Origin of the sequence: Arthrobacter rhombi (assembly GCF_039526245.1) — a bacterium.
Classification (GTDB): domain Bacteria; phylum Actinomycetota; class Actinomycetes; order Actinomycetales; family Micrococcaceae; genus Arthrobacter_H; species Arthrobacter_H rhombi.
The window spans coordinates 1-55,389 of sequence record NZ_BAAAIV010000005.1; the positions used below are offsets into that span (position 1 = coordinate 1).

57 protein-coding genes (1 of these 57 only partly in view) are annotated in these 55,389 nt (G+C 64.9%); 33 read left to right on the forward strand and 24 right to left on the reverse strand.

Annotated features, from left to right (window positions below):
* The first annotated feature begins 86 nt into the window (after window positions 1-86).
* The 3 genes from ABD088_RS04540 to ABD088_RS04550 all read left to right on the forward strand — a co-directional run bounded on the left by ABD088_RS04540 (window position 87) and on the right by ABD088_RS04550 (window position 4,862).
* Window positions 87-971, forward strand: a complete 885-nt coding sequence (locus tag ABD088_RS04540; protein WP_343900740.1) for a transposase — start codon at window positions 87-89, stop codon at window positions 969-971.
* A gap of 286 nt (window positions 972-1,257) precedes the next feature.
* Window positions 1,258-2,028, forward strand: a complete 771-nt coding sequence (locus tag ABD088_RS04545) for a hypothetical protein (RefSeq protein ID WP_343900393.1) — start codon at window positions 1,258-1,260, stop codon at window positions 2,026-2,028.
* 20 nt (window positions 2,029-2,048) lie between these two features.
* The gene (locus tag ABD088_RS04550; protein ID WP_343900394.1) at window positions 2,049-4,862 is read left to right on the forward strand and encodes a hypothetical protein; all 2,814 of its coding nucleotides are present in this window, start codon (window positions 2,049-2,051) and stop codon (window positions 4,860-4,862) included.
* A 661-nt stretch (window positions 4,863-5,523) separates the two neighbouring features.
* Here the strand turns inward: ABD088_RS04550 and ABD088_RS04555 are convergent.
* The 3 genes from ABD088_RS04555 to ABD088_RS17230 all read right to left on the reverse strand — a co-directional run bounded on the left by ABD088_RS04555 (window position 5,524) and on the right by ABD088_RS17230 (window position 9,005).
* Window positions 5,524-5,745, reverse strand: a complete 222-nt coding sequence (locus ABD088_RS04555; protein WP_343900395.1) for a hypothetical protein — start codon at window positions 5,743-5,745, stop codon at window positions 5,524-5,526.
* 249 nt (window positions 5,746-5,994) lie between these two features.
* The gene (locus ABD088_RS04560; protein ID WP_343900397.1) at window positions 5,995-7,755 is read right to left on the reverse strand and encodes a zinc-ribbon domain-containing protein; all 1,761 of its coding nucleotides are present in this window, start codon (window positions 7,753-7,755) and stop codon (window positions 5,995-5,997) included.
* Window positions 7,756-8,369: 614 nt separating this feature from the next.
* Window positions 8,370-9,005 carry a GNAT family N-acetyltransferase gene (locus ABD088_RS17230; protein WP_425546000.1) on the reverse strand — a complete coding sequence of 212 codons (636 nt, stop codon included), beginning with the start codon at window positions 9,003-9,005 and terminating at the stop codon, window positions 8,370-8,372.
* A 524-nt stretch (window positions 9,006-9,529) separates the two neighbouring features.
* Between ABD088_RS17230 and ABD088_RS04565 the strand changes: the two genes are divergently transcribed.
* From ABD088_RS04565 to ABD088_RS04590, 6 genes are all read left to right on the forward strand, one after another.
* The gene (locus tag ABD088_RS04565; RefSeq protein ID WP_343900398.1) at window positions 9,530-11,029 is read left to right on the forward strand and encodes a hypothetical protein; all 1,500 of its coding nucleotides are present in this window, start codon (window positions 9,530-9,532) and stop codon (window positions 11,027-11,029) included.
* Between the two features lie 1,390 nt (window positions 11,030-12,419).
* Entirely contained in the window at window positions 12,420-12,626 is a 207-nt protein-coding gene (locus ABD088_RS04570; protein ID WP_343900400.1) for a DUF4177 domain-containing protein, read from the forward strand.
* A gap of 151 nt (window positions 12,627-12,777) precedes the next feature.
* The gene (locus ABD088_RS04575) at window positions 12,778-13,221 is read left to right on the forward strand and encodes a helix-turn-helix domain-containing protein (RefSeq protein WP_343900401.1); all 444 of its coding nucleotides are present in this window, start codon (window positions 12,778-12,780) and stop codon (window positions 13,219-13,221) included.
* Window positions 13,218-13,559, forward strand: a complete 342-nt coding sequence (locus ABD088_RS04580; protein ID WP_343900402.1) for a HepT-like ribonuclease domain-containing protein — start codon at window positions 13,218-13,220, stop codon at window positions 13,557-13,559. The genes ABD088_RS04575 and ABD088_RS04580 overlap by 4 nt, the downstream gene beginning before the upstream one ends.
* A 53-nt stretch (window positions 13,560-13,612) precedes the next feature.
* Window positions 13,613-13,975, forward strand: coding sequence for a zinc ribbon domain-containing protein YjdM (locus ABD088_RS04585; protein WP_343900404.1), 363 nt, complete (start codon window positions 13,613-13,615; stop codon window positions 13,973-13,975).
* A gap of 169 nt (window positions 13,976-14,144) precedes the next feature.
* On the forward strand, window positions 14,145-14,636 hold the full coding sequence (locus ABD088_RS04590; RefSeq protein WP_343900405.1) for a peptide-methionine (S)-S-oxide reductase: 492 nt from the start codon (window positions 14,145-14,147) through the stop codon (window positions 14,634-14,636).
* Between the two features lie 350 nt (window positions 14,637-14,986).
* Here ABD088_RS04590 and ABD088_RS04595 read toward each other — a convergent pair whose 3' ends face one another.
* From ABD088_RS04595 to ABD088_RS04625, 6 genes are all read right to left on the reverse strand, one after another.
* The gene (locus ABD088_RS04595) at window positions 14,987-15,754 is read right to left on the reverse strand and encodes an SCO1664 family protein (RefSeq protein ID WP_343900406.1); all 768 of its coding nucleotides are present in this window, start codon (window positions 15,752-15,754) and stop codon (window positions 14,987-14,989) included.
* Window positions 15,754-16,308, reverse strand: coding sequence for a DUF3090 domain-containing protein (locus ABD088_RS04600; RefSeq protein WP_343900407.1), 555 nt, complete (start codon window positions 16,306-16,308; stop codon window positions 15,754-15,756). Before ABD088_RS04600 ends, ABD088_RS04595 begins: the two co-directional genes overlap by 1 nt.
* A 24-nt stretch (window positions 16,309-16,332) precedes the next feature.
* The gene (locus ABD088_RS04605) at window positions 16,333-17,025 is read right to left on the reverse strand and encodes a histidine phosphatase family protein (RefSeq protein WP_343900408.1); all 693 of its coding nucleotides are present in this window, start codon (window positions 17,023-17,025) and stop codon (window positions 16,333-16,335) included.
* A 758-nt stretch (window positions 17,026-17,783) separates the two neighbouring features.
* Window positions 17,784-18,371 carry a GNAT family N-acetyltransferase gene (locus tag ABD088_RS04615; RefSeq protein WP_343900410.1) on the reverse strand — a complete coding sequence of 196 codons (588 nt, stop codon included), beginning with the start codon at window positions 18,369-18,371 and terminating at the stop codon, window positions 17,784-17,786.
* 395 nt (window positions 18,372-18,766) lie between these two features.
* Window positions 18,767-19,366 (reverse strand): DUF998 domain-containing protein, encoded by a 600-nt coding sequence (locus ABD088_RS04620; protein ID WP_343900411.1) that lies wholly within the window; start codon window positions 19,364-19,366, stop codon window positions 18,767-18,769.
* Window positions 19,363-19,797 (reverse strand): MarR family winged helix-turn-helix transcriptional regulator, encoded by a 435-nt coding sequence (locus ABD088_RS04625; protein WP_343900412.1) that lies wholly within the window; start codon window positions 19,795-19,797, stop codon window positions 19,363-19,365. The genes ABD088_RS04620 and ABD088_RS04625 overlap by 4 nt, the downstream gene beginning before the upstream one ends.
* Window positions 19,798-19,926: 129 nt before the next feature.
* On the opposite strand from ABD088_RS04625, the gene ABD088_RS04630 reads away from it, so the two are divergent.
* Window positions 19,927-20,520 carry an N-acetyltransferase gene (locus ABD088_RS04630; RefSeq protein WP_343900413.1) on the forward strand — a complete coding sequence of 198 codons (594 nt, stop codon included), beginning with the start codon at window positions 19,927-19,929 and terminating at the stop codon, window positions 20,518-20,520.
* A 59-nt stretch (window positions 20,521-20,579) separates the two neighbouring features.
* Here ABD088_RS04630 and ABD088_RS04635 read toward each other — a convergent pair whose 3' ends face one another.
* On the reverse strand, window positions 20,580-21,155 hold the full coding sequence (locus ABD088_RS04635; protein WP_343900414.1) for a 1-acyl-sn-glycerol-3-phosphate acyltransferase: 576 nt from the start codon (window positions 21,153-21,155) through the stop codon (window positions 20,580-20,582).
* A 190-nt stretch (window positions 21,156-21,345) separates the two neighbouring features.
* Between ABD088_RS04635 and ABD088_RS04640 the strand changes: the two genes are divergently transcribed.
* From ABD088_RS04640 to ABD088_RS04675, 8 genes are all read left to right on the forward strand, one after another.
* A complete protein-coding gene (locus tag ABD088_RS04640; RefSeq protein ID WP_343900416.1) occupies window positions 21,346-22,215 on the forward strand; it encodes an arylamine N-acetyltransferase family protein in 870 nt (289 codons plus the stop codon).
* The gene (locus ABD088_RS04645; protein WP_343900417.1) at window positions 22,212-22,793 is read left to right on the forward strand and encodes a thymidine kinase; all 582 of its coding nucleotides are present in this window, start codon (window positions 22,212-22,214) and stop codon (window positions 22,791-22,793) included. The genes ABD088_RS04640 and ABD088_RS04645 overlap by 4 nt, the downstream gene beginning before the upstream one ends.
* Before the next feature lie 37 nt (window positions 22,794-22,830).
* Window positions 22,831-23,745 carry an NADP-dependent oxidoreductase gene (locus ABD088_RS04650; protein WP_343900418.1) on the forward strand — a complete coding sequence of 305 codons (915 nt, stop codon included), beginning with the start codon at window positions 22,831-22,833 and terminating at the stop codon, window positions 23,743-23,745.
* 24 nt (window positions 23,746-23,769) lie between these two features.
* Entirely contained in the window at window positions 23,770-24,138 is a 369-nt protein-coding gene (locus tag ABD088_RS04655) for an iron chaperone (protein WP_343900419.1), read from the forward strand.
* A 42-nt stretch (window positions 24,139-24,180) separates the two neighbouring features.
* Window positions 24,181-24,921 carry a class I SAM-dependent methyltransferase gene (locus ABD088_RS04660; protein ID WP_343900420.1) on the forward strand — a complete coding sequence of 247 codons (741 nt, stop codon included), beginning with the start codon at window positions 24,181-24,183 and terminating at the stop codon, window positions 24,919-24,921.
* A gap of 388 nt (window positions 24,922-25,309) precedes the next feature.
* Window positions 25,310-27,097 (forward strand): ABC transporter family substrate-binding protein, encoded by a 1,788-nt coding sequence (locus ABD088_RS04665; protein WP_343900421.1) that lies wholly within the window; start codon window positions 25,310-25,312, stop codon window positions 27,095-27,097.
* A gap of 265 nt (window positions 27,098-27,362) precedes the next feature.
* Window positions 27,363-28,907 carry an ABC transporter permease gene (locus ABD088_RS04670; RefSeq protein ID WP_343900422.1) on the forward strand — a complete coding sequence of 515 codons (1,545 nt, stop codon included), beginning with the start codon at window positions 27,363-27,365 and terminating at the stop codon, window positions 28,905-28,907.
* Window positions 28,904-30,037 (forward strand): ABC transporter permease, encoded by a 1,134-nt coding sequence (locus ABD088_RS04675; RefSeq protein ID WP_343900424.1) that lies wholly within the window; start codon window positions 28,904-28,906, stop codon window positions 30,035-30,037. The genes ABD088_RS04670 and ABD088_RS04675 overlap by 4 nt, the downstream gene beginning before the upstream one ends.
* 37 nt (window positions 30,038-30,074) lie before the next feature.
* Here ABD088_RS04675 and ABD088_RS04680 read toward each other — a convergent pair whose 3' ends face one another.
* The gene (locus ABD088_RS04680; RefSeq protein ID WP_343900425.1) at window positions 30,075-30,710 is read right to left on the reverse strand and encodes a PH domain-containing protein; all 636 of its coding nucleotides are present in this window, start codon (window positions 30,708-30,710) and stop codon (window positions 30,075-30,077) included.
* A gap of 103 nt (window positions 30,711-30,813) precedes the next feature.
* Here ABD088_RS04680 and ABD088_RS04685 point away from each other — a divergent pair, with 103 nt between their 5' ends.
* A complete protein-coding gene (locus ABD088_RS04685) occupies window positions 30,814-32,646 on the forward strand; it encodes an ABC transporter ATP-binding protein (protein ID WP_343900426.1) in 1,833 nt (610 codons plus the stop codon).
* 99 nt (window positions 32,647-32,745) lie between these two features.
* Here ABD088_RS04685 and ABD088_RS04690 read toward each other — a convergent pair whose 3' ends face one another.
* The gene (locus ABD088_RS04690; RefSeq protein ID WP_343900427.1) at window positions 32,746-33,591 is read right to left on the reverse strand and encodes an SGNH/GDSL hydrolase family protein; all 846 of its coding nucleotides are present in this window, start codon (window positions 33,589-33,591) and stop codon (window positions 32,746-32,748) included.
* A 197-nt stretch (window positions 33,592-33,788) separates the two neighbouring features.
* On the opposite strand from ABD088_RS04690, the gene typA reads away from it, so the two are divergent.
* Window positions 33,789-35,711 (forward strand): translational GTPase TypA, encoded by a 1,923-nt coding sequence (typA, locus tag ABD088_RS04695; RefSeq protein ID WP_343900428.1) that lies wholly within the window; start codon window positions 33,789-33,791, stop codon window positions 35,709-35,711.
* Complete coding sequence (locus tag ABD088_RS04700) at window positions 35,698-36,129, forward strand: hypothetical protein (protein WP_343900430.1); 432 nt, start codon at window positions 35,698-35,700, stop codon at window positions 36,127-36,129. Before typA ends, ABD088_RS04700 begins: the two co-directional genes overlap by 14 nt.
* 53 nt (window positions 36,130-36,182) lie before the next feature.
* Here ABD088_RS04700 and ABD088_RS04705 read toward each other — a convergent pair whose 3' ends face one another.
* Window positions 36,183-36,677, reverse strand: coding sequence for an ArsR/SmtB family transcription factor (locus ABD088_RS04705; RefSeq protein ID WP_343900431.1), 495 nt, complete (start codon window positions 36,675-36,677; stop codon window positions 36,183-36,185).
* Between the two features lie 170 nt (window positions 36,678-36,847).
* Here ABD088_RS04705 and ABD088_RS04710 point away from each other — a divergent pair, with 170 nt between their 5' ends.
* On the forward strand, window positions 36,848-38,098 hold the full coding sequence (locus ABD088_RS04710) for an MFS transporter (RefSeq protein ID WP_343900432.1): 1,251 nt from the start codon (window positions 36,848-36,850) through the stop codon (window positions 38,096-38,098).
* Here ABD088_RS04710 and ABD088_RS04715 read toward each other — a convergent pair.
* Window positions 38,095-38,370, reverse strand: coding sequence for a hypothetical protein (locus tag ABD088_RS04715; RefSeq protein WP_343900433.1), 276 nt, complete (start codon window positions 38,368-38,370; stop codon window positions 38,095-38,097). The two genes, ABD088_RS04710 and ABD088_RS04715, sit on opposite strands and share 4 nt — an antisense overlap.
* 132 nt (window positions 38,371-38,502) lie before the next feature.
* On the opposite strand from ABD088_RS04715, the gene fdxA reads away from it, so the two are divergent.
* From fdxA to ABD088_RS04735, 4 genes are all read left to right on the forward strand, one after another.
* A complete protein-coding gene (fdxA, locus tag ABD088_RS04720) occupies window positions 38,503-38,826 on the forward strand; it encodes a ferredoxin (protein ID WP_343900434.1) in 324 nt (107 codons plus the stop codon).
* A gap of 15 nt (window positions 38,827-38,841) precedes the next feature.
* Window positions 38,842-39,963 carry a succinyldiaminopimelate transaminase gene (gene dapC, locus ABD088_RS04725; RefSeq protein WP_343900435.1) on the forward strand — a complete coding sequence of 374 codons (1,122 nt, stop codon included), beginning with the start codon at window positions 38,842-38,844 and terminating at the stop codon, window positions 39,961-39,963.
* A gap of 96 nt (window positions 39,964-40,059) precedes the next feature.
* Window positions 40,060-41,343, forward strand: coding sequence for a citrate synthase (locus ABD088_RS04730; RefSeq protein WP_343900436.1), 1,284 nt, complete (start codon window positions 40,060-40,062; stop codon window positions 41,341-41,343).
* Between the two features lie 130 nt (window positions 41,344-41,473).
* Complete coding sequence (locus tag ABD088_RS04735; RefSeq protein WP_343900437.1) at window positions 41,474-42,079, forward strand: hypothetical protein; 606 nt, start codon at window positions 41,474-41,476, stop codon at window positions 42,077-42,079.
* A 26-nt stretch (window positions 42,080-42,105) separates the two neighbouring features.
* Here the strand turns inward: ABD088_RS04735 and ABD088_RS04740 are convergent, their stop codons facing one another.
* Together ABD088_RS04740 and dapD are read right to left on the reverse strand one after the other, a co-directional pair.
* Window positions 42,106-42,921, reverse strand: a complete 816-nt coding sequence (locus ABD088_RS04740) for a hypothetical protein (RefSeq protein WP_425546001.1) — start codon at window positions 42,919-42,921, stop codon at window positions 42,106-42,108.
* A gap of 97 nt (window positions 42,922-43,018) precedes the next feature.
* A complete protein-coding gene (gene dapD, locus ABD088_RS04745; RefSeq protein ID WP_343900440.1) occupies window positions 43,019-43,990 on the reverse strand; it encodes a 2,3,4,5-tetrahydropyridine-2,6-dicarboxylate N-succinyltransferase in 972 nt (323 codons plus the stop codon).
* A gap of 42 nt (window positions 43,991-44,032) precedes the next feature.
* On the opposite strand from dapD, the gene dapE reads away from it, so the two are divergent.
* A complete protein-coding gene (gene dapE, locus ABD088_RS04750; protein ID WP_372710671.1) occupies window positions 44,033-45,151 on the forward strand; it encodes a succinyl-diaminopimelate desuccinylase in 1,119 nt (372 codons plus the stop codon).
* Window positions 45,152-45,265: 114 nt separating this feature from the next.
* Here dapE and ABD088_RS04755 read toward each other — a convergent pair whose 3' ends face one another.
* The 4 genes from ABD088_RS04755 to ABD088_RS04770 all read right to left on the reverse strand — a co-directional run bounded on the left by ABD088_RS04755 (window position 45,266) and on the right by ABD088_RS04770 (window position 48,641).
* Window positions 45,266-46,171, reverse strand: coding sequence for an amino acid ABC transporter permease (locus ABD088_RS04755; RefSeq protein ID WP_343900441.1), 906 nt, complete (start codon window positions 46,169-46,171; stop codon window positions 45,266-45,268).
* On the reverse strand, window positions 46,168-46,845 hold the full coding sequence (locus ABD088_RS04760; protein WP_343900443.1) for an amino acid ABC transporter permease: 678 nt from the start codon (window positions 46,843-46,845) through the stop codon (window positions 46,168-46,170). Before ABD088_RS04760 ends, ABD088_RS04755 begins: the two co-directional genes overlap by 4 nt.
* Window positions 46,846-46,977: 132 nt before the next feature.
* On the reverse strand, window positions 46,978-47,799 hold the full coding sequence (locus tag ABD088_RS04765) for a glutamate ABC transporter substrate-binding protein (RefSeq protein WP_343900445.1): 822 nt from the start codon (window positions 47,797-47,799) through the stop codon (window positions 46,978-46,980).
* 62 nt (window positions 47,800-47,861) lie between these two features.
* Window positions 47,862-48,641, reverse strand: a complete 780-nt coding sequence (locus ABD088_RS04770; protein ID WP_343900446.1) for an amino acid ABC transporter ATP-binding protein — start codon at window positions 48,639-48,641, stop codon at window positions 47,862-47,864.
* A gap of 120 nt (window positions 48,642-48,761) precedes the next feature.
* On the opposite strand from ABD088_RS04770, the gene ABD088_RS04775 reads away from it, so the two are divergent.
* The 3 genes from ABD088_RS04775 to ABD088_RS04785 all read left to right on the forward strand — a co-directional run bounded on the left by ABD088_RS04775 (window position 48,762) and on the right by ABD088_RS04785 (window position 50,167).
* Window positions 48,762-49,547 (forward strand): LOG family protein, encoded by a 786-nt coding sequence (locus ABD088_RS04775; RefSeq protein ID WP_343900447.1) that lies wholly within the window; start codon window positions 48,762-48,764, stop codon window positions 49,545-49,547.
* A gap of 2 nt (window positions 49,548-49,549) precedes the next feature.
* Window positions 49,550-49,858: a DivIVA domain-containing protein gene (locus ABD088_RS04780; RefSeq protein WP_343900448.1), complete on the forward strand. Its 309-nt coding sequence runs from the start codon at window positions 49,550-49,552 to the stop codon at window positions 49,856-49,858.
* Window positions 49,859-49,999: 141 nt separating this feature from the next.
* Window positions 50,000-50,167: a DUF3117 domain-containing protein gene (locus tag ABD088_RS04785; protein WP_343900449.1), complete on the forward strand. Its 168-nt coding sequence runs from the start codon at window positions 50,000-50,002 to the stop codon at window positions 50,165-50,167.
* Window positions 50,168-50,268: 101 nt separating this feature from the next.
* Here ABD088_RS04785 and ABD088_RS04790 read toward each other — a convergent pair whose 3' ends face one another.
* On the reverse strand, window positions 50,269-50,904 hold the full coding sequence (locus ABD088_RS04790; RefSeq protein WP_343900451.1) for an O-methyltransferase: 636 nt from the start codon (window positions 50,902-50,904) through the stop codon (window positions 50,269-50,271).
* 156 nt (window positions 50,905-51,060) lie between these two features.
* Here ABD088_RS04790 and sigE point away from each other — a divergent pair, with 156 nt between their 5' ends.
* From sigE to ABD088_RS04805, 3 genes are all read left to right on the forward strand, one after another.
* A complete protein-coding gene (gene sigE, locus ABD088_RS04795; protein WP_343900743.1) occupies window positions 51,061-51,678 on the forward strand; it encodes an RNA polymerase sigma factor SigE in 618 nt (205 codons plus the stop codon).
* Window positions 51,678-52,625 carry an anti-sigma factor family protein gene (locus ABD088_RS04800; RefSeq protein WP_343900452.1) on the forward strand — a complete coding sequence of 316 codons (948 nt, stop codon included), beginning with the start codon at window positions 51,678-51,680 and terminating at the stop codon, window positions 52,623-52,625. The genes sigE and ABD088_RS04800 overlap by 1 nt, the downstream gene beginning before the upstream one ends.
* Window positions 52,626-52,717: 92 nt before the next feature.
* Window positions 52,718-53,107 carry a sec-independent translocase gene (locus tag ABD088_RS04805; protein WP_343900454.1) on the forward strand — a complete coding sequence of 130 codons (390 nt, stop codon included), beginning with the start codon at window positions 52,718-52,720 and terminating at the stop codon, window positions 53,105-53,107.
* Window positions 53,108-53,129: 22 nt separating this feature from the next.
* Here ABD088_RS04805 and ABD088_RS04810 read toward each other — a convergent pair whose 3' ends face one another.
* The 3 genes in view from ABD088_RS04810 to ABD088_RS04820 are tightly spaced (at most 1 nt apart) and all read right to left on the reverse strand, a layout consistent with a single transcriptional unit that may run on beyond the window.
* A complete protein-coding gene (locus ABD088_RS04810) occupies window positions 53,130-54,263 on the reverse strand; it encodes an Mrp/NBP35 family ATP-binding protein (RefSeq protein ID WP_343900456.1) in 1,134 nt (377 codons plus the stop codon).
* Between the two features lies 1 nt (window position 54,264).
* Complete coding sequence (locus ABD088_RS04815; RefSeq protein ID WP_343900458.1) at window positions 54,265-54,894, reverse strand: DUF1003 domain-containing protein; 630 nt, start codon at window positions 54,892-54,894, stop codon at window positions 54,265-54,267.
* Window positions 54,887-55,389: the end of a magnesium transporter MgtE N-terminal domain-containing protein gene (locus tag ABD088_RS04820; RefSeq protein ID WP_343900460.1), read on the reverse strand. It continues 787 nt past the right edge of the window; only the last 503 of its 1,290 coding nucleotides appear in the window; its start codon lies beyond the right edge, outside the window — the gene reads right to left on this strand; its stop codon occupies window positions 54,887-54,889. The genes ABD088_RS04815 and ABD088_RS04820 overlap by 8 nt, the downstream gene beginning before the upstream one ends.

Below are 55,389 nucleotides of genomic sequence, written 5' to 3' on the forward strand. Positions count from 1 at the left end.
GAGCGCCTAACCAACATCAAGAATCACGTGGCAACCGACTTACACCACGCAAATGGGCTTGACCCGGCCTGCTCGAGCGTGACCTGATCGCCCACGGGGAACCGGTGGTCAGGGTGAACACGAAGCTCATGGCCCGCGAACGCGGAATCGCCAGGACCTGGGGCAAATCCGATCCGATCGATGCCCTGGCAGTCGCCCGGGCCGTGGTGCGAAACCCGGACCTGCAACCGGCCATCACCAACGGGCCGGCCCGGCAGGTGGCGCTGCTGTTGGGCCGCAGGGAGGTGCAGGTGGCCGAGCGGACCCGGGCGGTCAACCGGTTGCGGTGGCACCTGCATGAGCTCGACCCGGAGCTGGACCCACCGTCCCGCTCGCTTGGCCATGGCCCCGCCCAGGCCAAGGTCCAGGCCTTCCTCGGCGGGTTCGAGGACCGGGAGGACATCCAGGGCCTCGTCGCCGAGATCGCCTCCCTGGAGCTGGAGGACATCGTGCGGGGCAGCGCCGGGATCAAGGCGCTGGACCGGCGGCTGAAGGTCTTGACCGCCCATGCGGTCCCGGAGCTGTTGGAGATCCCCGGCTGCGCCTCCACCGGTGCCGCGAAGCTCATGGCCGAGACCGCGGGCATCGCCCGGTTCAGCACCCCGGCGAAGTTCGCCGTGTTCGCCGGGTGCGCGCCGATCCCGGCCTGGTCGGGGAAAACCGAGGGCAGGATGCGCTTAAACCGCGGGGGCAACCGGCAGCTGAACTGCGCCATCCACCGCATCGCGGTCACCCAGATCAGGCTCGAGGGCCCCGGCAAGGACTACTACGAGAAACATCGCCAATCCGGGAAGGGGAAGATGGAGGCCCTGCGCACCCTGAAGACCCAAATCGCCCGGACAATCTGGAAAACCATGACCACAGCAACCCGAGCCGCCACCGAAACACCCCAAAAGACCGACGATCTAATTTGCCAAGCGCAAGCCGCTTGACATAGGAGTAACGCATGAGTGGATTTGCATGGGCCCTCTCTGCCCGTCTTGGGGCCGTTACTGTCCGTACTAGCATTAGATCCAGTCGAAGCGCCATGCGTCCGTTTCCCGCGTCGACGAAGCGGCGTCCGGCATAACGTTTGTAACTGCCGGAACTCTGATTGAGCTCGGGTTCAAGGTCCGCCATTTGAGTTCGTGGGTGTGTCGAAACGCGACCCTCCTGGCAATGCTCAGTGAATAAAGCTCTACATCAGACTGCCTAGCGCTGTGTAGTATTCAACTTGATTTGTTCGAGCAGGTGCAGGCGATGGGAGAATCAATGGCTCCTGGCTTTGGCGAGGCCGCGAAGATCAAGCGGCTGTATGAGGGGAACGCCGAGCAGAGCAAGGCCAGCGACGCCCTCTTTCAGCAGCGCGCGGTCGCCGAATGGCTCGAGGCGCAGAAGCCCGAACTCGGCAACACCTACCGGATCGCGAGGGAACTGTTAGCCGAGACGCCGGATCCCGGTTATGAACGAACCCGAGTTCTCCTGATATGCCACTCCATGAGGGAGGTGATCAATCGCCTGCCTACCGCAGTGATGCTCGGTCGCGGAAGCCTTGATCGTAGTGCCGTAGCGGGCCACAAGGGGTCATCGGAACTGGTGCGCAGTCTTCCCAAGGTCCGAGTCGAGTACCCCGATATGGACTTGTCGCTCGAGGCTGAAAACGTTCCAGTCCCGCGCGACGTTGCGCTAGCTTTCAATGGCCTCATCGATGCTGCGGTATACGAGGATCAGCGGCGCGTGAGTGATCTAGCCGCCTTCCTGACAGACGATGCCAATCCCAAGCATCCCGCCGTGCGTGAATGGCGCGGCCTGAGCATGTACTTCACAAGGTGGGCGCACCTCGGCGACAATCCAGACAGCTCCATTCCTACAGACGAGCAGTTAGCCGACAAGATACGCGTCTTCGAGGACCACGTTGACGCGATTCGCCTCGCCTTCTTTGTGAGCAAGAGCGTCGTTGAGGACCTGCTTGCAGCAGCAAACCGACCCGTCGAGGAGGGGCAACCATGACTAGGTATAGCGTTCCCGCCATGGCTGAGGTCGAGGCCGCTGTTCGCAGGCTTACCAGCTATCAACTTCGCCGGGTCTTCTACGAAGGTTTGAAGAATCCGCACTGGGTTAAGCCGCTTGCTGAGTTGGGTGTTTTCGTCGACCCCCCGGAGCCCGAGCCCACCGGGGATGGCTACATCCGCGACGTGTTCTGGCCCGAGGTCAGCTACCTGATGAACGTGTGCACGGAGGCCCCGAGGGATGTCGTTGACGTACTGCTCGGCCTAGAGGCGACGTCCAACTCTTGGGTTCGCAGAGCCGCGTTCGTAGTCGGCTCCCAGGTGCCAGCCGCAGAGGCGGTTCGCCTGAAACCGTTACTAAACGCATGGGCGGCGTCGGGTGGCTTCGGCTGGCGAACAGATCCGCGAGATCTGGTCCAATTCGCAATCAACCTGTTGCAGGGAGGTCAGACGAGGTACGGAGTCTCGTTCGCGAATCGCCTCTTCAGGCCGCGAGAGGCACCTGCCGACGGTCATGACCCGGTAGTTGAACTAGAGAACTACTGGTACGCCGAGGAGATGCCCCGACTATTGGAGGCCCTTGGGGATGCCGGACTGAGGACTGTTCTCCCGTGGCTAATCGAACACGAGCGGATCAAGAAGACGTTCGGGGATGACTTCGACCACAGTGGTTTCGCGCGTTCTTCGGTTGATCAACAGCACAACGATCGGCACGGCATCGAGGACACGCTCATTGACGCGGTGTGCACGTGCGCCGTTGCGGGGTTCGCCACCGACGCTTCCGATACATGGTCGCTCTTTAAGCGCACCCCGATTCTGATTACTGAGCGCATTGTGATGTACGCCCTCGCCGACGTTCTCGAAGCGGCCGCAGATCCTGATTCGCCGCCACTGGTGGTGATCGGAAAGGAGATGCTAGTGCGGCCAAAAAGCCGAGATGAAGGTGCGCGGCTGGAATTCGTGGCCCTTGCGCGCGCTCTTGCGAAGCGATCCGAGTGGCAGGTGCTTGAACAAGTTATCGACCAGGGACATTTTACGGAAGAGGATCGCGGTCGCATCCGGACGAACATGGTGGCGAGGGGAGAAACCACCGACGAGATCGAATCCTCGATCACGCGGTGGGATCAGCACTGGCGTCACCAAGTGCTGAGCGGCGTCGGGCGCGAGTTGTTGGCACCAGCCCTTGTTGTCGAACTGGACCGGCTGGACGCGGTGCGCGGGGTTCTCGAGGATCCGCTTCGTCCTTCGTTCCAAGTCACCTCCTGGATTGGACCGAATAGTCCCGTTGAGCAAGACGAGATGGCCGTGATGAGCCCCGGTGAATTGCTGGCTCAACTCGAGAGCTGGCACGTGACTGGAGATCGACTTGGGCCAGCCCCGTCTCACGAGGGTCAGGCGCGCGCGCTCACAGCAGTGCTGACCGTCCACCCGCGTGCATTGGGTGAGGCGACCGGTCTTATCGAGCGGCTCAGGCCCGCTTACATCCGGGCTGCGATTGGGGGTTGGGAAGCGGCTTGCAAGGCCGACCTGGACCTGGACTGGGCCGTGGTCCTGGGGACCCTAGCCGACGCAGTCAAGCATGGTCGGGAGTCACGGTTCCCACTTGAAGGTGGGCAATTCGACGATGATGCTGATTTCACCGCCGCAAAGCAGGCTGCCGTCGGACTTCTCGAAGAACTTTCGAAACCCAAGAATGCCGAGCGGATCACTCCGGAGCGGCTCGCGATAGTCGCGGGGCTTATCCTTGAAGTGTCCGGAGACGAAGCGGCCTGGGCTGATTATGCGAGATCTGATGTGTACGCCTCGAGCATGGACCCGCTGACGACTTCACTCAACTGGCAGTGGCCAATCATGCTCCGGGCCCTCGTCAATCTAATCGCACATGGCCGCGAGACTACGTGGTACGAGGCGTCGACGACCGCGCTGCACGGTGAACTCGCCCGCGACGATCCGCGAGGTGCCTCTCGCGCCGTGCTCGGTGAAGGCCTAGGGCGACTGCTCGACAATGTCCCCGAATGGCTGTATGAGAATCTCGCTACTTACTTCGGTTCAGCGGGCTCGCTGACACGGGACCAGCAGATCGCGCTGACCACGGCGATTGCGATGCACTACTACCACCCAAGCTTGTATCAATTTCTAAGCGGATCGATGATCGCGACGCTGCGTGAGGAGCACGAAGTCGCGGTTGGATGGGGTGACCGTGTTACGCCAAAGGAGCACATTGGCCAGTGGGTGGTTCAGGCGATCATTCGCGGCCACATCGCCGAGAACGACGAGCTGCGGCGGGAGTTCTACGAGATGGCGCCACCGGACGTCCGGGGTGATGCAATCGGGCACATCGCATGGAGTTTTCTGCACACGGATGTTGTTGACGATGCGATTTTAGATCGGCTCGGCGCGCTTTGGGACGAGCGCGTGCGACACGTGGAGGTGAACTCTGCTGACAAGGCAGAGCTCAAGGGCTTCTATTGGTTTATTCGGTGCGGCAAGTTCAGCGCTGATTGGTGGCTACCGCGCCTGAGACGGGCAGTCGAACTTGATCCTGAGTTCGATACGCATGGAATGATCGGCGAACAGCTCGCAGAAGCCGCATCGGATAGGCCTGCTGACGCGCTCGCTGTGCTGACTCGCCTCCTGAAGCCTGAAGACACGGCACGCCGCGACATCTGGGATCTTCGGCGTGAAGCGCTAGCCCCGGTGATCGCCGCAGCGATGGATTCCGGAGACCAACAGCTGGGGCGGGAGGCCACGGACCTTATGCATGCCATGGGTGCCCGCGGCGAGACGGACCTCGATCGCCGCGTTACCGTGATCCGGAAGGGGTCCGACGGCTAAGTGATCGACGGCTCAGCGGATCGCTGAGGATGTCGCTTATTCGGAGACGTTCGGGTTGCAGGGCAGCGCGCCGGGCGGGCGAGGGCAATGCACTACTGAATGTCACCGACGCGCTTACCTGGAACTTCCGGACAGGACCCTCACGCTACTCGCGTTCGAACTGAGCGATCGGCTCGTTGTTCCCTTTAAAGTCACTAGGCTCGCAACTGACGAGTAGCGTGCCTACGATCCGTCGCCCTTCGTCTCTACGATCCGCTCGCGACCGATCGTTGACGGCGGAGCGGTCGAGGTGCCGTCCACAAAGGGCTCGCGTAACACTCATTCGAAAATGTGTCCGCGAACTGCGAACACGCACGCACGACGGTACGCGCAGCGTCATGCTGAGTTAGCTCGAGCGGGACAAGTACCTTGTGCGGCGATGTCTTCCCGAGGGCGTCCAGGTGCCTGAGAATTCGGGCCGGCTTTCCGGCTCTAACGTCGACTAGAAGACTTGGAGGGAGAATGTCCCGTTCCTCGCTGCGATCGGGGCGGCAGCGACTCGTGTTTGCAGTCGTCTGTCGGGCCGCTTCAGATGGCCCTATGTGAGGCGACGTCGGTGGAATTTAGGCTTAATGTGTAGTCGAGTTCCGGTTGCGCTGCGCTACAGGAGCGAGGGCGCGGATCAGAGGTGCTGCCTCAGCCAGTCGGGCATGTTCGAGTCGTCAACGCCCCAAGAATCCTGGAGGGTCTCGTCCTCCTGCCAGGTGTTCTCATCACCATCGAAGAACTTCTGCCTGTGGCACTTGTACTTGACGACGGTGTCCCCTTCGAGCCTGTACTCGTTCCAGTAGTAGTTCTGCTTCCCATGGCCGTTCCACTCTTGGGTTGTGTAGATCGTCGTCACGAGCCTGAGTGTAGCAGCGGCGCTGAAGTGGCGCTGCGCCTTGGCCACGGCGTTGGCTGACCACCGCGCGCCGGAAGTCGACTGCCGCGCGACGCGACGACCGAAGGCGAATCGTTCCGGTCTCTTTGGTGTGTAAAGGATCCAGAGGTTGGTCTGTACCGGAACGTGGTGGAATTTAGGTTCAATGTGTAAACCGCGGGTCAGAGGCGGTTTTCATGATATAGGTCAGTCTGTTCACACCGGAGGAGGTCAATTTGCCACCAGCTGGTCAATTGCCTGGATGTCCCTGCCTGGATCCTGGGCGCCCGAGTAGACAAGCAGTTCGTGGTAGTTCGGGTCTTCAATTTCCAAGGAGGGTAAGGGCGCTTCTCGGAGCCTGACGACGATGTGTCCATCGTGGAGCAGGTCCATGCTCTTGATGCGGTCGACGTCCTCCTTGTCCTTGTGCCAGTAGGAGCCGTCGTACTCAATCATCAGGGATCTCCCATCGGGTAGCGAGACGCGAATGTCTACTGACCATGAGGCGTGGTTGCTGAACGCCGGCGAGTGGATGCGCGGTCCCGACTGGGCTTCTCCCCAGTGCTGACGAGCAGCGTCGACGTACAGGCGTTCAATCATCGACTTTCCGACGATCTGGCACTCAGGGCATCGGGAGCCATTGACCCGAGCGTCCGGCATGGCCCGCCAGGTGTGCGCCGGGTCGCGTCGGCATACCCACAGGGGTGGCTCGACGAGCTGGCTTGTATTCGGCCGAATGTGCCATGGCGAAACCGAGTTCACGGGGGACCACTCATCTGCGATGTCGGGGTAGTGGAAGGCGAGCGAGTCGAGAATCGTTTGGCACTCGGGGCAGCGGTGGCGCTGGTACTTGTCTCGCTCTCGGGGCGTTGCCTGAAATTCGTGGCCGCATACGGGGTCGCGCCACCATACGGCCCGACGTGAGTCGGGTGAGATGGTAGCCAGTTCGAGCTGGCCGTTCTTGGTTGGGTGCCACTGGCTGGCGATCTCTGTTGTCAGACGCGTGGCCGTAGGGTCATCAGCGGCTTTCTTCGCACGCCGCCTTCGCGTTTCTGCTGCCTTGCATGCTGAGCAACCTCCGAAGAGCCAGCTCAGCGGCTGTCGGGTGTTTCGGTGACCATTTGCGGGGCATCGGAACCGGTAGCCGGAACCGCCTGTAAATGCATCGACCTGGACTGTCTCGGGCGGAATGTCCTCCGCCCAGGCCTCCAGCAGTTCCGGGACATCTGCGATGGTCAGACCCGCGTAGGCAGCCCGTTTCGCTTCCCATTCCTTCGCTGCGATTTCACGGCACTCGGGACACGGTGATGAGTATCCGCCGGTCACATTCCGGATTCGCCGTTCGAAAGAGTGGCCTTCGGGGCAGCACCACCAAGCTTCGTTTCGTCCCTTGAGTCTCGCGGTTTCCCACAACTCCGAAGGGTTTCGATCGTGGTCCCACCAGTCCACGTACTTGTTGTCGGAGTTCTTCAGGAGATTCTTTCCGGCTATCTTCTTGGTTCCTGCGGTCGCCGTCTTCGAGTTTCGGCTGCAGGTGCAGCCCCATCCGAGGTCGCCTGGTCGTTGGGCCTCGACACGTCCGCACCGGTTGCAGAGCGTTCCATGCGGGTCTTCTTCGAGGCTGGGGTTCGTCAGGGGACCGAGGTAAGTGAATCCGCTGGCTTCCGCCTTCTGCTGGACGTGGTGGAGGTCGACGGGACGGTTCCCAGAGTACTTACGAGCCCCCTTCACCCAGCTGGTCCAGTAGCAGGCCCGGCAGACTGGTTCCGAGTGCTCGCGGCGGTCGAGAACGTACTCGAACCGGTAATGGCCCTCGAAGCCGCAGCGTATGCAGCGAGTTAAGAGGTAGTCGGCCGGCTTGGTGAAGCTGTCGAGAAGGTTGAGTCCGCCTTCCTCGTACAGGACGTGCAGGTGCTCAACGCACCAGGTCGGGCGAGTTCGCGTCCTGAATGCTCCGACGTTTTCACAGCCTTCAGCGGCGCAGATCGTCATCGCTGTTCTCCGCTCGGGATTCGTGTTCCTTTACTTCCTTTCAACCTTATTCGGCTGCTGCTGTTGCCGGAAGGAACGATCACGCGCTTTCGCCGTCGGTTTTGGTCGGTGTGTCGGTTCTGGTCAGGGCTCGAGCCCTCGGTCGGACAGAGCTTCGGAGACTGCCCAGACGTAACGGGACAGGGTGAACTCGGCGTTTGCGTGTCCAGCCTGCTGCGTGACGAGTGGCACGGGGACGTGGCCGGCCATCGAGATGATTAGCCGCGCTCGGACCCAGTCAGCGGAGTTTGGCTGAGACTCGATGACGAGGGGCGGTGACGGAGACCTCGTTACGTCGGGCGCAGGTGTCTCGTGAGCCAGATGGCCCTACGTGCCCGAACGCGGTGGAATTTAGGTTTTCGCTCTAACCTCTGGCTCGCGCGTTGTCGCGATCTTAGCGGTCTCGCGTCACCGCTGGCGGAACGCGCCGAGTAGCCGGCGAAGGCGGACGACGTCGTCAGCCGTTCCCTTGGACAATCAAGCCGAACGCGAGGCCGCTGGGGTTTAGTCAAAGCGCGCGCGGGTGTCATTGCCTACAGCGATACTTATCCGGGAACCCGACTCTTTAAATGACTTCAGGGGCGATGTATTTCCCAACTGCGGTATCCCATTCCTCGCGAGATTCCGAGATCGCTATCCGAATAGGTCCCCAGGTTAACCCTACGGATGCTAGCGCCAATCCAGCTAGCGAATTTGTCGTTCAGCGATAGTGCCGCCGCGTTGTCGCCCCGGGTGGCAAGCGCCATGTTGCGCCGGGGATGTTGTTTCGCCGCTGCGGTGAGCAGCGCCAAGCCCACTCCTCGACGTTGAGCTTTCGGAGCAACCGCCACTACTTGAATGAAGAGGGGATCAGTCTCTAGGCGTCCCGCGAACGTAACGCAATAACCGACGTGAACGCCCCCAATTTCGGCTAGGAGCACGACCCGCTCGGCAATTGTTGTGACGTTTGCCCCCACAGTCTGAACGAATATCGGCGCACAGAGAGCTTGCAGATCCTGGACTCGGCGGCCGTCTGGCCCGACTGCGGTCGCTTGGCGAATTGAAACCTCGGACGACGAGAGAGTCTCCAGCTGGCTCTGCCACTCGATGAACTTTGGATCGCGACCGGGAGGAAAGCTCGGTTCATACACTTTGTACTCGGGGTCGTTCGCGTTTATGGACATGTTCAAACAGTATTGTGCCCAGCGCGCTAACGAGCGGAGGCCCTGCATCAACGCCGGCTTGCACGATATCTCTCGCGTTGGAGCTATCTGACATTCGTTGTCGTCTTTGGCGTCTGTCTGCCGATCTATGCAAGATTGCCCGGGCGCCGGTGAGTCTGATGGCTAACCTATCAACACGATGGTCGCGGCCGGGTGGTGTACTGGAAGGCACAGACGAGTGGTAGCTATCGGGAGGATGGATCTTGGGTCAGGGGTGGCGGGACAAGGAAATGCGTCTGAAATTCAGCACGATCACGTGTGGGGGATGCGGTGCTGAGCGGCTCCTCGCGCGGGCCTGTCACGATTGCGGGGAGCGACCAAAGACTCATGAAATTCAATACGACCTCCAGCGTCGTGAACGCGTCGTTGCAGAATTCAGGTCTGGACGTAGAGTGCCCGACCATACTGTCAACCCCGATGCGGATTCTCTGTCCGCGGACTTCAACAGGTCACTGAATGGAGTGCTTCGGGCGCTTTCCGAGGTGTCTAGATCTGGACGTTCCGCCGACGCATTGGTCGCCGCCTTTGGTGACATGGACCAGCTGGTGGCAAGTTGGAGCAAGCTGCTGCCGCGACCGAGACGGAACCGTGGCAAGGTGATCGGTCAGGCCATTCGCACGTTCGCGGAAGGAATGGAAATCTTTGTGGACGCGCTCTGTGCCCCAGACATGCATGCGGCTCAAAGACTTCAACGGCAGGGCAACGACCTCATTGGCGAGGCCGAGGCAGTCCTCGATGGAATCACTGTGCTGGATGCGGCTGAAGAGGCGTTTGCAAGCGGATCGCCATTGGAGGGTATGAACCGCATCGGACGGGAGGCACGCGTGAGCATCGGTATGGAATCGTCCATAACCGAGCTTGACGCCGTTCTTTCATCAGGAGTCGGCTGGGACGCGGCGATACCGGGCATGGGTCTCCAATCGCGAACCATACTGCTCTTAGCGCAGAACTTATTCGACTTGGAAGCGTTCTCCGAGGCCATAGGCGTCGCTGACAATGTGACAACCAAGGTGGGTCACGTCCTCGCCAGATCGGGCAATTGGCGACGTGCTCATGCGCGCGCGGCGGCCTACCTCGCGAGCGGAGCTATGTCGATGCACCTTACGATTTCATCGCTCGGCAGCAGCGAACTCGAGACGGCACAGAGCGCGGTTGCTGCCGTGGCGACGTGGCGAGACGGAGTCCTCCGGCATGCTTTGGCGACCATGCTGGCAAGTTCCATGGATGAGTACGATCGCCTGGTTGGCAAAAGCGGCGGTCACGCCACGAAAAAGGCCGCGTCGACATACCCCGGTTTGATGCTTGACGAGAATCTCACACCCGCCCTGAGGAACGCGGGAGGTCACGCTGGGTTGGATCTGGCGGAGGGCGGTATCCGAATCGGCGACGAAGAGTTTTCCTCCGATGAGTTTGTCGACAAGGTCCTCGCGTATTTCGAAACGACGACGGCGACGTTCGTAGGAGTTACTCTTGCCATGACTCGACTTGGGGCAGATCTAAGCTGTGACGCCTACTTGGCACCCAGAGACCGCCTCGCTGCTGTGGCGCTTTTCCTTGGAGCCTTCAATCTCACTTGCGATTCGGTTCAAGTGGACGAGGACGCGCTGACGATGCAAGTGAGTGGACCGGAGCCGGACTGGATGACGCTGTCCGCCGCGCTCAGCGCGATGTTCCAAGCTTCGGTGGAACGTCTAGAGATCCGCCTTTCCACCGAAGTAGGAAAGCGCACTTTCACCACTTCCTTCGAGCGCATTCGCCAATTTGCGGATGGGATAGGCGAGCTTCCTGCGGAGCGTGCAGCGCTCCACCTAAGCGCCATCGTTGCGGCAAGTCGACTAGATGGTGCTTCTCCCTGGCCTGATGAGGAGTGGGAGCGAGTAGTTAGAGCAGTCATTCGCCGAGATGAGGGAGCCGACCTTCGCACGTGGGTAAAAGGTGTCCGCAACCTTCGCGAATCTGGACGCGAAGCGGACAAACCAGAAGTGGTTGCGTCATGTGAGAGGGCATTGGCCGAATTGCGACAGCGTCGTTAGTTTGTATGAATTCACGATGGTCTCGACTCCGCCGTCCGATCAGGCGCACGGCGACGGAGAGGATTCCGTTTTTGTACGCTTATCCAGTTATCCAAAGGGAATCGACCAAGACTTTTTTTATCGGACCCCGATAGGAATCTCAAAGGTTGCTCGGCTACGGAACGTGGTGGAGTTCCGCTTCAATGTATAGGCCTCGACCAATTGCTTGAGAAAGGTTCGGGATGCTGATCGCATCTCGGGCCTTTCTTTCTTCGCTTCCTGGACCGACGGGAACGTCAAGTACTTCGGGAACGGTGGCTGTTCCCGATTCGGCGGGGGCTCGAAGCTGGCTAGCCTGAACTTCATGGACCGTAGAGACACGGAGGACGCCGCGACGCTTATGACCCTGCTCCGTCGAGGGAAGCACCCCTCATCGATACGCGGGTTGCTGTCAGGATGGGACATGCGGCAGGCCGATGTGCCTTCAAGGACACAGATTGAGACGGCAATATCTATCCTGGTGGGTTCCGGCCTTGCTGAGGTCGATCCATCCTGGAGGATGAGGCTCACTGAGCAGGGCGGACAGCTCATGCGGTCCGTGAAAGGTTCTGGCGGGATGCGGCTGATGCCGAGGGCAATTAGCCATCTGCTGGCAGAAAGTGAGTTGAATCGTGCGCCGCTGAGTTTGCCTGAGTCGGTCTTTGTCCCAGCGCGTGATGATTATCTGGACACTGCTCGACGCAGGGCTGAGCGCCGATCGCAACATCGGTGGTGGTGGCCCTACCCATTTCGGCGCCCCCGTTAGTGACGCCGCCACGCGAGGGCCGCCGGCCGCGGAGCCTGAGGACGTAGCTGGGATCGCAGGCGCCGGTGATGTTGATCGGTTACGAAACGTGGTGGAATTCCCGTTTCAACGTGTAGTCAGCTTCCCCACGATTCTGCCGAATCTGCTATTCGATCGGCTTACAAGCTGGAGGCCAGGAATTGCGTTGTCTAGAACGCCCATCATGAGCTAACTGGGGTCACGCCATGATTGACAGCGAGTTTCGTCGGGTTGAGTGTCTGGATTAATCCCCTGTCGAATTCCGGGCTAAGACAGAACAGCCGGGCTCTGTGGGCAGGTCGCCGCAAACATCGCAGGGGTACATTGGCGGCGGCAGCCGCGACGTCTCGCCGAGGCGACGGCGCCCTGAGAATTCCACCTGGCGTCTTGGCGGCATTCATTCGGAACGCGGGCAAGGTTCGGCAAGTCGAAGTGCGGATCACGCAGAAGGCTGCGGAGCCGTGCGCTCGGCGCTTCGGCTGGCAGGGCTTACTTCCTTCAGGACCTTTGGGATGCACGCTTATGCCCGGACCTCGCAGCATCGAGTAGCATGACTCCAAATTGACCAGCAACAGAAGAAGTCACGTCATGCACTATGTCGTCGTACAGGTAATCCTCAAAGAGAAACTCTGGGGAACCGGTTCAGGCAACCTGTCCTCCCTTGAGCAGGCCATTAACGAGCAGGCCGCGAAGGGCTATCGACTCCACACCATTACCACTGCGAGTAGCGGGAGCAAGGGAATCGGTGGCGGTGACCGCATCCAGGCAACGATGGTTTTCGAGAGCCTCGGTTAATCGCACATCGCGAAACGCGCCGGGGAGTCTGGATAGCCCGAAGTGCCGGCGCGTCGAGAGGGTCTCAGTATTGCAAAGCGGTGGAGTCCGATTGAACGTGTTAGGGGTCTCGAGCCTCGCGGGTCTATATATCACGCGATATGATAGTTGCATGGTGAACACCGTACGACAACTGCGTGAGGAGGCCGGTCTCAGCCAAGCTGAGCTGGCCGACCGGTCAGGAGTGGCACAACCCAACATCGCGGCGTACGAGGCCGGCAGACGCAGGGCTTCGGCGGTTATGTTGGAGCGCCTGCGACGCGCCGCCCGCCCGCTGCCTCATCAGGCGCTGGCTGAGCACCGTCACGAGCTTGTGACGTTGGCCGGGAACTACGGCCTCACGAACCTTCGCGTCTTCGGGTCGGTAGTGCGCGGGGCAGACGAACCGGGCAGTGACCTCGACATCCTGGTGACACGCTCGCCCGGCGTCGGATTGATGGCGCTGGCCGCGTTCACTGAGCGGGCGACGGAACTGCTCGGAGTCGAGGTCGACGTGGTGACTGATGGCGGCCTGCGAGCTGATCATGAGGTGCTGACCACGGCCGTTGCCGTATGACGGGGCGGGATGCAGCTGCGCTGCGGGAGATCGTGCGCCTGTGTGACGTCGGCGCGGTTCTGGTTGCCCGTGGACACGCCTGGTTCGTCGACGACCCGCAGAACGTCCCTGGCCTGGCAGCGGAGTCCCTGATCATCAAGATCGGGGAAAACGTTGCGCGACTGAGCACGGAGACGACAGCTCTGCATCCCGATGTGCCCTGGTCGCTCATCAAGCGTATGCGTGACCGTCTGGCCCATCACTATGAAGGAACGGACTACGGGGCTGTCTGGGACACTCTCGTGGTCGACCTGCCGGCGATCCGTGGCTATTTGGCTCGGTTGGACGAGGGCGCATGACGGGTCCGAGGCAGAGGTTGTTCGGCTACGGAACGTGGTCGAGTTCCGCTTCAATGTCTGAGCAGTTGCCGCCGTGCCCGGCTTGTGGTGAAGAATACGCGTACGAGCAGGGCACGCTGTTGGTCTGCCCGATGTGCGGTCACGAGTGGGACGCCGGCGCTGCGGTCGAGGGCGACGCAGCCGGGGATCCCGAAATCAAGGATGCCGTCGGGAATGTGCTGGCCGATGGCGACACCGTCTCGATCGCCAAGGACCTCAAGGTCAAGGGCGGCGGTGGCGGCACCGTCAAGGTGGGCACAAAGGTGAAGGGTATCCGTCTCCTTCCGGACGGCGTCGATGGCCACGATATCGATGCCACAGTGCCCGGCTTCGGTCGGATGCAGCTGAAGCCGAGCGTCGTGAAGAAGGTCGACTGACGATTTTCGCCGTTGTTGGTGTCAGCGGGGCGGTGTTACCCCCCGGGAACCGCTCGTCAGCCTGGCCTGGTCCAAGAGGGTCCGAACCGTCATGAGGCGGGTGGAATTTCGCTCCACCGTCTGATCGACCGTTTTCTCTCGTCGCGTGGCGCGGCCGTAGCATCATCAGATGGACATGGCGTTCGAGACTGAAGACATTCATTTCGCGGGTGGCTGCCTCTGGGGTGTGCAGGCCTTTATGGCGACGTTGAGGGGGGTGACGTTCACCGAGGCCGGAAGGGCCAACGGCACCAGCCAGTCCATTGACGGTGACTACGATGGGTACGCCGAAAGTGTACTCACGCGATTTGATCCGGCCGTCGTGAGCGTCGAGCAACTCATGGTGTGCTTCTTCGAGATCATTGACCCTTACAGCGTGAACAAACAGGGGCCGGATGCCGGCGAAAAGTATCGCACCGGCGTGTACTCCGACACGTTTACGCATCTCGAACGGGCGCAAGCCTTCATCGCCGCGAGAGACGACGCCGAACGGATCGCAGTCGAGGTACTGCCGCTCACGAACTATGTGCGAAGCGCCGATGAGCACCAGCATCGGCTCGCGCGTTTCCCCGAGGACTCCTGCCACATTCCCGGCGAATTGCTGGACAAGTACCGCAGCTGAACGGTCGGAAGCGCTGCATGGGCGGACCAGGTCTACTCGCTGGTGCGCCGGGGTGCGGATTCTCGGGGACAGACGATGGTGCGGTAGATGCCGCTTTCGCCATGACGGACGAAGTCGGCGGCCAGGGGCCCACTCGATCACGTTTGCTATCCGTGGCGACGTCGTGGAGATCCGCTTCACTGTATGAGCTGCCGCCATGCCCGGCTTGTGGCGAAGGCTACGCCTGCGGGAGGGGCACACTGTTGGTCTGCCCGATGTGGTTCATGAGTGGGAAGCCCGCGCTGCGGTCGAGGACGACGCGGCCGGCGTGTCCGCGCTCGGGGATGCGGACTCCAGTCGGTTGAAGTTCCTTAGAACAGCGGCCAGGGGACCGCGGGCATCTCACCGCTCGGAGCCGGAAAACGCCCCGATAAGCGCAACTGGTCGCAGCGGGTGGCCAGCGACGCCATCTCCTCGCCGGTCAGCAACTCCGCCAGGTGTCGGCCCAGCTCCCCGCGCAAGCCATCGCTGACGTTGTCGATGCCGTCGAGTTCCTCGGCCGTCAGTGCATCACCCATCCACCCCCACAGCACCGTGCGCAGCTTGTGGTCGCGGTGGAAGGTGACCCCGTGGTCCACTCCGTAACGATGCCCATCGGACATGGTCAGAATATGGTCACCTTTGCGGTCGGCGTTGTTGACGATGACGTCGAAGACCGCCATGCGCCTGAGCGCCGGGGCGTCTTCATGGATGAGAGCGACCTGCTGCCCGTTTTCGCCCTGCCCCTCGAGAACACGTTTCCAGCCTGACGCGGGAACGCGGTCTGCGGCGACCAGGTCGACGGCGTTTTGGCCGGCATCCTGCTCCTGCCAGAGCTGCACCATTCCCTCGCCGAGGGGGCCCTCGCGGAGCCAGGTCCGGGGCACGATGTTCCAGCCGAGGGCTTGGGAGACCAGGTAGGCGGCAACCTCCCGCTGGGCCAGGCGGCCGCCGGGAAAGTCCCACAACGGAGATTCTCCGGCCGTGGGCTTGTACACAACCTCCCGATCCCCGATGCTCGCCAGGAAGGTGGCATTTGAAGCCGTCGTGATGCGGCCGATGAGCGTTAACTCGGCGGTCACGAGCTCCGAGTCCGGCATCAGGCCTCGGGAAGAGTGCAGATGTGACCGTCGGCGTCCATGGGATAACCACAAATCGGGCAGATGGGACGCCCAGCGCCCACGATCTCGCGCGTGCGCTTGGTGAAGGCCCGGGCAGTGCCTACCGGCATCCGCACCAGCAGTTTTTCGGCAACGCCGGCACCGTCCTCATCGGGGGAACCGTCGTCATCTTCGCCCTCGACGTCGGTGAGGGGGTAGGCCTCAAGGACGATCTGTGCCGTGGTCGGGTCCCAACCCAATCCCATGGCACCCGCGCGGAACTGCTCCTGGACGGGCTCCAGCTGGTCATTGTCCACCAGCTCAGGGGGAGTGCTGGTGGGAACGCTGAAGGGGTTGCCTTCGACGGCGATGAGCTGGTCGAGGATCTCGTCGATCTTCTCCACGAGTCCGGCCGACTGTTGCTTCTCCAGGGCAATACTCACGATCTGCGCCCCCGTGCGGACCTGCAGGTAGAAGGTGCGCGCCCCCGGGAGGCCAATGGTGCCAACGACGACCCGATCGGGCCAATCAAACTCGTGTACTCGTGTAGGCATGTCAGTATTCTAGGCGCAGATGGATCATGGCGTATTGTGCCCTGCACCGCCGCCTACGGCCGCGTCGCCAATGGTGATGCCGTCAGCCAGCCACGACAGGTCACCGGCATCGGTGTTGGTTGCAAAGACACTCGGTCGGCCTGGGCCGTAGCGCACGATCGATACCGAGGCAGGGCCCACATTGATGCGCTGGAACAAGTCCAGGTGCATGCCGAGCGCGTCGGCGAGGACGGATTTGATGATGTCACCGTGGCTCACGGCCACCCAGACGGACTGCGGCCCGTGCGCGGCTTCGATGGCTGCGTCGTGGCGGCGTATTGCGGCCACCGAACGGGCTTGCATTGCGGCCATCGATTCACCGCCGGGGAAGACGACGGCGGAGGGGTGCGACTGCACCATGGGCCACAATTCCTCGGTCGCCAAATCGGCCAGCTGGCGGCCCTGCCATTGGCCGTAGTCGCATTCGGTGAGGTCGGGATCGGTCGTCGCGTCGAGTGGGAACGCCTGCCGGTCGACGATGTATTGGGCGGTCTGCTGGCACCGCTCGAGAGGGCTTGATACCACCCCCGCCAAGGGGATGGCCGCCAACCGCTCTGCCGTCTGGGCTGCCTGCTTTTGCCCGGCCTCGTCCAGGCTGACGCCAACTGCCCGGCCGGCCAGCAGCCCCGTCGCATTTGCTGTGGTGCGGCCGTGCCGCACGAGGATAACCGTCGCCATATAGTCAGCCTAGCCACATAGGGCGCGCCGCTCGTGATGAATCACAGCTCAAACTATCCCGTGTGCTGAGGTTCGACGATCAATGTCGGTACGAGGATTTGCAGGACGGGGGCGACGCCAACGACCTGCGGTGATCGGGTGGACCGGATTCGAACGGCTCGGTTGATACGAGGAACCTTCGTGCCGCCGCAGCAACCGGACGTGGAAGGTCGCCTCCTCGACCACTTCGACGACGTGGGCTATCGGTGGAAGGTGATGCTGCGCATTCGATCGACCGAGGATCACCTTCGGGCGCATCTACCGCGCAGTGTGGCCCGACTCGAGAGACCGGACCGTGCGGCGGACCGACCGTGCGAAGACGCCACGCCCTGGCACCGGGCCGAGATCCGTGCCGAGAGCCTCGACTGGCTACCGTCCGTCAGTGCGGCGCTCGACTGCGAGGTGGTGATCGATCGCCCAGACGAACTTCGAAACCGGGTAAGGGCTGTAGCTCCGAGGATGCTTCAAGCCGCTGGCGACGACCGATGATCAACCCGGTCCTGGTTTCCGTCAGCCACGCTGACTGAATTTTCGGCCCTCGCCGACACTGGTTTCGCCCTTCGCCAGCCAGCCCGGCCCACCTCGCAGGGAGAGTCCGCTCCCGCCACCGGGGATCACCAAGGCGACGACGGTGAGGGCGATGCCGTCTCTTCCGGAGATGGCCGGGCTGTGGCGTCTGATGTGGCGGAGTTCCGTGGGAGCGGCACCTGTTGGCAGGCTCAGGTAGGTCGAACCGTACGCCGCATGACGGTGTTTTTCAGGCCCTTGGGACGGACGAACTCGAATCCGGCTTCCTCGTACATCGTGCGGGTGCCGTTGTAGACGAACGAGTTGCTCATCTTCTTCTCGCCAATCTCGTGGGGGTATCCCTCGACCACGCCGCCACCTCGGGCAGCAATGTGATCGAGCGCTCCGTCCAGCGCGATTTTGGCAAACCCGCGTCGACGGTAGCGTTTGTCGACGAAGATGCAGGTGACCCGGTAGTCGGGCATCGAGTCGGCCTCGGCGAGATACTGCTTGCGGTGATGGAGATTCGGCAGTTCAGCGGGAGTGCCGTACTCCGCCCACGCGATGGCCTCGTCGTCGACCACCACCAACGCTGCATGGGCCCGCCCGGCCCCGACCAACTGCTTCTTGAAGGCGCGGCTGCCCTCGTAGCCCGGCCCTCGGCTGGCGCAGTCGTGGAAGTACGTGCACCAGCATCCGCCGAAGATGCCGTTATGGCGCTCCACCATGGCGGCGAACGCGTCCCACGTATCCACGGTCAAGGGCTGAATCGAATATCCATTCGCCTCCATGCCAGCCATTCAAGCACCTCGTTCGAATGCTGGCACTAGTTGCGGCTGAATCCGTGCGGACCCCCCTGCGAAATCGTGGGGCCGGTGTCTACGGGAGGGGAAGTAGGGGACGACTTCGTCGACCACTGGACGGGGCGAACCCGGTCCGGCAATCTATCTCCCGTCGGTGCGCCCGCGATCCGGGTGGCATGCCCGTCAGACGTCGACGGATTGGCCCAGGTGTTGGTTGCCCGCCGCGCCACGTGGGAGGACCATTCGGAGCGTGCACGCGACCTGGTCGGGCGGCTCCCGGTGCTAGGGGTTGCCGAAGGGGACCGGGGGATCGTTGGCTGGAGCGGAGTCCAGGAGTCCAGGAGCCCGGGAGCCCAGGAGTCCAGGAGCACCGGCTCGGGCTCGGGGATCGATCAGCGCAGCATGATGGCCACCGATGCCAGCAGGAAGAACAGGCTGATGGCCACCAGGAAGACCCGCTCGGCGATGCCGAAGACGTAGCGCCGGGCTGGCTTGATGATCAAGGCGGCGATGAGGGCGACCAGTGAGACGAGGGCAATCACGTGGAGAACCTGCAGTGGGCCGGACAGTCCGGCGGACTGGCCGATGGCCCGCAGGAAATTCCCGGTCAGGCTGTAGGCCAGCGCGAACCAGGCGATCGCCGCGAGGTAGTGCATGGCCCCGACGGCGGACAGCTTCTGCCCCTCCAGGCTGGTGGGGAGGAAGAGGAGGACGAGGAAGATGACGACGAGGGCAGCCAGTTGGATGAGGATCGACGTCCGCTCACCGTCCGGTCCGAAGCCCGTGATGATGCAGACGGCGAGAGTCGCCCATGACGCAGCCGTCAGCCACGTCATCAGGGTGGCGAGCTTCCTCGTGCCGCCGACGTGGTAATCGCTGACCGCGTGTTCCACGGCGTTGTAGTCGCTGTGCACCACGTGCAGGGCGACGAAGATGGCCAATCTGGCAAGAATCAGTACTGCGGTGGCTGCCGCGGCGACGGTCGTGATCATGGTCGTTCCTCTCGGGGAGTAGGGGAGTCGTGGAGTGCCCCATGGAGTCGGTGGATGGTGGCGGCCAGGTCGTCGGCGTCGATGCCCAATCGCCGGGCCGTCTGGGAGAGCGAGTCGCCCAGCGCGTCGCGTGCCTCGCCCAGGCGTTGGATGCCTGCGGCGGTGACCCGGATCCGACGGACGTTGCCTGCCCTTTCCCCGGCATCGTCGTCGATCAATCCGGCGTCGAGCAGAAACCGCACGATCGCACTCATGGCGGGTTCGCTGATGCCCACGGCCCGCGCCAGCTGACGACCGGTCATTCCCGGGTGTTCGGAGGCGATCACCAGGGTGACGAAGCGGTTGTAGGTGAGGTCGTGCCCCCGCAGCATCTGGTCGGCCTGGCGGTCCAGCGTGCGGACCAGGTCGTGGAGTTCGTAAGCGAGGTCCATACGGTAAATTAAGCACTTAACTTACTAGGTGGCAAGAGGGGCCAGGCGTCGAATCGAGGTGGCACGGGCATCCGAACATGCGGGGAAGTACGCTGGGGAAGCTGGACACGCCATCGACAGGAGCCAGGCATGACCATCACGGATCCGCACCGGCAGATTCCCGACGAACTGCAGAGCACGGAGTTCGTGCTGCGCCCGATCCGTGCAGACGACGCCGCCTGGGATCACGCCGCGGTCATGGACACGCGGGAGTACCTCCGGCTCTGGGAACAGTCCACCTGGCCCGAGGACGACTTCACGGCGGAGGCCAACCGGGTGGATCTGGTGGACCTCGAGGAGCGCCATGCAGCGCGCCGTGCCTACACGTATACGGTCCTGAACCCGGACGAAACCCAATGCTGGGGTTGCGTCTACGTCTTTCCCACCCAGGCCACGTTCCTCGCGAGGTCCACGGTGACCCCGGTCGGTGACCGGAACTGGGGTGAGGTGGACGCCGTCGTCTATTTCTGGGTTCGGCGTCCACGCATGGCGGCCGGCATGGACGAACGCCTCCTGGCCGAACTCCGCGCATGGTTCACCAACACGTGGAAGCTCCGCCAGACGGTCTACGTGACCCACGAGCAGTTCGCGCAGCAGGTCGAGCTCATCGGCCGCACCGACCTGGAGCTGGAATTCGAACTGGTCGAGCCCGGCAAGCCGGGCAGGTACCTCGTGTTCGGCTGAACCCGAGGGACGGTGGAACCCACCCCTCCTGCGACCGTGCGTGCGGCGGGGAGCGCCGCCTAGTCGGCCGCTTCCTCCTCGCGCAACCGCGGCTCGACCCGCTGGTCGGGGTGGAACCCTGCCTTGTCCGCATAGAAGGCACGGATGCGATCCATGTCCTGGTCCAGATTGCCGGTCAGGTCGAGTGTCGGGCCCAGGCCGGTCCGCATGGTCGTGCGATCGACGTAGCCCAGGGTCACCGGCAGACCGGTTTCGCGGGCAATGCGGTAGAAACCCGACTTCCAGTGGGTGTGCGCTCCGCGCGTGCCATCGGGGGTGACCACCAGCCCGAACACCTCGCCCGCCTGGACGCGCCCCACCACGTCGGCCACGATGCTGCTGGGGTCTGACCGGTCCACGGGAATGCCGCCGATCGCGCGCATGATGGGTCCGCGCCAGCCGGAGAACAGGCTGTCCTTGCCCAGCCAGTGCACCTCGATGCCCAGGCGCCAGGCGATGCCCAACATCAGGATGAAGTCCCAGTTGGAGGTGTGCGGGGCACCGATGAGCAGGGTGGGGCGGGACGGCGCGGGTTGGGAGTCCAGTTTCCAGCGGCTGAGGGACCAAAACGCACGTGCTGCGAGACGACGGATCATGCTCCCACGCTAGGGCATGATGCGCGGCGCACCCGCCATTGACGTGAACTGGCAGCTCGGGTGGACTGGGACGAGAGCCGAACCACCGGAGAAGGACATGAAGGAGCCCCGTGGAGATCATCCTGCCCACCGTCTGCGGCAACTCGCCGCGCATCGCCGCTGCCCGCACCTGCCTGCAGGGACCAGTCCGATGACCGGGGGCAACGGCGGGGGAGTAGCCGGATGGCAGCAGGAGGACTACGACGTCGATGCCTACCTCGCGTTGACCGGCGTGGGCAGGGCGCGACCGGGGTTGGAACTGCTCGAGGTCCTGCACCGCGAGCACGTGCGGACCTTTCCCTTCGCGAACGTCGACGTCCTGTTCGGCGCCCACCCCGGGGTGGCGCCGGCGACCGTCCAACGCCAGCTCGTCGAGCGCGGGCGGGGCGGATACTGCTTCGAACATGCCCAGCTCTTCGCCGTCGTGCTCGAGGACCTAGGGTTCACTGTCAGGCGCCATCTGGGCCGGGTGCATTCACCGCACAGCACCCGGACGCACATGACAGTCGCGGTCCAGCTCGACGGCACCTGGTTCCTCACCGACCCCGGGTTCGGGTTCAGCCTCAGCGGGCCGATCGCGCTGCAGGACGGGGCACGGCGCGATGAAGGCGGGAGGACCTTCGGCATCGACCACACCCTCGAGGACGGCGGCGACCGGTGGACGTTGTCACGCGACGGGGAGGTGCAGCACATCGCCGATTCGCTCACCGTGCAGCCAGTCGACGTGCGCACCGGCCACGTCCTGACCTCCACGAATGCCGGATCCGGACGGTTCACCGGCTCCCTGGTGGTTGCCCGCCAGACAGACGCCGGTCACGTGACCATCACCGAATCCACCTGGACCTTGCGGGCGCCCGGACGCCCCACCGTCCACGAACGAATCACCCCGGCCCAGGCGGTGGACACCGTCCGCGAGCTCGGAGTACGGCTGGTGGGGGACGAGCCGGCACGGCTGCTGGGGATCCTCGAAGGATGGCGCGCCGCAGCGGAGCCGGTGGGCCCGCGGGGAGGCAGGCCATGACGGCGCACGAACGCCCCGGCAGGCTCCAGGTGGTGACCGGACCGATGTTCGCGGGCAAATCGGAGGAACTGCTGCGGCGCGTGCGGCGGGCCCGGCTGGCCGGGCTGGCGGTGGAGGTGGTCAACCATGCACTGGACGATCGCCACGGTGCGCAGACAGTGGCATCCCACGCGGGGGCCAGCCTTCCGGCCCGCGCCGCCGGCGATGCTGAAGCCATCCGCGCGCTCGCCGGACGGCAACCGCTGGACCTGTTGGCCATCGACGAGGCCCAGTTCTTCGGCCCCGGGCTGGTGCCCGTCGTCAATGACTTGGCGGCGGTGGGAACCACAGTGGTCGTCGCCGGACTCTGCGTGATGTTGGATGGCCGGCCCTTCGAGCCGCTTCCCGAGCTGATGGCGCTCGCCGAGGACGTCACGAAGCTCACCGCGGTGTGCACCGTGTGTGGTGCCGATGCCGCCTTCCACCAGCGCACCGTCTCCGGAGGCCACGGCAATGCGCAGGCGGCCACCGCAGAATTCATCGGTGGCGCCGAGGCCTACCAGGCCCGGTGCCGTCGCCATTTCCGCCCGGGGGAATAACGCTCCACCGGCGCCCGTTGGACCCACCATGCGAGCCATGACCTACAGCAAGTACGGATCCAACGACGTCCTGGAACTGACCGAGCAGCCACTGCCCAAGGTCGGACCGGGGGAAGTGCGCATCCGCGTCACCTACGCCTCCATCAATCCCGTCGACTGGAAGGTGATGTCAGGTGGGCTCGACCAGCTCATGGACGCCAGCTTCCCCGTGGTCCCGGGATGGGATGCCGCCGGCGTCGTGGATGCCGTGGGCCCTGACGTCCCCGAGTTCAGCGCCGGGGACCGCGTGGCCAGCTACGCGCGCAAACAGGTGGTCTCCGGCGGCACCTTCGCCGAATACGTGACCGTTTTCGCCACTGACGTGGCAGCCATCCCCGAGGGTGTGGCCGACGATGTCGCCGCGGCGCTCCCACTGACCGGGTTGACCGCACTGCGCAGCGTCGAGGCGTTGGGCCTGGGGGCGGGGGACCGGCTCCTGGTCCACGGCGCCTCGGGAGGCGTGGGGTCACTGGCCGTCCAGCTGGCCGTTGCCGCAGGGGCCACGGTCGTCGGGACCGCCTCGCCGTCCAACCACGACAAGGTGACGGCGCTCGGGGCCACCCCGATCACCTACGGCGACGGCCTGGCCGAACGGCTCCACGACGTGGCCCCCGCGGGCTTCACCGCAGTGGCCGACTTCGCCGGCGACGTCCTGCAGACGACCCTGGAGGTCCTGGCGGAGGGCGGCCGCCACGTCTCCATCGCCGACCCCACGGTCACCGAAGCGGGCGGCCGGTGGTTGTGGGTCCGCCCCGACGGCCCCCGGCTCGCCCAGCTGCTCGAGCAGGTCGCCGCCGGTGACCTGTCGGTGGACATCGACCGCTCCTTCGAGCTGGCGGACCTCGCCGAGGCCTTTGCCGCCAGCCAGAACGGCTCCGCCCGGGGCAAGCTCGTCCTGCACATCGCCGACTGACCGCCTCCATGGCACACTGTCGCCATGACGAGGAAGCCGGAAACCGTCCAGGAGTACATCGACACGTTCCCCGCGACGGCACGGCCCCTGCTCATCGAGCTGCGCGAACTGAGCCTCGCCCATGCGCCCGGGGCCAGCGAGGGCCTCAAATGGGGTAACCCCGCCTATTGCCTGGACGTGATCCTCTTCGTGTTCAGCGGCTACCGCGACCACGGAAACATGGTCTTCACGCCCACCACGCTGCAGGCACACCTCGGCGAACTGGACGGCTATCGTACGGGCAAGGGGTCGGTGCAGCTTCCCTACAACCGGCCGATCCCCACCGAACTCCTCGCGCGGATGATCGAATACAGGATCAGGGAACTGCACGACGACGGAGTGATGTGGCGGTGACCGGCTCGCGGAGCGACGGGGAGACACCAGCGGAGCAGACCCATGGCCGATGAGAACTTCGCATCGCCCCGGTTGGCAGCCATCTATGACGCGCTGGATCCGGATCGCAGCGACCTCGACGCCTACCTCGATCTCGCCGACGAGTTCGGCGCACGCAGCGTGCTCGACGTCGGCTGCGGAACCGGCACGCTGGCTCTGATGTTGGCCGCCCGCGGCATCTACGCCGTGGGAGTCGATCCCGCTGGCGCGTCGCTGGACGTTGCCCGGGCCAAACCCGGGGCCGAGCGGGTGCGGTGGATCCACGGCACCGCCGCCGCCCTTCCGGAGCTATTCGTCGACCTGGCGGTGATGACGGCCAACGTCGCCCAGGTGTTCCTCACTGATGAGGACTTCACACAGAGCCTGCGCGGTATGCGCGGCTCCCTGCATCCGCGCGGACGGCTGGTGTTCGAGGTCAGGGATCCTGCGCGGCAGGCCTGGCTCGGATGGAACCGGGAGCAGACGTTCACCAGCACCGTCATCGACGGCGTGGGACGCGTTGATGCCTGGTGCGACCTGCTCTCGGTGGAGGCGGACAGGATGAGCTTCCGCTGGTCGCATGCCTTCGCGACGGATGGGCAGGTGGTGACGTCCGATTCGACATTGAGGTTTCGCAACCGCCCCGCCGTGGTGGAATGCCTGGATGCCTCGGGCTTCGTCCTCGAAGACGTCAGGGAAGCACCCGATCGGCCGGGCCGTGAGCTGGTCTTCATCGCTTCCGTCGATCGCGGCCACGGAGCGTAGCACCGCCCTCCGGGCAGCCTCTGACCGGCGCTGGGGCTTCTTCGACTCGTTGCGGGTCGTCGGGACACGCCGGGAGTGGTTGAGAAAATTTACAAGGCTCGCGGGGATCGGCATGTCGGCGGGGATGAGTAGTTGACAAACCCCAATGTGAAGCAAATCCTTGATTTCTCGCGGCAGGATCGACCGCGCCGTCGACGATTGGCCAAATGTGATGCATGTCTCCCAAAGTTGCGACTCCATAACGACGGAATCTGAAGCGAGATTTTTATATCCAAGACGCCTATGCGCGGTCTATGGTTTCTCTATGTGAGGCGGGCCACGGTTCGTGGAAACGTCGCAGTCAAGTGCAGAGCTCGACTGGAGAACACACCTAACACAAGGAGGCGGAATGCGTTTCAAGCGTATTTCCAAGGCAGTCGCCATCGGTGCGACCGCAGCCCTGGCGTTGAGCGCATGCGCAGCGAGCACGGGCACCAATGACAAATCATCCGGTGCCAGCGAAGCTGCCGGCAACGGTGGCGAGGTCCGCGTCGTCGAGGTGAACGCCTTCAGCTCGTTCAATGACAACACGGCCAAGGGCAACGTGGACATCAACTCCAAGATTGCCTACACGACGCAGTCGCAGTTCAACTACATCGACAACGACCTCAAGGTCCAGAAGAACGAGAAGTTCGGCAAGTACGAAGTCGTCTCCCAGGACCCGCTGACCGTCAAGTACACCATCAACGAGGGTGTCAAGTGGTCTGATGGCGAGCCCGTGAATGCGGACGACATGCTGTTGGCCTGGGCAGTCCAGTCCGGTCACTTCAACGATGCCAAGATCGACGAGGCAACGGGTGAGGTCAAGAGCGGCAACACGTACTTCGACTACGCCGGTGACACCTCCGGCCTGGGGCTGACCGACGTTCCGGAGGTCGGCGACGACAACCGCTCGATCACCCTGAAGTACTCCAAGCCGTTCGCCGACTGGGAGACCTCCTTCGGCATGATGGGCGCCGCCCACGTCGTGGCCAAGAAGGCCGGCATGACCACCGAGGAGCTCTCGAAGCTCATCACGACCGCTCCCAAGGGTGATCCGGCGAAACCGGCCAAGGCGAACGCGAAGCTCAAGAAGGTCGCGGACTTCTGGAACACCGGTTTTGATACGAAGTCGCTGCCCAGTGACAAGTCCCTCTACCTCTCCGATGGCCCGTTCATCGTCGACAAGATCGTGCCCAACCAGTCGATGACCCTGGTCCGCAACAAGGACTACAACTGGGGCCCGGAGCCGAAGGTCGACTCGATTGTCGTCCGTTACATCGGCGAGGCGCCGGCACAGGTGCAGGCCCTGAAGAACGGTGAAGTGGACATCATCGCTCCGCAGGCTTCCGCCGACACCATGGAACAGCTCGACGCGTTGGGTGACCAGGTCGTGGTGGAGAAGGGTGATCAGCTGGCCTATGACCACCTCGACCTGAACTACTCGGGTGTCTTCAAGGACAAGGATGTCCGCGAGGCGTTCATGAAGGTGGTACCTCGCGAGCAGATCGTGGACACGATCATCAAGAAGCTCAACCCCGACGCCAAGCCGTTGGATTCCCAGCTCTTCGTCCCTGCCAATGATGGCTACAAGGAGGCGGCGAAGGACAACGGTTCGGCGAATTACCAGAAGGCCGATATCGCGGGCGCCAAGAAGCTGCTCAACGGCAAGACCCCGACGGTCCGTCTGATGTACAACAAGGACAACCCGAACCGTTCGGACGCCTACTCGCTGATCGCGGCATCGGCCAAGCAGGCCGGGTTCAAGGTTGTCGACGGCGGCCTGGGTGCCTCCGAGTGGGGCGGTGCGCTCGGCACCGGTACCTACGACGCCACGATCTTCGGCTGGGTCTCTTCGGGTGTCGGCGTGACGGGTGTCCCGCAGATCTTCGGCACCGGTTCCTCGTCGAACTTCAACAAGTTCTCGAGCAAGGAAGCCGATTCCCTGATGGACGAGCTCATCGTCACCACGGATAAGGCCAAGCAGGTCGAACTGCAGGTCAAGATCGACAAGATGATCTGGGATTCGGACTATGGTCTGCCGCTGTTCCAGTCGGTGGGCGTGGACGCCTACTCCTCCGATGTGGAGGGCGTGAAGTACATGTCCAACCAGACCGGAGTCTGGTGGAACTTCTGGGATTGGAACCTGAAGAAGTAGCACCGTCCAGGTAACCGGACGAAAGTGCCTGTGAGGCGCCGGGACCAAAGCTCCGCGGTCCCGGCGCCTCATTGCGCCAGCGAAAGTTGTGGTGGAAGGGCTTCCACCGATTGGTTCGGGTCCTGCCCGTTCCGCGTAGTTCCTTGACGGGGCCGCGAGAAGTGATTGGGATTTCCCTGCTTCCCGGGTGCTGTGAGGTGAACTACACTTCAGCGAAAGTACTACCGGGTGATCCCCGGGATCTTCTACCAAGAGGCTAAATTTCATGGTGACCTACATCATCCGGCGACTCGTCACCGCCGTCCTCATCCTGCTGGGCGCCTCGTTCGTCGTCTACCAGCTCACGGCTGCAGCTGGCGACCCGCTCGAGGACCTCCGCCAGAGCAATGCGCCGAACAAAGACCAGCTGATCCAGCAACGGGTTGCGCTGCTGGACCTCGGTACCCCTGCGCCCCTGCGCTACTTCAAGTGGCTCGGGGGTGCCGCCCAATGCGTGGTGCCGTTCGTGGGCAAATGCGACCTGGGTTCTGCCATCAACGGCGAACCCGTGGCCAGCGCCCTGGGCCGTGCCATGGGGCAGACGATCCTGTTGATCACCGCCGCCACGATTTTGGCGATCGTCATCGGCATCGCCCTGGGCATCATCACCGCCCTGCGCCAGTACAGCACCCTGGACTACTCGGTCACGTTCATGGCCTTCCTGTTCTTCTCGCTGCCGATCTTCTGGATTGCCGTCCTGCTCAAGGAATTCGGCGCGATCGGATTCAACGACTTCCTCAGGGATCCCGTCTTCAGCCCGACCAGCGTGATCATCACCGCGATCTGCATGGGCATCGTCGTCGTCCTGTTCATGAGCGGGACCGTGGTGCGGCGCATCATCGGCTTTGTCATCGGCGCCGCAGTCACCGCAGGGCTGATGGTGGCGCTCTCGGCCACCGGATGGTTCAGCGCACCAGGCCTCGGACCGATCCTGATCCTGGTCTTCGGACTCGGGGTCGCCTACCTCGTCACGCAGCTGACGGCAGGCATCAAAAACCGCAAGGCACTCTACTCGTCACTGATCATGGTCCCCGTCGGCCTCATCGCCTACTACGTCCTGAACCCGCTGTTCTCGAACATCTCCGGCTGGGGAATCCTCGGTCTGGCCGTGGTGACGATCCTGGTGGGCTGCGCTGTGGGCTACTTCATGGGTGGCTTCGATCGGGGCCAGTCCATGCGTGCAGCGTCACTCACTGCCTTCTTCGTCGCCGGGCTCGTCATGCTGGACCGGTTCATGGTGGAGTGGCCGAACTACTTCAGCAATGGACGTATTCGTGGTCGCCCGATCGCCACGATCGGCTCATCGACACCGAACCTCGAAGGCAACTGGTGGATCCACAACCTGGACAACTTCACCCACCTGCTGTTGCCGACGGTGGCGCTGCTCCTGGTTTCACTGGCCAGCTACTCGCGCTACTCGCGGGCCTCGATGCTGGAGATCATGCAGATGGACTACATCCGCACCGCCCGGGCCAAGGGCCTGCCGGAACGAACCGTGGTGATGCGCCATGCGTTCCGCAATGCACTGATCCCGCTGGCCACCCTGGTCGCCTTCGACATCGGCGGCCTCATCGGTGGAGCCGTGATCACGGAACGGGTCTTCGCCTTCACCGGCATGGGCAACCTTTTCGTCGCGTCGCTGCTGCCGATTCCCGACCCCAACCCCGTCATGGGCGTCTTCCTGATCACCGGCCTGCTGGCCCTGGTCTTCAACCTCGTCGCCGACCTGGCCTATTCCGTACTCGATCCACGCGTAAGGGTTAAAGCATGACCACGCCCACTCCAGTCACGCCCTCCGGGCAGCTCCCCGAGGACCTCGAGGCGGCAGCTGTCCCCGACGAGGTCAAGGGGCTCTCCCAGAGTGCCATCGTCCGCAAGCGCTTCATCGGCAACACCCCCGCCGTCGTCTCGATTGTGGTTTTCGTCCTGATCGCCGTGATGGCCTTCACCTCCATTGGCTTCCTGGGCGTGCCCGGCTGGTGGCATTACAACTACGAGGATTTCAGCACGCAGGTCAATGGTGGCCGCCCCACGTTCATGAACCTGTTCAATTGGGGAGACCACCCGTTCGGGCAAGACCGGATCGGTCGCGACTACTTCGCCATGACAATGCGCGGTACCCAGCAGTCGATCATGATCATGTTCGTCATCGGTGTCGTCGGCGGGTTCATCGGAGTCGTCGTCGGAGCCCTCTCGGGCTACTTCCGTGGCTGGATCGAAGCTGTCCTGATGCGCATCGTGGACATCATCATCATCATTCCGCTGCTGATCCTTGCCGCCGTCCTCGGCCGTATCGCCGGAACCCACGTGAGCGGCAACATGGCAACTATCGCCCTGGGTGTGTTCATCGGTTTGATCATTTGGACCGGGCTATCGCGTCTGGTGCGCGGCGAGTTCCTCAGCCTGCGTGAGCGTGAGTTCGTTGACGCGGCCCATATCGCCGGTGCCTCGAACACCCGCATCATGTTCAAGCACATCCTGCCCAATGCCGTCGGCGTCATCATCGTCAACGTCACTCTCCTGATGGCCTCTGCCATCCTGTTGGAAACCGCGCTCTCCTTCCTGGGGCTCGGCGTGAAGGCTCCGGACGTGTCCCTGGGCTCACTGATCTCCAACAACCAGGAGGCCTTCAACACCCGGCCGTGGCTGTTCTGGTTCCCCGGCCTGTTCATCGTCGCCATCTGCCTTTCCATCAACTTCATCGGCGACGGACTACGCGACGCCTTCGACCCGCGCCAGAAGAAGTTCAATTCCAAGAAGGCCAAGGACCGGGGTGTCCATGGTTCTGCAGTGAAGGATTCGGTCTCCGCAGCTGCCATCGCGGAGCAGACCGATCCCGGGGCGGCGAATCCGGATTCGGGGCCGGGCGATCCGGAAGATGGCCCCAGCCACCGGGCCTGACGCGAGGGGGCCGGGGCTCCACGGCCCCGGCACCCGGTCAGATCAACGTGGCAGGAATCGTCAGGCTCAGGACAACCAGGACCAGGAGGACAGCGATATGGAACCAGTGAATGCTTCGAGCGGCCCGGGTGTTCTCCGTTGCCTCGATGTCCAGGACCCCGGCCTCGGCCATCTGGTCGAGTCGTCGACGCACGACCGCGGCCACCGCGCCCGAATCGCTGGTGCCCTGGTCGCCGGGACGAACGCTTTTATAGCGGGCGCCGGTTCCATCCCTCCGCTCGGACTTCGCCGAGCTGCGGGCATCACGCAACGCGGAGATCACCCCGGGCGCTGGCGCGGCCCACGCAGCGTAGCGGTGTTTCGGAGTCACCAACGTCATGGCGTACTTCGTGTCGACCATGATGATCGTCGACCAGGAGATGATCACTGTCTGCAGCGGATTGACCAGGGTCACGCCCGCATCGTGAACGACGACGCGCGGAAGCCAGAACATCAACCACGCGGCATATCCGACCAGGATCATCGGCAGGCATGCCGGCCAGGAATGCAGGCTACTGGTCACCAGGATCGCGATGGCGCCGCCTGCGGCCAGGACCATGAGGGCCATGGCCAGGACCCGGGGCCCGCGGGGCCTGAAGGTGAAGTCGCCGGTTCTCGGCGCAGAAGAAGTCATAGCCCCCATAGTTTCAGGATTATCGGCAGCCATGTAATCGCCGCCACACGTACCCACGGCAGATTCGGCGCCGAGCACACCGCCGGAAGGAAATGAGAACCAGATGAGCAAGAAGAACCTCCCCGAAACGAATGCCACGCAGGCGGGCAACCAGCCGGTGCTGGAAGTACGGAACCTCTCCGTCGATTTCGGCGTGGACAAGGAATGGGTGCCCGCCGCCATCGACCTGAACTACCACGTGAACGCCGGCGAGGTGCTGGCCATCGTCGGGGAATCGGGGTCCGGTAAATCCGCCAGCTCCATGGCCCTGCTGGGCCTGCTGCCCTCGAACAGCCGGGTGCGCGGTGAGGTCAAGCTCAATGGGCAGTCCCTCCTGGGGCTCACCGGCTCGAAACTGCGCCAAGTCCGCGGCAACGACGTCGCTGTCATCTTCCAGGAGCCCATGACGGCGTTGAATCCGGTGTACACCGTCGGCTTCCAGATCATCGAGACACTGCGGCTGCATAACCCGATTTCCCCGGCGCAGGCGGAGAAGCGCGCCCTGGAAATGCTGGAACTCGTCGAGCTCCCTGACCCGGCCAAGGCGTTCAGGTCCTACCCTCACCAGCTCTCCGGCGGGCAACGCCAGCGTGCCATGATCGCCCAGTCGCTGTCCTGTGATCCCAAATTGCTCATCGCCGACGAACCGACCACGGCACTGGACGTGACCGTCCAAGCGGAGATCCTCGACCTGATGCGCAACCTGCGCAACAAGCTCAACTCGGCCATCGTGCTCATCACCCACGACATGGGGGTCGTCGCCGACCTCTCCGACCGCATCGCGGTCATGCGGCAGGGCCGCATCGTCGAACACGGCACGGCCCACGAGATCTTCAATGCCCCCCAGCACCCGTACACGCGGGCGTTGCTGGCCGCCGTCCCGAAGCTGGGCACCGGTGCCGACTCGTCGTCGAACGTCGACATCTCTGCTGCGGTCGCGGCGGCGACCGGGACCGAACTGGACTCGGTGGACCACGAGACGCTGGAGATCCGCGAACGCGAACTCCTGGTTGAAGCGGAGGTGGCCCGGGCGCGCGCCGCGGTCCCCGACGAACGCCGGGTGGTGCTCGAACTCAAGGACGTGGCCATCGAGTACCCCAAGCAGGGGCGGGTGCCGGCCTTCCGTGCCGTCGAAGGCGCCAACCTCACCGTGCACCAGGGCCAGGTTGTTGGCCTGGTGGGCGAGTCGGGCTCCGGAAAGACCACCATCGGCCGGGCCGCCGTCGGTCTGCTGCCGGTGGCCGAGGGATCCCTCAAGGTCAATGGGACCGAGCTCTTCGGGCTCAAGCCGACGTCCAAGGAACTCTTTGAGGTGCGCCGCCAGATCGGGATGGTCTTCCAGGACCCGTCGAGCTCGCTGAACCCGCGCCTGCCGATTGGTGAGTCCATCGGGGAACCGATGTTCCTGGCAAAGGTCGCCAAGGGGGCAGCGCTGCAGAAGCGGATCGAAACCCTGTTGGACCAGGTCGAACTGCCGCGCAACTACCGCAACCGCTACCCGCATGAGCTCTCCGGTGGGCAAAAGCAGCGCGTCGGCATCGCCCGGGCACTGTCGCTGGAGCCCCAGCTCATGGTTGCCGACGAGCCGACCTCCGCGCTGGACGTCTCGGTGCAGGCGAAGGTCCTGGACCTCTTCCAGTCCCTGCAGGCCGAAATGGGGTTCGCCTGCCTGTTCGTCACCCACGACCTGGGCGTCATCGACGTCCTGTCGGACCACATCGTGGTGATGCGCCACGGTGCGATCGTCGAACAAGGCAGCCGCGACGACATCCTGCGGCGTCCGAAGGACCTGTACACCCAGCGCCTCATGGCAGCGGTGCCGGTTCCCGACCCCGATGCCCAGCGCGAGCGTCGTGAACTGCGGGCTCGGCTACTCGCGGACAGCGAAGCCTCCTAGAAGACCACCGGCCCGTGGGGCCGGACAGGATGTGGGCGCCGCACCCCGGGGGGAGGGGAGCGGCGCCTGCTGCGTGAAGGGGCCGACGACTACGTCGGCTCAGGGCGATCCCGTCCCGGCCCGGCGGACGAACCCGGCATCCTCCAGTGCCTGCAGGAGCACTCCGGCCGCCATCCGGTGCCCTTCGGCGTCGAGATGGACCTGGTCGGCCAGATGCGCCGCCAGGTCATGCGTCGTCAACCAGTCACCCACGCGGATGGAGGCAACCCCTGGCTCCCGGGCGGATCGGCCCACCAGATCATCGACCTGGTGCCGCCTGCCGCCACCGTCGGCGGACGAACGCGCGAGCGTGCCAATGACCACCAGGGGCGAACGCGGATAGCTGCGCCGCAGCTCGGCAATGAGCGCAGCCTGGGCGGAGGCGATCGTGGCGTCCGCGACACCGGTGCGGGCATCGTTGCCGCCGCCCTCGATGACCACCAGGCCCACATCGCCGTGGGGGAGCAGCCACCGTTGCTGGCGCAATGCGCTCACGTAGTCGAGGTCGCGGCCATTGCCGGTGGCATAGCCGGTGCCGGCCCGTCCGCGAAACGCCACCGTGTAGCCGGCGGCGTGCAAGGCCATCTGCGGCCACGTCCGGTTGCCGGGGACACCGGCAGCACCGTCTGCCTGCGAGTCGCCGATGAGCACTGCAAGGGACGCGGGGTGGGGGACCACGAGTTCGTGCCGGCCGGTGTCCGCATCCACGACCACCTGCTGCACCGCGGCTGGTCGACTTCCTCCCGCTCCGGCCGCCGCCCAGGACCCGGCGGGGCCGTGGGCGGCCGATGGGGAGCCCCCGGACGTCGACGCCGGGTCAACCGCGGAGGGGACCAGCAGCACCGCCACGAGCAGGGTGACGGCGCCCACGAGGCACGACCCGCCGTGCCAGCCGCCCGTCATCATGTGATTTCGCCCTCCTTTTACTGGGCCGGTACTGCCCGGGATTAGCAGGACATCTTGGCCCGATCGTCCTCCGTTGGGGCCCAGCGCGCCATGTGGTTTGGGTCAATTTTTCATCACGGTCTAGACTGGACTCTTGGGTCAGCCGTGGCCCCACGTCACCGACCCCAAAAAACACAACTTGAAGCGAGCCTTAACGCATGTCAGATCTTTCCCCGGAAACCACTAGCGCAACGCGCAAAGATCTTCGCAACGTCGCCATCGTCGCCCACGTCGACCACGGAAAGACCACGTTGGTCGATGCCATGCTGTCGCAGACCGGCGCATTCTCGGCGCACGGCGACACCGAAGAGCGCGTCATGGACTCCGGCGAACTCGAACGCGAAAAGGGCATCACCATCCTGGCCAAGAACACCACGGTGTTCTACTCGGGCCCCGCGGCCAACGGCCACGATGTCACCATCAACGTCATCGACACCCCCGGTCACGCCGACTTCGGTGGCGAGGTCGAGCGCGGCCTGTCCATGGTCGACGGTGTCGTGCTCCTGGTCGATGCGTCCGAGGGCCCGCTGCCCCAGACCCGCTTCGTGCTGCGTAAGGCCCTGACGGCCAAGCTGCCGGTCATCCTCGTGGTCAACAAGACCGACCGCCCCGACGCCCGCATCGACGGCGTCGTGTCCGACTCGATGGACCTGCTGCTGGGCCTGGCCTCCGACCTTGCCGACGAGGTGCCGGACCTTGACCTGGATTCGGTGCTCAACGTGCCGGTCGTCTACGCGTCCGGCAAGGCAGGCCGCGCCTCGATGAACCAGCCCGGCGACGGGGAGCTCCCGGACAGCGAGGACCTCGAGCCGCTGTTCGCCACCATCATGACTCACGTCCCCGCTCCTGCCTACACCCCCAACGAGGTCCTGCAGGCCCATGTCACCAACCTTGACGCCTCGCCGTTCCTGGGCCGCCTGGCCCTGCTGCGCATCGTCAACGGAACCCTGCGCAAGGGCCAGCAGGTCGCCTGGGCGCGCCAGGACGGCGAGCTGAAGACCGTGAAGATCACCGAACTGCTGGCCACCAAGGGCCTCAGCCGCGTGCCCGCCGAAGAGGCCGGCCCGGGCGAGATCGTCGCCGTCGCCGGCATCGAGGACATCATGATCGGCGAGACGCTCACCGATCTGGAGAACCCGAAGCCGCTGCCGCTGATCACCGTGGACGACCCGGCGATCTCCATGACCATCGGCATCAACACCTCCCCGCTGGCCGGCAAGGTCAAGGGAGCCAAGGTCACCGCCCGCCAGGTCAAGGACCGTTTGGACAAGGAGCTCGTCGGCAACGTCTCGCTCAAGGTCCTTCCGACCGAGCGTCCCGACGCCTGGGAAGTCCAGGGCCGTGGCGAACTGGCACTGGCGATCCTCGTGGAGCAGATGCGCCGCGAGGGCTTCGAACTGACCGTCGGCAAGCCACAGGTCGTGACCCGCACCATCGACGGCAAGATCCACGAGCCGATGGAACTGATGACCATCGACGTCCCCGAGGAATACCTCGGCAACGTCACCCAGCTGCTCGCCGCCCGCAAGGGGCGCATGGTCAACATGGCCAACCACGGCACCGGCTGGGTCCGCATGGAATTCACCGTTCCGGCCCGCGGCCTGATCGGCTTCCGCACCCGTTTCCTCACGGACACGCGCGGTGCCGGCATCGCCGCCTCCATCGCCGACGGCTACGAGCCCTGGGCCGGCCCCATCGAGTACCGCACCAACGGCTCGATGATTGCCGACCGCTCCGGTGTGGTGACCCCGTTCGCGATGATCAACCTGCAGGAACGCGGCAGCTTCTTCGTCCAGCCGACCTCCGAGGTCTACGAGGGCATGATCGTCGGCGAGAACTCGCGCGCCGATGACATGGACGTGAACATCACGAAGGAAAAGAAGCTCACCAACATGCGTGCGGCTTCCTCGGACTCCTTCGAGAACCTCACCCCGCCGCGTCAGCTCACCTTGGAGGAATCGCTCGAATTCGCCCGCGAGGACGAATGCGTCGAGGTGACCCCGGAAGCGATCCGCATCCGCAAGCTCATCCTCAACGCCAGTGAGCGTGGTAAGGCCGCCCGCTCCCGTGCCCGCGCCTAGCACCACCGGCAGCCGGGCCACCCGGCTGCTCCTCGGCACCCTCGTCGCGATCGTGACGGGGGTGCTGGCCGCTGTCTTCGGGACGATCATGCAGGCGCAGATCCTGTACGTGGGGCAGACCCCGCTTCCCTGGGGAGCCGTCCTGGCCCTGGTGATGGCGGCTTCCCTGGCAGTGGTCGCCGGACTCTATTCCGAGCGCGTCTGGGCGGCAGCGCTGTGCGGTGTGCTCACCTACGTGCTGGTTGCCTGGACGGGGCTCGATGTCCACAACCACCTGCTGATCGGCTGGTCGAACCGCGAGACGCTGCCCGGCCCCGCCCTGGCGGGGACGTTGTGGACCTACGGCATCGCCGTGTCCACCATCGTCGCCCTGATCGTCACCGCCGGCGGCCTGAGGTCCAGCGCCCGCAAGGCCTGACCCGGATCCTCCGCAGGACCGGTCCCGGTCGGGCACCGGGCGCCGGAGGAGTGCTAGTTGGCCGACTGGTCCAGATGGTGGGCGACGAACAGAGATGTCGCCACGCCGTCGTCGTCCGAGGGGCGGAGTGCGTAATCGGAGATGACGTCCTTGATGCGCGAGAGCAACTCGCGCTGGTCGCTCTCCGTGAGCTTCAGCCCCACCCGCATCACCTGGATCTCGTCCGGTGCCAGGCCGTTGATTTCCTGCAGGAACGTCTCCAGCAGCACCGGCGCCGCATCGGGCAGCTTGGTGCCCCAGGACATGCGCGTGCTGCGATACGGCACTTCCTTGGCCCCTCGTTTGCCCCGCCGAGGCTCCTCCGCCTCCAGGAATCCGGTGCCCAGGAGCGTGCGGACATGATGCAACGACGTAGCTGGATTGATGTCCAGAAGGTCCGCAATTTCCTTGTTGGTCCGCGCTTTGTGGAGGCATAAGCGCATGATCCGGAGACGGATGGGCGAACTCAGCGCCCGCGCACGTGCTTGCAGCTCGTCATCTGATGCCATATGTTCAGCATACGATAAATTTCGTTACTGATTGACTTCATCAAATCACATAGCAGGGTTTTATGACCTCTTCTGGGCCACAGTCTCAATCGGCTCCAGACGGTACGCAACAGGTCGCTGGGGAGACCTTGCCGTCGCACCAAGTACTTCCTCCACCGCCTTCCGGACCGTTGCGCCGGAGCGGGAACTTCCTGGTCTTCTGGCTCGGCCAGACGCTCAGCCAATTCGGCGCGCAGCTCGGCGCCGTCGCCATGCCGGTCCTCGCCGTGTCGCTGCTCCAGGCCACCGAATGGGAGGTCGGCGTCCTGAACGCCGCCAACACCATCGCGTTCCTGGTCGTCGGGTTGCCGGTGGGTGCCTGGGTGGACCGCTTCTTCAAACGCCGCATCATGATCCGCGCCGACCTGGTCCGCATGGCAGCCATGCTGGCCATCCCGCTGCTGTGGTACCAGGACCTGTTGCAGGTCTGGCACCTGTGGATCATCGCGGCCATCGTGGGCATCGCCAACGTCTTCTTCGATGTCTCCTACCAGTCCTACATCCCCTCGCTGGTCCACCGTGAGCAGATTTCCGAGGCCAACGCCAAACTGGAGACCACCGGGCAGATCTCCCGTCTGGCCGGCCCCGCGGCCGGTGGCGGACTGCTGGTCCTGGTGGCCGCCCCGGTCCTGTTCATCGGCCAGGCCATCGGCTACCTCGTCTCGGCACTGTGCCTGACCCGCGTCCGGGACGAGGAACGCCCGGCGGAGCGCCGCCCCGGGGTGGGGCTGGTCGAGGAGATCCGCGAGGGCCTGGCGTACGTGGTCAGGCATCCGCTCATCGGCCCGATCGCCGCGACCACCGGCATCATCAACTTCTTCAGCACCATCATCTTCACGCTGCTGCCCATCCTGGCCCTGCGGACGCTGAGCCTGAACACGGTGGAACTGGGCTTCATCTACTCCGCCGGCGCCATCGGCGGCCTCATTGCAGCATCGCTGACGCCGTGGGTGGCTTCCCAGCTGGGGGAGGGGCCCTCCCTCGTGGCGGGGACCCTGCTGACGGCCGGCGGCATGGCCGGATTCCCGCTGTCCATCCTGGCCGGGGGGCTGACGCCCTCGTTCGCGGTGCTGGCCGCCTCGATGTTCGTCATGACCATCGGGGTGCTGCTCTACAACATCATCCAGGTCAGCATGCGCCAGAAGATCTGCCCGCCGCGCCTGCTCGGACGCATGAACGCCTCGATCCGCTTCATCGTCTGGGGTGTCATGCCGGTGGCCTCGCTGCTGGCCGGTTTCCTCGGCACGGCGCTGGGCATCGACGCCGCCTTGTGGATCGGCGTCGCCGGCAGTCTGGCCGGTGTGGCCCCCTTGCTGCTCTCGCCGCTCTCCAGGATGCGCTCGCTGCCGCATGAGCAGGAGCACGACGGCGGCGCCGCCTAGCGCTGTCGGGGTCCCCTCCGCTGCGGGGCCGGGGGCACGCGCTTGGCGTGTGTGACATCCCCGACCGCGACGGTGGCGGGCCCCGTCCGCGTCTGCAGGGTGAGCACCCCGTCATCCAGCGAGACGAAGGTGCCGATGACGTCGCTGAGGTGCGGGCCGCGCACCGCCGCGGCAGCACCGGCGTCGTGCCCGGTGGGGGCCATGCCGGGGAGCCGGAAGCGGACCACGAGGCGCTCCCCGGGGTCCACGCTGGCGAAGAAGTCGGCTGACATGACCCCATCGTAACCAGCCACACGGGCCGGTGGCTTCGGTCCCGGGGCGCAGCGGGACTAAGCTGGAAGCAGGCGGCGCCGTTGGGTGCCGCGAGGATTTGAGGCGAACAGCAAAGGAAGGCCCCGGGTACCGTGACGTACATCATCGCGCAGCCGTGCGTAGACGTGAAGGACAAAGCCTGCGTTGAGGAATGCCCCGTCGACTGCATCTACGAGGGTGAACGCTCCCTCTACATCCACCCGGATGAATGCGTGGACTGCGGCGCCTGCGAACCGGTGTGCCCGGTGGAGGCGATCTACTACGAGGACGACACCCCGGAGGAGTGGGCCGAGTACTACAAGGCCAACGTCGAGTTCTTCGACGAGCTGGGCTCCCCGGGTGGCGCCGCGAAGATCGGCAACACGCACACCGACCACCCGATCATCTCCGTCCTGCCGCCGCAGGCCGGTGCCTGAGCCGCGGCCGAGCGCATGCTGATCCTTCCCGACTATCCGTGGGACGCCCTGGCCCCGTACCAGCAGCGTGCTGCCCAGCACCCGGACGGCGTGGTGAACCTGTCCATCGGCACCCCCGTGGACCCGACGCCTGAGCTGATCCGCGGCGCACTGGCCGCCGCGTCCGACGCCCCCGGCTACCCGACCACGCACGGCACCCCGGCACTGCGCCAGGCCATTGCCGACTGGTATGCACGACGGCGGAACACCACCGGGCTGGACCCGGCGCATGTCATGCCCACCGTCGGCTCCAAGGAAATGGTCGCCTGGCTGCCCCTGCTGCTGGGCCTGGGCGCCGGCGACGTCGTCGTCCGCCCGCAGGTGGCCTACCCCACCTACGACATCGGCGCGCAGCTCGCCGGCGCCACCGCGGTGGCAGCCGACGACCTGGACACCCTGGACCCCGCGGTGCGCGAGCGCGTGAAGCTCATCTGGGTGAACTCCCCGGGCAACCCCACGGGGATCGTGCGTGACGTCGACTCGCTGGCAGCACTGGTCGCAGATGCCCGCTCCCTCGGCGCCGTCGTCGCCTCCGACGAGTGCTACGCGGAACTGGGCTGGGGCGCATGGGACGGCGTCCAGATCCCCGGCATCCTCGATGACCGGGTCTGCGGCGGGGACCACACCGGGCTGCTCTCGGTCTATTCGCTGTCCAAGCAATCCAACCTGGCCGGCTACCGGGCGGCCTTCGTCGCCGGTGCCCCGGACCTGATGCCCCACCTGGTCAATTCGCGCAAGCACGCCGGGATGATCGTGCCCTACCCGGTCCAGGAGGCCATGCGGGTCGCCCTGGGCGACGACGCGCACGTGGCCGAACAGAAGGACCGCTACCGGGCGCGCCGGGCGCTGCTGGTCCCCGCGCTGGAGGCCTTCGGGCTGCGGATCGACCACTCAGAGGCCGGACTGTACCTGTGGGCGAGCGCCGACGAGGACACCTGGACCACGATCGGACGGCTCGCCGACCGGGGGATCGTCGCCGGACCGGGGACGTTCTACGGGGAAGCAGGCAACGGCTACGTGCGCGTTGCGCTGACCGCGACCGACGAACGGATCGCCGCGGCCGCCGACCGTTTGACCGGCGCCGCGCGGGCCACCTGACGTCGTGCCAATTAGCGGAGCGGGGCCACGTGGCGGTAGCGTTGGCCCTGATTACTGCTTGTCTGTATAACTATGTACTCCGGTAAAGGAGAAACCATGACGGATAACAATTCCGCCCGCCTGGCCTACGCGGGAAACGAGCTGGAGCTTCCGGTCGTGTCAGCTTCCGAGGGCAATAACGGCTTCGACGTCGCCTCGCTGCTCAAGGGCACCGGCAACGTCACCTACGACCCCGGTTTCATGAACACGGCGGCCACCAAGTCGGCCATCACCTACATCGACGGCGACGCCGGCATCTTGCGCTACCGCGGCTACCCGATCGAGCAGCTGGCCCAGAAGTCCAGCTTCCTCGAAACCTCGTACCTGCTGATCTACGGAAACCTCCCCTCGGCCACCGAGCTGGAGGAATTCGACCAGAAGATCCGCCGCCACACCCTGCTGCACGAGGAGCTCAAGGGCTTCTTCGGCGGGTTCCCCCGCGAGGCGCACCCCATGCCGGTGCTCTCCTCCGCGGTGTCGGCCCTGTCGACCTGGTACCAGGATTCGCTGGACCCCTTCGACGACGAACAGGTCGAGCTCTCCACCATCCGCCTGCTGGCCAAGGTCCCGGTCATCGCCGCCTACGCCCACAAGAAGTCGGTCGGCCAGGCGCTGCTCTACCCGGACAACTCGATGAACCTGGTCGAGAACTTCATGCGGCTGAACTTCGGCATCGCCGCCGAGCCGTACGATCTGGATCCGGACCTGGTCAAGGCCCTGGACCAGCTGCTGATCCTGCACGCCGACCACGAGCAGAACTGCTCGACCTCCACGGTCCGCCTGGTCGGCTCGTCGAACGCCAACATGTTTGCCTCCATCTCCGCGGGCATCAGCGCCCTCTTCGGCCCCGCCCACGGCGGCGCCAATGAGGCAGTGCTGAAGATGCTGCGCGGCATCCAGGCCGACGGCATCAAGCCCGAGGACTTCATGGAGAAGGTCAAGAACAAGGAAGACGGCGTCCGCCTCATGGGCTTCGGGCACCGGGTCTACAAGAACTACGACCCGCGCGCGAAGATCATCAAGGCCACCGCCCACGACATCCTCGCCAAGCTCGGCGGCAATGACGAGCTGCTGGACATCGCCATGCGGTTGGAGGAGCGGGCCCTCGCCGACGACTACTTCATCGAGCGCAAGCTCTACCCGAACGTGGACTTCTACACCGGCCTGATCTACAAGGCCATGGGCTTCCCGGAGAAGATGTTCACCGTCCTGTTCGCCATCGGCCGCCTGCCGGGCTGGATTGCCCAGTGGCGCGAAATGGCCCAGGACCCCGCCCTGAAGATCGGGCGCCCGCGCCAGCTCTACGTGGGCGAGCCCGAGCGCACCTACCCGGGGCTCTGACCCGAGGCGTTCACAGTGCACGACGGCGGCTGCCACCCTGCGGGGTGGCGGTCGCCGTTTTGGTGGGATGCTACCGGGAACCGGCTGACGGGCCTATTCTGAAAGGGGTTACCGGACAAAGGACGACCACATGTACGAATTCCGTGGCGAGGGGTGGCAGGTTTCGGCGCACAGCCACGGGCAGATGCTGCTCGCACTGTATGTGCGCGATCTGGCCGGCATCGAGCATTCCGGGGCCCCGGAGATCTCCCCGTTGGCCCCACCGGTCAAACCCCGTGCCGCAGCGGAGGTCTCGGGCTATCGGACCGCCGAGTTGCGGCAGGAATGGCAGGACTGGTGGCACCGCATCGTGCGCGCGGACCCCACCGTGCAGGACACGTTCTCCCCGCCGGAGTTCCCCTACTTCGACGACTCGCCGACGCTGCAACGCATCCTGCGCGCCCACTACGGCGCGGCCCTGAGCTGGAGCCGTGAACGCCAGGCCGAATACACCCAGGTGAGCTCGGACCACCATGCCTCGGGTCGTCGAAGGCTGCTGGAGGAGATGATCACGGAGCGCGCCCTGGAACTGGACCGGGCCCCGCACTCGATGCACCTGAAGCTGGTGGAGCTGCCACTGTCCCAGCAGCGTGCCTGGTTCGTGGACCCCGATACGGTGATCCTCAGCCAGGACCTTCCCCGCGATGCCGAGCTCTACCGCAGCTTCCTGGAACCGGTGATCCGCTTCCTGCTCTGATGCCCGGCGGGCTCGGCTGCCGGGCGTTACTGGGCGGAGTCGGCGAAGGTGATGACCACCCGCGAGGACTTCGTGGAGGCGGGAACCCATTGGTGTTCCGCACGGTTCCACAACAACCCGGAGTAGCTCACGGAGACGATCTGCCGTGCCGAGGCGTTCGCCACGGCCCACTGGGCGACGGACCAGCCGCGCTGGCCCGTGGCATTGACGGTCAGGCTGTGGGTGCCCGTCGTCACCGGCAAGGTGCCGTAGGCGGCGGTGAGCTGGTTCGCGGTTTCGGCGGGATCCCCGGCGGCTGTGGGGCGTCGCAGGATGCAGTTCAATGCTGCGGGGGAGTAGCCGGTCAGTGCGGAGGCGTAGGCGCGGCCCTCGGGCTCGTGGTCGGCGTAGGCCTCCGGGAAGGCGCTGCGCTGGACCTTTTGTGCCGCTTCGGTGATCGGCATCGAGCGGTAGTCGAAACTCTCGAGTTCCTGGTAGAACCGGTTCGCCGCGTACAGCGGATCCATGATCTGCGCCTGCGTGCCCCACCCTTGCGAGGGACGCTGCTGGAAGAGCCCGCGCGAATCCGGTCCCGCCTGGTCTCCGTAATCGATGTTGCGCAGCTTGGATTCCTGGACTGCTGTGGAGATGCCGATCGTCGCCGCCCGCGCCGGCATGCCCCGCCGTACGGCCACGGCGGCGATCAGTGCGGCATTGGCGGCCTGATCGGGATCGAGCTGGTGCTGGTCCGGTCCCACGACTGCGGTGCAACGTTCACGGACCAGCGTCTGCTCCTGGTTCAGGAAATGGGAGGCCGCGTAGACCCCGCCGGAGACGACCCCGGCACCGAGCACGATGGCCATGAAGGCGCGCAGCCCGCGATGGCGCCGGTGCAGCGGTCCGGCCGGTGCGTGTTCACCGGTGGAGTGGGTGGAGAGCGAGAAGACGCTGTCCCGCAGGTCAGTTGGCATGCAACGCAGAATTCAGTTCCACGGTTTGCCCTTCACGTGCCAGGGCCTCCACCGCTCCGGTGGTCGAATTGCGGCGGAAGAGCAGGTTCGGCACACCCGAGAGCTCCAGGGCCTTCACGCTCTGGCCCTCGACCTGCACCCGGGTACCCGCGGTGACGTAGAGGCCGGCCTCAACGACGCTGTCGTCGCCGATGGAGATGCCGACGCCTGAATTGGCGCCGAGGAGCACGCGTTCGCCGATGACGATCTTTTCCTTGCCGCCTCCGGACAGGGTCCCCATGATGGAGGCGCCGCCGCCGACGTCGGAGCCATTGCCCACCACGACGGAAGCGGACACACGGCCCTCGACCATGGACGAGCCCAGGGTGCCGGCGTTGAAATTCACGAAGCCCTCATGCATGACCGTCGTCCCCTCGGCCAGGTGTGCGCCCAGGCGGACACGGCCGGCATCGGCGATCCGCACGCCCTGCGGCAGCACGTAGTCGACCATGCGGGGGAACTTGTCCACTCCGTAGACGGTGACCTGGCCGCGGCGGCGCAGACGCAGGCGGATGCGTTCGAAGTCCTCCACCGGGCAGGGCCCGAAGTTGGTCCACACCACGTTGGCCAGGAAACCGAAGATCCCCTCGAGGTTGATCGTGTTCGGGGCCGCCAGCCGGTGCGAGAGCAGGTGCAGGCGCAGCCACACGTCGGAGGTGTCGGCGGGGGCGACGTCGAGGTTGATTTCCAATTCGACGACCTGCTGGGTGGTTCCACGCTCGGCATCATCTGTGGCGGCTGCAGCCAGCTCGCCGGAGAGCTGGGGTGCCTCGTCCAGGGGAGCCAGCACCGGCGCCGGGAACCAGACATCCAGGACGGTGCCATCGGCGGCGATGGTGGCGAGGCCGGAGCCTGAGGCAATGCGTACCGGGGCGGCGGAGTCGGTTGTGGCAGGACTGGGCTGGGCCGAGGTGGAAGTCATGCCTCCCATGGTAGCCGTGCCAGCAGGCGATAGGCTGGATCCGTGACTGAACAGAGCGCCGCGCCCGCACCAGCATCCGCCCACCCCCGACTGCCCGAGGGGACCGACGTGGTCCTGCTCACGCAATCATTGATGGACATCGAGTCCGTCTCCGGCAACGAACGCGCCATCGCCGACGCCGTCGAGGCATATTTGCGCGCACTGGACCACTTGGAAACCCACAGGGATGGGGACACCATCGTGGCCCGCACCCGGTTGGGTCGGCCCGAACGGGTGGTGCTGGCCGGGCACTTGGACACCGTCCCCCTGCCGACGACGCCCGGCTCACGCGGCACCGTCCCGTCCTCCTGGGAGGGCGAGGTCCTCTATGGGCGGGGAGCCACCGACATGAAGGGCGGGGTCGCTGTCCAGCTGGCGGTCGCCGCAGGTCTCACCGAGCCGACACGGGACATCACCTTCATCTTCTACGACCACGAGGAAGTCGAGGCTTCCAAATCCGGGTTGGAACGACTCAAGCGCCATTCCCCCGAGCTGCTCGAGGCTGACTTCGCGATCCTGCTGGAACCGACCAACGGAACCGTCGAGGGCGGGTGCAACGGAACCACCCGGTTCCTGCTGCGCACCACGGGTACCGCCGCGCACTCGGCCCGGGCCTGGATGGGCCACAACGCGATCCACGACCTCGCCGGTGTCCTCTCCCGCCTGCAGGCCCACGAACCGGCCACCATCGACGTCGACGGGCTGGCCTTCCGCGAATCCTTGAACGCCGTGCGGATCACCGGCGGAACAGCCGGAAACGTCATCCCGGATGCTGCCGAAGTGGAAATCAACTACCGGTTCGCCCCCAGCAAGGACGTCGACCAGGCGGAAGCCTACGTGCGTGCCCTCCTGGAGGGATACGACATCGAACGCACCGACGGCGCTCCCGGTGCCCGGCCGGGCTTGACCCATCCAGCTGCTGCCGCGTTCGTGGCAGCCGTGGGTGCCGAGCCGAAGCCGAAGTACGGATGGACCGACGTGGCCCGCTTCTCCGCCTTGGGGATCCCCGCAGTGAACTTCGGCCCGGGGGACGCATTGCTGGCGCACACGGACGACGAGCATGTCGACGCCCAGGCCCTGCGCGACTGCCACGCGGCCTTGCTTCGGTGGCTGGCTGCCTGATCCCACTGAAGCGGCTGCCGGGGAAACCGGTGGCGCAGCATGAAGGCCCTGTGCCCCGGTCAAACCGGGGCACAGGGCCTTCAACATGCTGGGGGACCGCGGTCCCGGGAGCAACTAGGCCTTGTCCGGCGCTGCCTTGCCTCCGGGCTCCACGTCCTCCAGCCCTGCCGGGCCACCCACCATGGCGGCTGCCCCGGGCTTCGTCTTGCCCACTCCGCGGCTGGAGAGCCGGCGGGAGAGGATCGTGGCGATCTTCGACAGGGTGAAGTTGATGATGATGAACACCGCGGCGACCACCACCAGCGCCTGCAGCACGTTGCCGTTGGGGGAGGAATACGTCCTGCCGAAGAACAACAGTTCGTTGAAGCTGATGATGTAGCCCAGCGCGGAGTCCTTGAGGATGACCACGAACTGGCCGATCAGGGCCGGGAGCATGGCCACCAGGGCCTGCGGGATCTCCACGATGCGCAGCGACTGGCCGCGGGTGAGACCGATGGCGATGCCGGCCTCGCGCTGTCCCTTGGGCAGGTTGTGCACGCCGGAGCGGATCAGTTCGGCAACCACGGATCCGTTGTAGAACACCAGGGCAGCGACGACCGCCCACATGGCGCTGTTGTTGGTGATCTCCAGCGTCCGGGAGATGAAGATGTTGAAGAACACGATCATCAGCAGCACGGGAACTGCCCGGAAGAACTCGACGACCACCGAGCAGACGCCGTTGATCAGCCAGTTGGTGGACAGCCGTCCGATGCCGAAGATGATGCCGAACAGGACCGAACCGACGATCGCGATGGCCGCTGCCTTCAGCGTGTTGGCCAGGCCGGGAAGCAGGTAGTCCAGCCAGGTATCGGCTTGGAGGAAGTCATCCCATTGGGAGGCCTCCATCTGCCCCTTGGCCGCGAGGCCACTGATGACCCACCACAAGATGCCCACGATGGCGAGAGCACCGATGATGTTGATGACCAGTGTGTTGCGCCGCGACTTCGGGCCCGGGGTGTCGAATAGGATTGAGGCACTCATCGGGACACCGCCAGTTTCTTGGAAAGCCAGGTCGTCAGCAGGCCAACGGGGATCACGATGATGACGAATCCGGCGGCGAAGGTCAGGAAGATCGGTATGACGATGTCGGCCCGGACATCGAGCATGGCGCTCATCGTGGCAGACGCCTCAATGGACACCGAGCCGACGGCAGCGACCGTCGAGTTCTTGATCAGGGCGATCAACACATTGCCCAGAGGCACGATCGCGCCGCGGAAAGCCTGGGGCAGGATCACCATGCGGGCCGCCGGCAGGAACCCCAGCCCAATGGCGCGTGCCGCCTCGGCTTGGCCCAGGGGCACCGTGTTGACGCCGGACCGGATGGCCTCGCAGACGAAGGCCGCGTGGTAGATCGCCAGTCCCATGATGGCCAGGCGGAAGAAGTTCTGCTGGAATCCGCCGCCCAGGTTCAGCCCGAGCTGGCCATTGAGGGCCAGAACGCCGAACAAGATGATGATGGTCAGCGGGGTGTTGCGGATGATGTTGACATATGAGGTCCCGATGGCCGCGAAGCTCGCGACCGGCGAGATGCGCAACATGGCGAGGATGGTGCCCAGGATCAACGCGCCAATGGCCGCGAAGAAGGTCAACTCGACGTTGACCCAGAGTGCCCCGGGGATGTTGTACTCGGTGAAGATTGAAAGGTAATTATCCACTGTCTGCCTCTATCTGGGTGGCCGTGGGTCTATGGCACCGTGGGGCGGGGGCCCGGGTGGAGCCCGAAGGCCGGACTCCACCCGGTACTGGTGGCATCGCCTGGTCTAGCCGGACGATTCCACACGAGGGACTTAGGCGCAGGCCTCGGGTTTCGGCGGGTTCAGCTTCGAGTTCGGCTGGTAGCCGGTGCCCTCCGTGTTGGACTCCAGCGCCTTCTTCCAGTCGCCTGAATCGATCATCTTGGTGATCGCCTTGTTGATGTCCTCGCACTTGTCGGATCCCTTGGGGATGCCGACGCCGTACTTCTCCTCGGTGAACGGCTTGCCGACCACCTTGAACTTGCCCTGGTAGGCCGGCTGTGCGGCCAGGCCGGCGAGGATGATGTCGTCGGTGGTGACGGCATCGATGGTGCCACCGGCCATCTGGGTCACGCATTCGGCGTAGCCGGGAAGCTCCTGCAGGTTGACCTTGGAGGCGTACTTGTCCTTGACCTTGCGGGCCGAGGTCGAACCGGTGACCGAGCAGAGGTTCTTGCCGTTCAGATCTTCCGGCGAGGTGATGTTGCTGTCCTTCTTCACCAGCAGATCCTGGCCGGCCACGAAGTACGGTCCGGCGAAATCAACGACCTTCTTGCGCTCGTCGGTGATCGAGTAGGTCGCGAAGATCATGTCGACCTGCTTGTTCTGCAGCATGGTCTCGCGGTTGGCCGAGGGAGCCGAAACGAATTCGATCTTGTCAGCGGGGTAACCCAGCTCGTTGGCAACGTACTTGGCGACGTCGACGTCGAATCCCTTGTAGTCGTTGCCGTCCTTGAACCCAAGGCCCGGCTGGTCGAACTTGATGCCGATCTTGATCTTGTCTCCGCTGTCGCCGCCCGAGCCGCCGCCACAGGCGGTGAGGGTGAGGGCAGCTGCCGCCGCCATGGCTGCGAATGCATAGCCGGTCTTGCGCATGTGCTTCTCCTTGTGTTGTGTTCCGGGGGAGTGGGACCCGGAACCAGGTGCGGGTGTGGTGGTTAGTTGTTCGTGATGAGCTTGCCGAGGAAGTCCTTCGCCCGGTCGCTCTGCGGGTTGGTGAAGAACTCCGTGGGGGTGGCCTGCTCGACGATCTGGCCGTCGGCCATGAACACCACGCGGTCGGCCGCCTTGCGGGCGAAGCCCATTTCGTGGGTCACCACGATCATGGTCATGCCCTCCTTGGCGAGCCCGACCATGGTGTCCAGGACCTCCTGGATCATCTCCGGGTCCAGCGCCGAGGTCGGCTCGTCAAAGAGCATCACCTTCGGTCGCATCGCCAGGGCCCGGGCGATGGCCACGCGCTGCTGTTGGCCGCCCGAGAGCTGCGCGGGAAGCTTGTCCTTCTGGTTGGCCACGCCAACGCGTTCGAGAAGTTCCATGGCCAGTTTTTCGGCTTCTGCCTTCCTGACGCCCTTGACCTTGATGGGCCCCAGCGTGACGTTTTCCAGGATCGACTTGTGCGCGAAGAGGTTGAAGGACTGGAAGACCATGCCGACGTCGGCGCGGAGCTTGGCCAGCGCCTTGCCTTCCTCGGGCAGCTTCTCGCCATCGATGTGGATGGAACCATCATCGATGGTCTCCAACCGGTTGATGGCGCGGCACAGGGTGGACTTGCCGGAACCCGAGGGCCCCAGGACGACCACCACCTCGCCGCGGGCGACCTCCAGGTCGATGTCCTGCAGTACGTGGAGGGCGCCATAGTGCTTGTTGACCTTGGCCAACTGCACGACGGGGGCCCCTACCGTCGACTCGGTACCGGTGCGCGATGAATTGCTCATGGAAAGAACAGTAGTCGATGTAATGGGCGACACAATGGAGCGCCGAGTGGTTGGTGACCGAATCTTTACAAAAGTGTTCACTGTCCACGCGAAATAGGCCTCCGGGGCTAGGCTGAAACCATGCCAGACTCTCCAGACCCACGTCAGACGACGGAAGCGCTCCAGGAACAGGCCCGGCGCAAGGGCGCGGTCATCCTGCGCCGCGGCCAGGCCAAGGTCGCCCAATCGGACCAGCAGCTCCTGCAGTCCGGTCCGGCGGGTGAGGACTTCACCCATACCGATCCGTGGCGCGTGTTGCGCATCCAGAGCGAGTTCGTCGAGGGCTTCGGCACGTTGGCCGAGCTCGGCCCGGCCATTGCCGTCTTTGGCTCGGCCCGAACGCCGAAGGAATCGGCCAGCTACGAGCAGGCCGTCGCCGTCGGCAGGCTGCTGGGTGAGGCCGGATATGCGGTCATTACCGGCGGAGGTCCGGGAGCCATGGAGGCCGCCAACCAAGGGGCCTGCGAGGCCGGAACGGTCTCGGTCGGGCTCGGGATCGAGCTGCCCTTCGAGACCGGCATGAACGAATGGGTCGACCTCGGCGTCAACTTCCGCTACTTCTTCGCCCGCAAGACCATGTTCGTGAAGTATTCCCAGGGCTTCGTCGTCCTGCCCGGTGGCTTCGGGACCCTCGATGAGCTCTTCGAGGCGCTGACCCTGGTCCAGACGCAAAAGGTCACCAGCTTCCCCATCGTGCTGCTGGGGGTCGCCTATTGGAGCCCGCTGATCGACTGGCTGCGGGACACCGTCGCACACGAAGGGGCGATCTCGGTAGCGGACCTGGACCTCCTCCGCCTCACCGACGACCCGGATGAGGCGGTCAGGTGGGCCACCGGTGGCCGGAACGCCTCGGCGCGGCAGGCCTAGCCATGGAGTACCTGTTGGTGTTCGTCGGTGTGGTCCTGATCGGCGTGGTCGTCTTCCTCTCCGTGGGCAAACGGCGGACCGCTGCAGGTCCCGCGCTGCCCTCCAGTGGGCCGATCCTGGGCCTGGCCGAGTCGGTGCCCTCGCTGCCGCCAGTGCTGCTTCCGGAGCACCCCACGGCGCAGGACGTGGCACGGATGCGGCTGGGAGTGGGCCTGCGGGGCTACCGCTGCGACCAGGTCGATGAGGTGCTGGCAGTGCTCGCGGGGGAGATTGACCGGCTCCAGGAGGAGCTCGATGCGACACGGCGATGACCTGTGATTAGCGCCACGAACCAATCTCCGGAATAATATGAAGTGCAGGTTGAAAAAATGGGGGCGGCGAACTTCCCCCTCGTCAGAGACGATCCGCGGGCCCGGGTGGGACCGTGACATCCAGGAAGGAAGTCAGCATTAATGGCTGCGATGAAACCGCGTACCGGGGATGGCCCCATGGAGGTTACCAAGGAAGGCCGTAGCCTCATCATGCGGGTTCCGATTGACGGCGGAGGTCGCCTGGTCGTTGAACTGAATGCGGCCGAGGCAGCGGAGCTGAAGACCTGCCTGATGGGCGTCACCGACTGATCTCCACTTCCGCGCGAGGCTGGAGAACGCAGAAGGCAGGAACGACGGCGGTGGCCGTGTTCCTGCCTTTTGCCTGCCCAGGCTCTTGCCCGGCCCGGTGATCAGGCGGTGCGGACCGCCAGCAGCAGGCCGCTGCCGGTGGGCACCGTGGTGACCGCCAGGTTCTCGTTTTCGCGCAGCATGCGCCCGATCTGCCGGGCGGCGACGGTGCTGCGCTCGCGCACTGCCGGCTGCGGGACCTTGTCGCCGTCGAGGGCGTCGTTGATGATCAGCATGCCGCCGGTGCGCAGCAGCCGTACACCGTGCTCGGCGTAGTCCACGAGGTTGGGCTTGTCGGCGTCGATGAACACCAGATCGTAGGCGCCGTCGGTCAGGCGGGGGAGCACGTCCCGGGCCCGGCCACCGATGGTGCGCGTGCGGTTTGCCGGGATGCCCGCATCCAGGTAGGCCTGCCGCGCTGCATTGAGGTGGTCCACGTCGATGTCGATGGTCGTGAACACGGCCTGGGAGGAGAGCCCCCGCAGCAGGCTGACGCCGGAGACGCCGACTCCCGAACCGACCTCGACCACGGTGCGCGCCTTCGAATTGGCGGCGAGGACCTGGAGCAGTGAGGCGATGCCGGGTCCGACCGGCTCGACGCCGAGTTCATAGGCACGTTCGCGTGCCCGGGTGATCACGTCGTCCTCGACGGGCAACGCCTCGGTGTAGGACCAGCTGCTGTGCTTGTCGGAGCTCATGGGGTGGGAAGTTTCCTCGGGTTCGTGGGTGCGCGGCCTGGGACCGTGAAGGCCCCGATCCATCTTAGCGCCGCAATCGGGTGTGCTGGGATGGGGGCATCTGCCCAGTGGTTCTACAGGATGTTCACAGGATGATCCGGAAGAATCGACAACGTGATTGTCAATAGGAACCCCGAAGCCGGTAACGCCATCGAGCGCGCCGAACAGGACGAGGGCGTGCCCTCCTGGGATGAAATCGTGAAGAACCATTCAGCGAAGGTCTTCCGTCTCGCCTACCGTCTCACCGGTAACCGCTACGACGCCGAGGACCTGACCCAGGAAACCTTCGTCCGCGTGTTCCGTTCCCTGCACAATTTCACCCCCGGCACCATTGACGGCTGGCTGCACCGCATCACCACCAACCTCTTCCTCGACCAGGCCCGGCGTCGCAACCGCATCCGCTTTGATGCCTTCGCCGAGGACGCCGAGACGCGCCTGCCCGGCAAGGACCCGGGGCCGGAGCGCACCTTCGAATACAACAACCTGGACATCGACATCCAGGGCGCACTGGCCGAACTGGCCCCGGAATTCCGTGCCGCCGTCGTCCTGTGTGACCTGGAGGGGCTCTCCTACGAGGAGGTGTCCGAGACGCTGGGTGTGAAGCTCGGGACCGTTCGTTCACGGATCCACCGCGGCCGTTCGCAGCTGCGCGTCAAGCTCTCCCACCGTGCTCCGCAACCCGCCGCTGGACGCAACCGACCCAAGGTGGGGCCCGCGGTTTCCGAGGTGGGTTGATGTTCCATCGACACGCCCGGCGCATCGAGGACTACCTGGACGGTGAACTGGACGACCGCCAGCGTGCTGCCTTGGAACGTCACGTGCGCGAGTGCGCCGACTGCCGGCTCCAATTGGAGGACCGGCGCCGCCTCAAACGCCGTCTCCAATCGCTGAACTCCGTGGCACACGAGCAGGGCCTGCCCGACGATGCCCTTCTGGGCAAGCTGCGCGAGAGCCCGTGGACCCCGAGTTCGCCCACCGTGTTCTCCTCGGCCGCACTGGATGACCAATGGCACAGTTCACGGCTGCGCGCCATGGCACCGACCCTGGCCTCCGCCGCCGTCGTCGCCATGCTCGCCGCGGTCCTCTGCGCCGCCTGGATGCTCGGAGGGGCAACATCGGGCTCCAGCGACGGCCCCCTGGCCGAGGCCTGGTCCGAATCGGCGACCGAGCTCAACGCCACGGATCTCAATGCCCTGCGGGCCGCTGGCTGGAACTGCCCCACCATGCGATCTGCAGGCTTGGAGCTGGTCGGTGCGACCGGCCGGCGCATCAACGGCGTGGACCACGTCAGCCTCGAATTCGCCGGCAACGACGGGCGCGTGGAACTGACAGAATCGCGGACCCCCGGCGTCGCCCTGCTCAATGCCCCCTTGACGCGCACCGGAGGTGACGTGAAGCAGACGGCGGCGAACGTCATCGGCTCCCCGGCACCGCGCCTGCGCACCATCGACGGAGAGCGAATCGGGGTCGCCGAGCTCAACGGGGCCACGCAACTGGACATGCACACCGCCACCTACGCACTGCAATCGACCTTGGAGAACAGCGCCACCGAAGCCGTCGTGGCCCGCGTGGTCGCCACCGAACATGCCCGGCTCGCCCCGCAAACCCACGATGGCGAGGGGACGTTGAGCCGGCTGGGCCGGGGCATGTCGCGGCTTCTGGTCCTGGACACGGACCACTAGATGCGCAGCAGGCGAACGCCACATCCGGGGCGACGCACCGAGAGCGGCCCCCGGAGTTCGGGCCAGCGCCGTGGAACAGGTAATCTCTAGACGTGTTTGGAATTAACGGTGGCGAGTTCCTCATTCTCGCGGTGTTGGCGGTCTTCGTGCTGGGCCCCGACAAGCTCCCGGTCTATGCGCAGCAATTGGCGCGCCTGGTCAAGGAAGTACGCCGCATGGCCACCGGTGCCAAGGAGCAGCTCCGCGAGGAGGTCGGTGACGAGATCGCCGACCTGGACTGGCGCAAGCTGGACCCGCGGCAGTACGACCCGCGCAAGATCATCAAGGAAGCCCTGCTCGATGATGACGACGACGAGGCACCGACCGCGACTCCGTCACCGGCAGTGAAGCAGAAGTCGCTGCCCTCCCCGGCCACGGTGCGTTCAGGAGGCGACGTGCTCTCCGCCGGGGAACGGGCGCCGTTCGACCTCGAGGCCACCTGAGCCGCAGCTCCAGGCTCCACGCCTAGTGCGTGGGCGTCACGCCCAGGTTGAGTCCCGCCAACCCGCGCGGTGTATGTGACAGGGCACGGGCAATGGCGGTGATCTGACGGGCGGACGCCGTCCCCGGCGCAGCAATGACCACCGGTGTTCCGGCATCCGCCGACTCGCGCAGCAGCGGGTCCAGGGGCACCTCACCCAACAGGGGCACGTCGGTATCCAGCGACGCGGCCAGCCGCTCGGCCAACAGGGCGCCGCCACCGGAACCGAACGGATACATCCGCTCGCCATCGGGCAACTCCAGCCACGACATGTTCTCCACCACGCCGATGACCTGTTGTCCGGTCTGGGAGGCCAGGGCCCCGGCGCGTTCGGCAATCGCCGCGGCCGAGGCCTGGGGGGTGGTCGCCACGAGGATCGAGGAACCCGGCAGCAGTTGTCCCACGGAGATCGCCACGTCCCCGGTGCCCGGGGGCAGATCCAACAGCAGGACGTCCAGATCGCCGAAGTGCACGTCGGTGAGGAACTGCTCCAGCGCCCGGTGCAGCATGGGTCCGCGCCAGATGACCGGCTGGTTCCCTTCAACGAACATGCCGATGGAAATCACCTTCACCCCGTGGGCGACCGGCGGCAGGATCATTTCATCGACCCGGGTCGGTGCCTGGGTGATCCCCATCAGTCCCGGGACCGAGAACCCGTGGACGTCGGCGTCGATGATGCCCACGCGCAGACCGTCGGCTGCCATGGCGCAGGCCAGATTGACCGTCAGGCTCGACTTGCCCACGCCCCCCTTGCCGCTGGCGACGGCGATGACGCGGGTCAGCGAGCCCGGCTCGGAGAACGGGATGGTGGTGCGCTTCAGGCCCTCCTTGAGGGTGGCCCGCTGCTGCGGCGTCATGACGCCCAGTTCCACCTGGACCGCGGTGATGCCGGCGACGGAGCCCACGGCAGCTGCGGTATCCGCCTCGATCGTGCTGCGCAGCGGACACCCGGAAATGGTGAGCAGGACGCGCACCTGGGCCGTGCCGTCGGCGGTGACCTGGACATGGTCGACCATGCCGAGTTCGGTGATGGGACGGCGGAGTTCGGGATCCTGCACGGTGGACAGCGCGTCGCGGACGGCGGCCTCGAGGGTTCCGTCGGTACTGCTGGGGGCCAAGCTACTCGTTGCTCCCTTCGGTGCGGTCACCGGCGGGACGCCGGCGTTCCTGCCGCACGCGCGGCAGGGTGGTGGTGGCGTCGGAGACCTTCTCCTTGCGCCGCGGTGCCTTGCCGCGCAGCCGGATGTCCTCGCCGTCGTTCGATTCCACGAGCTCCTCCAAGGCGGAGCGCAACTCGCTGCGCACGTAGTCGCGGGTGGCCACATCGCGCAGGACGATGCGCAGGGCCGCGAGCTCGCGGGTGAGGTATTCGGTGTCGTTCAGGTTCCGCTCGGCCCGGTTGCGGTCCTCCGTGAAGGAGACCTTGTCCCGGTCGTCTTGCCGGTTCTGCGCCAGCAGCAGCAGCGGTGCGGCGTAGGAGGCCTGCAGCGAGAGCATCAGCGTCAGGGCGGTGAAGCCCAGTGCCGCCGAGTCGAAGCGCAGCGACTGCGGTCCCCAGGTGTTCCAGGCCAGCCAGAACACGCAGAAGACCGACATGTAGACCAGGAACGCCGGCGTGCCCATGAAACGGGCGAATCCCTCGGTGGCCTTGCCGAACGCGTCGGGGTTGGGGGAGAGCCGCGGCCACCACCGGGCCCGGGCTCCCAGCGGGGTGTCCAGGCCGGATCCCGTGCTTTTCTGCTCAGCCATGGCGCGTAGCCCCCTTCACTTCCGTCTCGTCGTCGTGCGTTCGCCAGTCCTCGGGCAGGATGTGGTCCAGGACGTCATCGACGGTGACCGCCCCGACCAGCCGGCCGTCGCGGTTCACCACCGGCAACGAGGTCAGGTTGTAGGCGGCCAGCATGCGGGAGACCTCGCTGATGTCGGCCACGTCGAGCACCGGTTCCAGATCGGTGTCCAGGATGTTGCCGACCGGTTCGGGCGGCGGGTAGCGCAGCAGTGCCTGGATGTGGACCATGCCCAGGTACTTGCCCGTGGGCGTTTCCAGCGGGGGCCTGCACACGTACACGCTGGAGGCCAGGGCCGGGCTGATCTCCTCCTGGCGCACATTGGCCAGCGCCTCGGCGACCGTGGTCTCGGGGGCCAGGACGATCGGCACCGGGGTCATCATCGAGCCCGCGGTGTTCTCCTCGTATTCGAGCAGGCGGCGGACGTCCTTGGCTTCCTCGGGCTCCATCAGCTGCA

Excerpts from the sequence above, each read along its gene's own strand:
- ABD088_RS04620 (WP_343900411.1), bottom strand. The coding sequence starts at position 19,366 with ATGATCACGACCGTCGCCGCGGCAGCCACCGCAGTACTGATTCTTGCC.
- ABD088_RS04580 (WP_343900402.1), top strand. The coding sequence starts at position 13,218 with ATGACGGGGCGGGATGCAGCTGCGCTGCGGGAGATCGTGCGCCTGTGT.
- ABD088_RS04735 (WP_343900437.1), top strand. The coding sequence starts at position 41,474 with ATGTACGAATTCCGTGGCGAGGGGTGGCAGGTTTCGGCGCACAGCCAC.
- ABD088_RS04705 (WP_343900431.1), bottom strand. The coding sequence starts at position 36,677 with ATGGCATCAGATGACGAGCTGCAAGCACGTGCGCGGGCGCTGAGTTCG.
- ABD088_RS04680 (WP_343900425.1), bottom strand. The coding sequence starts at position 30,710 with ATGACTTCTTCTGCGCCGAGAACCGGCGACTTCACCTTCAGGCCCCGC.
- ABD088_RS04690 (WP_343900427.1), bottom strand. The coding sequence starts at position 33,591 with ATGATGACGGGCGGCTGGCACGGCGGGTCGTGCCTCGTGGGCGCCGTC.
- ABD088_RS17230 (WP_425546000.1), bottom strand. The coding sequence starts at position 9,005 with ATGCAGGGCCTCCGCTCGTTAGCGCGCTGGGCACAATACTGTTTGAAC.
- ABD088_RS04655 (WP_343900419.1), top strand. The coding sequence starts at position 23,770 with ATGACGAGGAAGCCGGAAACCGTCCAGGAGTACATCGACACGTTCCCC.
- ABD088_RS04585 (WP_343900404.1), top strand. The coding sequence starts at position 13,613 with ATGTCTGAGCAGTTGCCGCCGTGCCCGGCTTGTGGTGAAGAATACGCG.
- ABD088_RS04570 (WP_343900400.1), top strand. The coding sequence starts at position 12,420 with ATGCACTATGTCGTCGTACAGGTAATCCTCAAAGAGAAACTCTGGGGA.
- ABD088_RS04625 (WP_343900412.1), bottom strand. The coding sequence starts at position 19,797 with ATGGACCTCGCTTACGAACTCCACGACCTGGTCCGCACGCTGGACCGC.
- ABD088_RS04775 (WP_343900447.1), top strand. The coding sequence starts at position 48,762 with ATGCCAGACTCTCCAGACCCACGTCAGACGACGGAAGCGCTCCAGGAA.
- ABD088_RS04665 (WP_343900421.1), top strand. The coding sequence starts at position 25,310 with ATGCGTTTCAAGCGTATTTCCAAGGCAGTCGCCATCGGTGCGACCGCA.
- ABD088_RS04785 (WP_343900449.1), top strand. The coding sequence starts at position 50,000 with ATGGCTGCGATGAAACCGCGTACCGGGGATGGCCCCATGGAGGTTACC.
- ABD088_RS04605 (WP_343900408.1), bottom strand. The coding sequence starts at position 17,025 with ATGGCGACGGTTATCCTCGTGCGGCACGGCCGCACCACAGCAAATGCG.
- ABD088_RS04590 (WP_343900405.1), top strand. The coding sequence starts at position 14,145 with ATGGACATGGCGTTCGAGACTGAAGACATTCATTTCGCGGGTGGCTGC.
- ABD088_RS04550 (WP_343900394.1), top strand. The coding sequence starts at position 2,049 with ATGGCTGAGGTCGAGGCCGCTGTTCGCAGGCTTACCAGCTATCAACTT.
- dapD (WP_343900440.1), bottom strand. The coding sequence starts at position 43,990 with ATGACTTCCACCTCGGCCCAGCCCAGTCCTGCCACAACCGACTCCGCC.
- ABD088_RS04715 (WP_343900433.1), bottom strand. The coding sequence starts at position 38,370 with ATGTCAGCCGACTTCTTCGCCAGCGTGGACCCCGGGGAGCGCCTCGTG.
- ABD088_RS04615 (WP_343900410.1), bottom strand. The coding sequence starts at position 18,371 with ATGGCTGGCATGGAGGCGAATGGATATTCGATTCAGCCCTTGACCGTG.
- ABD088_RS04635 (WP_343900414.1), bottom strand. The coding sequence starts at position 21,155 with ATGATCCGTCGTCTCGCAGCACGTGCGTTTTGGTCCCTCAGCCGCTGG.
- ABD088_RS04630 (WP_343900413.1), top strand. The coding sequence starts at position 19,927 with ATGACCATCACGGATCCGCACCGGCAGATTCCCGACGAACTGCAGAGC.
- ABD088_RS04670 (WP_343900422.1), top strand. The coding sequence starts at position 27,363 with ATGGTGACCTACATCATCCGGCGACTCGTCACCGCCGTCCTCATCCTG.
- ABD088_RS04640 (WP_343900416.1), top strand. The coding sequence starts at position 21,346 with ATGACCGGGGGCAACGGCGGGGGAGTAGCCGGATGGCAGCAGGAGGAC.
- ABD088_RS04800 (WP_343900452.1), top strand. The coding sequence starts at position 51,678 with ATGTTCCATCGACACGCCCGGCGCATCGAGGACTACCTGGACGGTGAA.
- ABD088_RS04600 (WP_343900407.1), bottom strand. The coding sequence starts at position 16,308 with ATGCCTACACGAGTACACGAGTTTGATTGGCCCGATCGGGTCGTCGTT.
- ABD088_RS04660 (WP_343900420.1), top strand. The coding sequence starts at position 24,181 with ATGGCCGATGAGAACTTCGCATCGCCCCGGTTGGCAGCCATCTATGAC.
- ABD088_RS04815 (WP_343900458.1), bottom strand. The coding sequence starts at position 54,894 with ATGGCTGAGCAGAAAAGCACGGGATCCGGCCTGGACACCCCGCTGGGA.
- ABD088_RS04730 (WP_343900436.1), top strand. The coding sequence starts at position 40,060 with ATGACGGATAACAATTCCGCCCGCCTGGCCTACGCGGGAAACGAGCTG.
- ABD088_RS04755 (WP_343900441.1), bottom strand. The coding sequence starts at position 46,171 with ATGAGTGCCTCAATCCTATTCGACACCCCGGGCCCGAAGTCGCGGCGC.
- ABD088_RS04740 (WP_425546001.1), bottom strand. The coding sequence starts at position 42,921 with ATGGCCATCGTGCTCGGTGCCGGGGTCGTCTCCGGCGGGGTCTACGCG.
- ABD088_RS04780 (WP_343900448.1), top strand. The coding sequence starts at position 49,550 with ATGGAGTACCTGTTGGTGTTCGTCGGTGTGGTCCTGATCGGCGTGGTC.
- ABD088_RS04650 (WP_343900418.1), top strand. The coding sequence starts at position 22,831 with ATGACCTACAGCAAGTACGGATCCAACGACGTCCTGGAACTGACCGAG.
- ABD088_RS04645 (WP_343900417.1), top strand. The coding sequence starts at position 22,212 with ATGACGGCGCACGAACGCCCCGGCAGGCTCCAGGTGGTGACCGGACCG.
- typA (WP_343900428.1), top strand. The coding sequence starts at position 33,789 with ATGTCAGATCTTTCCCCGGAAACCACTAGCGCAACGCGCAAAGATCTT.
- ABD088_RS04770 (WP_343900446.1), bottom strand. The coding sequence starts at position 48,641 with ATGAGCAATTCATCGCGCACCGGTACCGAGTCGACGGTAGGGGCCCCC.
- ABD088_RS04595 (WP_343900406.1), bottom strand. The coding sequence starts at position 15,754 with ATGCCGGACTCGGAGCTCGTGACCGCCGAGTTAACGCTCATCGGCCGC.
- ABD088_RS04685 (WP_343900426.1), top strand. The coding sequence starts at position 30,814 with ATGAGCAAGAAGAACCTCCCCGAAACGAATGCCACGCAGGCGGGCAAC.
- ABD088_RS04560 (WP_343900397.1), bottom strand. The coding sequence starts at position 7,755 with ATGACGATCTGCGCCGCTGAAGGCTGTGAAAACGTCGGAGCATTCAGG.
- dapC (WP_343900435.1), top strand. The coding sequence starts at position 38,842 with ATGCTGATCCTTCCCGACTATCCGTGGGACGCCCTGGCCCCGTACCAG.
- ABD088_RS04565 (WP_343900398.1), top strand. The coding sequence starts at position 9,530 with ATGGACCAGCTGGTGGCAAGTTGGAGCAAGCTGCTGCCGCGACCGAGA.
- ABD088_RS04765 (WP_343900445.1), bottom strand. The coding sequence starts at position 47,799 with ATGCGCAAGACCGGCTATGCATTCGCAGCCATGGCGGCGGCAGCTGCC.
- ABD088_RS04790 (WP_343900451.1), bottom strand. The coding sequence starts at position 50,904 with ATGAGCTCCGACAAGCACAGCAGCTGGTCCTACACCGAGGCGTTGCCC.
- ABD088_RS04575 (WP_343900401.1), top strand. The coding sequence starts at position 12,778 with ATGGTGAACACCGTACGACAACTGCGTGAGGAGGCCGGTCTCAGCCAA.
- ABD088_RS04675 (WP_343900424.1), top strand. The coding sequence starts at position 28,904 with ATGACCACGCCCACTCCAGTCACGCCCTCCGGGCAGCTCCCCGAGGAC.